A 56446-nucleotide genomic window follows, 5' to 3' on the forward strand; every position below is an offset into this window, starting at 1 on the left:
TGGGCGCCACCGTCGCCGTCGAGGCAAAGCGCTGACCGAGGTGGCCGCGCAGGTACCACACCACGCCGCCTACGCGCTGCAACTGCGGCACGTACACGTTGAGGTACATCCGGTCGATGCACTCGCTTTCGAGCACGACGTGGTCGCGTAGAACATCGCACACACTGTGTGGTACCGTCATGTCTGGCTCCGGTCGTCCACGGGGTCTTCGGACCCCATTGAGCTTCGAGCTCGTACATCGCTGGGCTTGTCCCAGCCGGCTCGACCGGAGCCACCTTACCCCCTCAGCGCTCCGCAGTCACCCGTACTACTCGTCGGTCTGAGGCAGAGCCTCGTTAGTAGTGAAAGTCGCATGATGATGCCACCTTCCGTCAGCCCCGGCCTAAAACGAACGCGTTGCGACTGTTTGCGAGTTTTCCACTCGCTGATCGCCCTGCCACAAGATTAGGCGACATTGGCGAAGATTCCATGCAGAGTCAGTGGATGCGCCGCAGAGCGTCCGGGCAAGCAGCAAGTGCGAAATGCAACAAATTGTCATATCTGACGACTTATTGCATTTGGGTGATGCAGGCAGCAAGTGGATGCCATAAAGTGCCCCGGCCTTTGTCGGCACTTTCCGGGCCTCTATCAACAACAACATCATGAAAGCATCATTCTCTCTCACTACCTGCGCCATCGCGGCCGCACTGCTGGCCGGCTGCTCCGCTGGCATGCCCACCAACATCGACGGCATGGTGTCCGCCGGCTCCTCGCTGGCCAAGGCCGCGACGCTGAGCGACGCGGACGTCAAGAGCCTGTCCGACCAGGCCTGCGCCGAATCGGACAAGACCAACAAGATCGCCGGGGCCAATACCACCTACGGCAAGCGCCTGGCCAAGATCATGAGCGGCCTGAATGGCAGCAACGTGCCCAACGTCAACGCCAAGGTGTACCTGACCAGGGACGTCAACGCCTGGGCCATGGCCAATGGCTGCGTGCGCGTCTACAGCGGCCTGATGGACATGATGACCGACGATGAAGTGCGTGGCGTGCTCGGCCATGAACTGGGCCATGTGGCACTGGGCCACACCAGGAAGGCCATGCAGGTCGCCTACACCGCGACCGCCGCGCGTGGCGCTGCCGTGTCGGCAGGCAACGGCGCGGTGGCCGCGCTGTCGTCGTCGCAGCTGGGCGAGCTGGGTGAGAAGCTGATCAACGCGCAGTTCTCGCAGTCGCAGGAAAGCGCCGCCGATGACTACTCCTTCGACCTGCTGACCAGGAACAAGGCCAGCACGCGCGGCCTGGTGACGGCGTTCCAGAAGCTGGCCAAGCTCGATGGCGGCAAGTCGAGCATGTTCTCGTCGCACCCGGGTTCGGATGACCGCGCCAGACATATCGAGGAGCGGATCCGCAAGGCTTCGTAATCTCGTAAGCCACTGGCAGCAGGCATGACAACGCCCGCACCGGAGAGCCCGGTGCGGGCGTTGTGCTTTCTGCGCAGCGGGTCGGGGTCAGCGATACACGATCACCGGGATATCGGTATGGGTCAGCACCTTCTGCGTTTCACTGCCGAGCAGCAGGCCGGACAGCCCGCGCCGGCCATGCGACGCCATGAAGATCACGTCGCAGCCATGGCGCTCGGCCGCGTCGATGATGCCGAGGTAGGGCACGGCGAAGGTCGACATGTCCGCGTCAAAGGTGACGCCGGCCGCGGTTGCCAGGTTCTCGACTTCCTTCAGGTAGAGCTTGGCCTGGTTCTCGATGCGGTCCTTGAAGGCCTGCGGCGCCTCGACCACGATTTCGCTGAACGGGGTGTAGGGATACTCCTCCAGGCAGACATAGGCCGTGACGCGCGCGCCGATGGCCTTGGCGAGTTCCAGCCCGCCGTTGATGGCTTTCTTGGAGAGTTCCGAGCCGTCGGTGGGTAGCAGGATGTGTTGGAACATGCGGGGCTCCTTTTTTGACCAGGGATGGGGGCAGGGCTGCCGCCCGGCGCCGGTGGGGCGATGCCGGGGCGGAGGAAAGCGCCTGTCTGAATCCATTGTAGTCAGGGTGCCGAGTACGGCATTGTGCTAAATCAATTGCAACAAAAGCGTCACACCCCGGAGTCTTGCGCTGGCCGTCAGCTTGCCAGCGCAGCTGCCGCCGACACGGATGCCGCCTGCTCCGCCCGGCGCCAGTAGGCCGGGTTGCCGTAAGTGTTCTTCAGGTGGTCGATAAACAGCCGCACCCGCAGCGGCAGGTGCTTGCGCTGCGGGAACACCGCATGGATGCCGATCGGCGGCGCCTGGAAGTCGTCCAGCACCGTGACCAGCCGGCCGCTGGCAATTTCGTTGCCGACTTCCCACCACGAGCGCCACGCCAGGCCGTTGCCCTGCAGGCACCACTCGTGCAGCACCGCGCCGTCGGTGCATTCCATGGTGCCGCCGACCTTGACGGTCACCGAGCGGCCGTCTTGCGTGAATACCCAGCCGCGCTGCACGTTGGCGCTGGCGCCAAAGGCCAGGCAGTTATGCCGCTGCAGGTCGTCCGGCGTGTCGGGGCGGCCGGCGCGGGCCAGGTAGTCGGGCGAGGCCACTACCACGCGCCGGGTCTCGGCCAGCCGGATCGAGACCAGGCTGGAGTCGGGCAGGTCGCCCAGCCGGATCGCGCAGTCGAAGCCTTCATTGACCAGGTCGACCACGCGGTCGGACAGGTCCAGCGTGATCGATACGTCCGGGTGGGATTCGATGAACAGCGGCACCAGCGGCGCCACGTGCTTGCGGCCGTAGCCGGCCGGCGCGGTCACGCGCAGATGGCCGCTGGCCTTGACGCCGCCGGCCGAGACACTGGCCTCGGCATTGTGCAAATCGTTCAGGATGCGCTGGCAGTCCTCCAGGAAGGCCGAACCTTCGAAGGTCAGGCTGATCTTGCGCGTGGTACGTACCAGCAACTTCACGCCCAGCCGCTCTTCCAGCGCATCGATGCGACGCCCGATGATGGCCGGCGCCACGCCTTCCGCCGCCGCCGCCGCCGACAGGCTGCCGCGCGAGGCGACGGATACAAAAGTCTCCAGCTGTTTGAAATGGTCCACAAATGTTCGCCGAGTAGTGCCCGAGTAGTACCCACCCGCGCCTTTTGTGCCGGTTCGGTCACGCACGATGCGTTCCAGCGTGCTGCCGGCGGCAAATGCGCAAGGTTTTAGTGCGGAGTATCGTTTTAGTCAGCCAAGATTAGTGGCCGAAAAGTAAAAGATCAAGTGACCCGGGGCACCTTTGCCGCAGTGCAGCGTCTTTCTACAATGCGATGCATTCATCGGTGTACACGGCTACGCAGTTGTGGTCCGGCACCGACACACCTTGCACACACAGGTTGCCAGCGCCCCATGAACAAGATCCGCGCAGTCGTCTTCGATGCCTATGGCACGCTGTTCGACGTGTATTCCGTCACCGCGCGCGCGGAACAGCTGTTCCCGGGCCGCGGCGAGGCGCTGGCGCTGCTGTGGCGCGATCGCCAGATCGACTACACGCGCATCCGCACCATGGCCGCGCACGACGGCGCGCACTACAAGCCGTTCTGGGCCATCACCGTGGACGCGCTGCGCTACGCCGCCGAGCGCCTGGGCCTGCCGCTGGACGAGGCCACCGAAGCCCAGCTGCTCAAGGAATACGCCTGCCTGTCGGCATTCCCGGAAAACCTGGGCGCGCTCAAGCGCCTGCGCAAGGCGGGACTGCCGCTGGGCATCCTGTCCAACGGCAATGCCGAGATGCTCGATATCTCGGTCAAGAGCGCCGGCATGCACGGCCTGTTCGACCATGTGCTGTCGGTCGATGCGGTGCGCCAGTACAAGACCGCGCCCGCTGCCTATGCACTGGGGCCGCTGGCCTTCGGGCTGGACGCGCAGGAGATGCTGTTCGTCTCGTCCAACGGCTGGGACGCCTGCGGCGCCACCTGGTTTGGCTACACCACCTTCTGGATCAACCGTGCCGGCCACCCGGCGGAGCGGCTCGACGTAGCCCCCTCCGGCACCGGGCACGACATGAACGACCTGCTCGAATTTGTCCGCGCCCATGGCGTGGCGGTATAGCAGGGCGCCCCAATCACCAAGCTATCGCTATCGTTTACAGGAGAACACTGATGGCTATCACGCTGCCCGCGGGCATGAAGATTACCGGCGAAATCCTGCCGGCCTACGAAGATATCCTCACGCCGGAAGCCCTGGCCCTGGTAGACAAGCTGCACCGCGCCTTCGAGCCGCGCCGTCAGGAACTGCTGGCCGCGCGCGTCGAGCGCGCCAAGCGCCTGGACGCCGGCGAAGTCCCCGATTTCCTGCCGGAAACCAAGAGCATCCGCGAAGGCGACTGGAAGGTTGCACCGGTGCCCAAGGCGCTGGAATGCCGCCGCGTGGAAATCACCGGCCCGGTCGAAGCCAAGATGGTGATCAACGCCTTCAACTCGGGCGCTGACAGCTACATGACCGACTTCGAGGATTCCAACACCCCCAACTGGCACAACCAGCTGCAGGGCCAGGTCAACCTGAAGGCTGCCGTGCGCCGCACGCTGACCCTGGAATCGAAGGGCAAGCAATACAAGCTGAACGACAAGATCGCCACGCTGCAGGTGCGTCCGCGCGGCTGGCACCTGGACGAAAAGCACGTCACCATCGACGGCAAGCGCGTCTCGGGCGGCATCTTCGACTTCGCGCTGTTCCTGTTCCACAACGCCAAGGAACAGATCGCCCGCGGCGCCGGCCCGTTCTTCTACCTGCCCAAGATGGAAAGCCATCTGGAAGCGCGCCTGTGGAACGACATCTTCGTGATGGCGCAGAACGAAATCGGCCTGCCGCAAGGCACCATCAAGGCCACCGTGCTGATCGAGACCATCCTCGCCGCGTTCGAGATGGAAGAGATCCTGTATGAGCTGCGCGAGCACAGCGCCGGCCTGAACGCCGGCCGCTGGGACTACATCTTCTCGTGCATCAAGAAGTTCAAGAACGACAAGGACTTCTGCCTGGCCGACCGCGCCAAGGTCACCATGACCGCGCCGTTCATGCGCGCCTACGCGCTGCTGCTGCTCAAGACGTGCCACTCGCGCGGCGCCCCCGCCATCGGCGGCATGAGCGCGCTGATCCCGATCAAGAACGATCCGGAGAAGAACGCCATCGCCATGGAAGGCATCATCAGCGACAAGCGCCGCGATGCCACCGACGGCTACGACGGCGGCTGGGTGGCGCACCCGGGCCTGGTCGAGCCGGCCATGAAGGAATTCGTGGCAGTGCTGGGCGACAAGCCGAACCAGTTCGAAAAGCAACGTCCGGACGTGCAAGTGAAGGGCGCCGACCTGCTCGACTTCAAGCCGGAAACGCCGATCACCGAGCACGGCCTGCGCATGAACATCAACGTCGGCATCCACTACCTGGGCGCCTGGCTGGCCGGCAACGGCTGCGTGCCGATCCACAACCTGATGGAAGACGCCGCCACCGCCGAGATCTCGCGCTCGCAGGTGTGGCAGTGGATCCGTTCGCCGAAGGGCAAGCTGGAAGACGGCACCAAGGTCACGGCCGAGCTGGTGCGCAAGCTGATCCCGGAAGAGCTCGCCAAGGTGAAGGAACTGGTCGGTGGCGACACCAAGACCTATGACCGCGCTGCCGAGATCTTCGAGCAGATGTCGACGTCGGAGGATTTCGCCGAGTTCCTGACGCTGCCGCTGTACGAAGAGGTCTGAGCAGGCCGCACTGCTCCGGCATGAACAAAACCGCAGCCTGATGGCTGCGGTTTTTTTGTGCGGCTTCCTTTTACAGCGGCCCGGGCAGCGTCTTCAGCCCGATCCAGAGCACCATGATGATGACGTTGACCGGCACGCTGAGCGCGCCCGGCACGTAGAACAGCGCCGACAGCACCGGCGCGCACAGCACGCCTTCCACCACGCTGCCGACGGCATAGAAGAAGACCCCGCACCACAGCCAGCGCCGCATATATGTCGGCAGCCAGTGCGCACGCGCCTTGTTGAAATGCCAGGCGTGGGCCCGTTCGGCGTGGCTTCCCCGGCTGGCGTCGCGGAACAGCCAGTTGAAGAAAAAGTAGCGGTACAGCAGGGTGCGGAAGGCCAGCTCTTGCATGATCACTCCTATCGCCGTGCCAAGCCGGTGGTGTGCAACGTTCATACCAGCGCATGCAGGGACGACGGCGGCTTATATCAGCAGCGTAGCAAGAAGTCGCGCGGACAGCCCAGCCGCCGGGAGCAATCCGGATCCGCGCCATGCTGGAAAACCCCGCATGTCCCGCGCAGCAACACTCCCTAATATGAAGTACCCGCCGCCAGCGCGGCCGACAACATTAAAGCGGAGACTTCAGATATGGACCGTCGACAGTTCCTGGGCACCGCAGTCCTTGCCGCAAGCGCCGGCGTGGCGCCGTTTGCCATGGCGCAGCAGTGGCCGTCGCGGCCGATCCGGCTGGTGGTGGCGTATCCGCCCGGCGGCGGTACGGACGTGGTGGCGCGGCTGTTTGCCGACTATCTTGGCCGCGTGGCGGGCCAGTCGGTGGTGGTGGAGAACAAGCCGGGTGGCGCCACCATTCCCGCCACGCAGGACGTGATCCGCGCCAGGAACGACGGCCAGACGCTGCTGGTGACGCTAGGTTCGTCCGCCACCTCGGGCGCGCATATCAACCGCGTGCCCTATGACCCGCTGACCGACCTCACCGCGCTGGCCGAACTCGGCCGTGCCCCGGTGCTGCTCGCCGCCAACAAGGACGCCCCTTATTCCACGCTGAAGGAACTGATCGCCTATTCCAAGGCCAACCCGGGCAAGCCGATCCATTCCGCCTCATACGGCCCGGGCACGTCGTCGCACTTTGGCCCGCTGCTGTTCAACCGGCTGGCAGGCACCAACCTGGAGCCGGTGCTGTACAAGGGCTCGGCGCCGGCCACGCAGGACCTCGTGGGCGGCGTGGTGCCGCTGATGATCGACGGCCTGACCACCGGCGTGCCGCTCTACCAGGCCGGCAAGACCAAGGTGCTGGCGACCACCATCCCGGAACGCTCAGAGATGGCGCCCGGCGCGCCGACGTTCCGTGAGCTGGGTTTCCAGGAGATGGAGCAACTTAGCGGCTATTTCGCCCTGTTTGGACCGAAGGGCATGCCGAAGGCAACGGTTGATGCCGTCTCCGAGGCCGTGCGCAAGGTGCTGGCCGACCCGGCGTACCAGAAACGGCTGGCCGGCATCGGCGTGCTGCCGGCGCAGGCGGTCACGCCAGAAGCGTTTTCCGCACAGATCCGGACCGATCATGCGCGTTGGGGACAGTTCATCAAGGACATCGGGTTCAAGATCGAGAATTGAGTCCGCCAGTTCGCCTGAACTCAAAGACGGGCTCCGCCGCGGGGCGATTTATTGTCCATACTGAACCTTGCCGCGGCACCTCGCCGCGGCAACAAGAATCAGCAGCCTATGGAGGGAATCGTGTTCAAGCACATCTTGCTGGCCACTGATGGCTCGGAGCTTTCCAAGGTCGCCATGGCGGCGGCGATCAATTTCGTCAAGGCGGGCGGTGCGAAGCTGACGGCGTATACGTGCATGGAGGAGTATCCCTACCTGTCCTCAGGGGATGCCGGCCATCCGCGGCGAAAGGCGTATGAGGAACATGAGGCCGAGCGGGCCGGCGCGGTGCTGGCCGAGGTTGTCGCCGCGGCCACCGAGGCGGGCGTGACCTGCCAGACCGACATGAGCACGTCGGTGCCATACAAGGGCATCATCGATGCCGCCGCCAAGCACGGCTGTGACGTGATTTTCATGGCATCGCACGGGCGGCGCGGGCTGGAAGGGCTGCTGGTCGGCAGCGAAACACAAAAGGTACTCACGCACTGCAGGATTCCCGTGCTCGTCTACCGCTGAGCTTGCGCAATCCGCCGGTCAGGATTCCTTCGACAGTTGCGCGATGCGCTTCCAGTGCGCGTCCTCGTTCGGCAACGGGCCGGGGAACTGGCGGCGCTCGGCGATAACATCGACTGGTTCGCGCAGAACGCCTTGGACTCGGGTGACTGAGCGATCCTGACCAGTTCGTCGGACAAGCGCTCGACCAGCGGCCGGTTCGCGAGCCGGCGCTTGCCGGAATGCGAACATGCGCGCGCCGTGCCCTCAGAAACGGTAGCCCCGGCTCGGATTGACTTTCCAGCCGCCGGTGCCGTCGAGTTCCAGCACCTGGTGGTGGTACTTGAGCAGTGACGGACGGTGGCTGACGCTGACCAGCGTCGCGTCCATGCCGGCCAGCAGCCGGTACATGCCTTCCTCGTTGGCGATATCGAGCGCGCTGGTGGCCTCGTCGAGCATCACATAGCGGGGCCGCGACAGCAGCACGCGCCCGATCGTCAGCCGCTGCTGCTCGCCCAGCGACAGCACCTTGCCCCAGTCCACTTCGGTGTCGAGGCCGCCGAAGCGGTCGACGATGCTGCCAAGGTTTACCAGCTCCAACAGCCGGATCAGCTCGTCGTCGGCAATGTGCTGCCCGATGTGGTTGGGGTAGAGCAGCTGGCCGCGCAGGCTGCCGACCACCATGTACGGGTGCTGCGGCAGGAACAGCATGTCCTGCGGACGTGGGCGCATGATGCAGCCGCTGCCGCTGGTCCATAGTCCGGCAATGGCGCGCATCAGCGAGCTCTTGCCGCCGCCGCTGGCGCCGACGATCAGCAGCCCTTCGCCGGGATCGGCCGACACCGTCAGGTCGCGCACCAGCGTGCGTTCCAGGTTCGGCGTGCGCAGCGTCACGTGCAGCAGCGACAGGCGCGAGTCCTGCACCGCCTCGATCGTCGGCGCCGGCTCGGCCGGTTTGCCAGGTTTGGCCGGCGAGTCGGCCAGTGTGCTGGCGAAGGTATCCAGCCGGTCCAGGCCGGCGACAAAGCGGGCCAGCTCTTCGAAGTTGTCGACGATAACCGTCAGGGCATTCAGCACCGCGGCGAACGCCCCCGCGGCCTGGATCGCGCGCCCGACCTCCATCTCCCCGGACAGCACATGCGAGGCGACGATGGCGCTGGGCAGCAGGATGGTCAGGAAGCCGTAGCCGTACTGGAATGTGTTCAGGCTCAGCTGCCACTTGATGAGCTTGTCGAAGTTGCGGAAGGCCTGCTCGAAGCGGCCGCTGATATGCGACGATTCCAGCGCCTCGCCACGGTAGAAGGCGATCGACTCGGCATTCTCCCGCACCCGGATCAGGCTGAAGCGGAAGTCCGCCTCGCGCTTGAGCTGGAAGAAGTTCAACCCGATCAGCACGCGCCCGAAGAAGTACATCGAGACGAAGCTCCCGGCGATGGCATAGACCACCAGGAAGTAGACCAGCATCTGGGAAATCGACCACAGCACGGCGCTGAAGGCAATCAGCTGCAGCAGCGCGCCGATGCCGATCGACAGGAAATACAGCGATTGCTTGGTGAAGGTGTTGATGTCTTCGCTGATGCGCTGGTCCGGATTGTCGATCGCCGCGTTGGCGTTGAGCTTGTAATAGGTCCGGTCCTTGAAGTACCCGTCGAGGTAATGGCGGGTGAGCCATCGTCGCCACAGCAGGCCCAGCTTGTTGCGCAGGTAGTAGTAGGAGGAATAGACGGGAACGGCGCCGAGCAGGATGTATAGGCACTTCTGGATCGAGCCCCAGAAGCGGTCGGCATCCTGCGCCGCCAGGGCCGAAGTGAATTCGCCGGTCTGTTTGTTGATCCAAACTTCGGCCTGCGTCTGGCCGAGCAGCAGCAGGATCAGCAGGAGCAGCAGGCCGGACGCCTTCCATCGCTCACGCGAAAACCAGTAGGGGCGGGCAATGGCCCAGTAACGGGTCCACACATGGCGCGTGGGGGCGCCCGGACGTTTCTTGCGGGTTGAAGTGGTGCCGGCAACCCTTGGCTCGGGCACGACGCTCATCTGACTCTCCAGCGCAGACGGATTCCCCGCCGCCACGCACATTCGTCGTGCTGCCACGAAGCGGACCAGCAGGAGAAATCTCTGGATGAAATATAGGCCAGCAAAATCCACGCCTGGCCAGAATTCATCCACGCGGCGCTCGTTTTTTTTGCGCCGGCGCGCGGTGTGCAGTGTTGGCGGCAACGTCAAACGAGCTCGGAGCCAGGAGGTGACCGAGCCGCTGCAGCGAACCCTGCAAGCCTTTCCAGCGTACCTGCAGTTTCCGCTTCGATGCGTCCTTTCTGCTATGGATTCGGGTTCGAGTGAACGCCGCGTGTAGCGTGCGCCCGGCCCTGAACGACACGTCGTCGCTGACGGGCGGGCCGGGATGACGCGCGCTCCACCCGTCAGCCAATGTGGGTGGCCTCGGGGCGATGTGCAGGTGCGGCTGCGGTCTTGAGGCAGGGCTTGCTCGCCTTAAGGCCGCAGCGCCTGTCTCAGTCGAGGGTAATCTTTCCCGCCTTGACGATGTGGCCATAGCGAGCGATGTCGCGCTCGATCACCTTGCGGAATTCCTCGGACGAACCGCTTGCCGGCACGAAGCCAAGGTCGGTCAGCTTCTTTGCCACGTCGGGACTGCGCGTTGCCGCCGCGATTTCCCTGGCCATGCGGTCAACCACGGGCGCGGGCGTGCCGGCAGGTGCCAGCAGGCCGGTCCAGGAGCTCATCACGAAGCCCGGGAAGCCCGATTCTTCCATGGTCGGGATATTCGGTTCGCCCGGCCAGCGCTTGGCCGAGGCGACGGCCAGCACATTGATCTTGCCCGACTTCACGTGCGGCATCGGCACCAGCAGGGGATCGAATGCCACCGACACCTCGCCGGAAACAAGCGCCGGCAGGATCGGTGCGCTGCCGTTATACGGCACATGGGTCATCTTGACCTTCGATTCCATGGCAAACCGCTCGCCCGTCAGGTGCGCCGAGCTACCCACGCCGCTTGAGCCGAATGTCAGCGTATTGGGATGCTTCTTGCCATAGTCGACCAGTTCGGCAACGGTCTTCGCGGGCACCTTCTTGCTCGCGAACAGGAACAGCGGCAGCTCCGCCATCTCGGCCACCGGCACGAGGTCCGAAGGCTTGTAGCTCAGCTTGGAATACAGCGACATGTTGGCGCTGTAGGCCGCGAGCACCGAGACAAAGGTATAGCCGTCCGGCGCCGAGCGCGCGGCAACGCCAACGCCAAGCGTACTGTTAGCGCCCGGCTTGTTCTCGATGATGATGGGCTGGCCGAGGCTTTGCGATACCTTCTCGAACACGACCCGGGATACCGTGTCGGTGGACCCGCCGGGGGTATAGGGAACGATGACCTTGATCGGCCGGGTCGGCCAGGCGTCGGCCGCAAATGCCGCATGGCCGATAACGGCACTCGTGATGGCGAGCGTCACCAGACGGACGCTGCGCGCCGCGCGATTCGAAATGCTCAACTACGTCTCCTGCTTTGGCAATATTTCTTCCTGCCATTGGGGCAGGGGTTCCAGCGGTGAATCCGCCGATCGATTATGCCGGAGCGGCCGCAGCCGGTACTTGCCATGAGGCTGCAGCGGATCGCATTCCGTGAAGTCAGTGTGCGATAAGCGGTCGAGGCGCAGGAGGGCGCCACGCCGCACGGCGTTGCCTGCACCGAGCTGTACCGCTTGCTTCCGGCCGCGCATCCGGCTGCGCTTCCGGCCGCGCTTCCGGCTGCGCTTCCCGCGCGGCACTAAACCACCGATGGGCCCACGACCTTCGCCTCGACCACAGCGCCGGCGCGGGCCACCTCCTGGTCCAGCAAGTCGATGATGCCGGCGACGCCGCGCAACTCGCCCATCCGCACGCCTGCCAGCGCGAGCGCCAGCGGCATCGCGGGTGCGGCGATGTGTTGTCCAATTGCCGCCACGTGGCGGTCCTGCCGTTCGATCAGCCCGCTTTCGCCGCCGCTGCTGGCGCGCAATGCCTGGCCAAAACCCCATGCCGCGGAACGCGTCTGCACGAGCGCCGCGCCGATCAGCATTTCGTCCAGGCGGCCGGCCACCCGGTCCGCCAGCCGCAGCAGCGGCCAGACGGCGGCGAGCCGGTCCTGTACCTCGTCGACCATCAGCAGCAGGAGATCATTCACGCGATCGAAATCCGTCCGGGGCAGCGGGTACTCGTCCAGCGTGCGGGCCGCGGCGATTCCCAGGTCCAGGTTGATATGCGCATTGATGCCGAGCAGCAGATGCTGCGATACCGTGGGCCTCCAGCGCCCTGCGGCATCGAAGGCAACCTGCCATGCACGGGTCACCGGTGCTGCGCCAAGGTGTGCCGCCAGCGCTTCGAAGTACCGGCCGGCGAACAGCACCACCAGGCGCTCGGCCGCCTCGGGCTGCTCGAAGGCCCCGGCCGCGAGAGCACTGCGGGCGCGCAGCGTGACGCCGCGGTAGAGCGCGGCAAAATAGCCGAGCCGGCTTGCATGCTGGCGCGCCCAGGCCAGGATCGCATCGAAGCGCGCGAGGACCGCTGCGCCGTCGGGCGGCGGCACCGGGTCGAGCAGGACGCTCATTCGCCTATCGTGACGTGTTCGATCCCGCCATGGTCGTCGAGCGCAATCGAGACCGGCAGGTTATCGTCGCGCGCCTTCTCCAGCAGGCGCCTCAGGCGCTCGTCGTGGCGCTTCACGGGAACCTCGCGCTGCTCGTCCAGCACTGCGGCGAGCAGCCGCCCGCGGGCATCGAAGCGCAGGGCCGTGACGAAGCCCGTCAGCAGGCGGTGGCCGCCTCCCGGCTGCTTTTCCACCACGATCCCGCCCAGCGTTTCCGCGTCGGGCTGGAAGGTCAGCACCTCGCGCGCACCGGGGAAGGCGTCGTTGGCAACGGAGATTTCCGCAACGGCTTCGAGCGGGCTCAGCACCGTGAAGCGCACGACTTCGATGCCCGCCCCGAAGGCGATCTGGGTTGCGGCACAGAAGGCCGCATCGTGGATCGTTACCGCTACCCTGTAGCGGCGGCCCGGCCAGAAGCGGGCGGGCTCGACCGTGAGGCGCGGGTCGCGCGGGCGTCCGACCTGCACCGAGGTGAACTCCATGCGCGCGACCTTGTGCTTGCCTTCCAGCAGTCCCTTCAGCTCGACGCGCAGGGGCGCGATGCCGGGCTGCGGGAAATCCGCCTTGGCAGCGAGCGCGCCGTCCTGCTGCGGTTGCATGGGCCAGGTGCGGCCGGTGAAGTCGCTCAGCACCGCTTCAAACTTGCCGGCGGCCGGCTTGCCCCGGAACATCGGCGTCGCGGTGACGACGCTGGTGTCCTGCGGATCGAGCTGAAAGGGATCGACGCGCAGCAGGATATCGAACTCCGGGCTGACCGAGCGCGCCATCAGGTTCATGCGCAGCGGCCGGAACTGCGGATCGCCGGCAACGCGCACACGCCAGGTACCGGATTCGGGGGACGGAACGTGCAGCGCGGTCATCCATCCCACACCGATCTCGAAGGCACCGTTGATTCCGTGGCGAAACGACGTGCCGGACGGCGAGGTGGCTTCGATCGAAGGGCGGCCGGGGTGATGCCACGTCAGCCCCAGCAGCAGTTCCTGCGAGATGTCGTCGACATCGACTTCGAACTGCGCCTCGTTGATGCGGTGTCGCGACCTTTCGCCATTGTCCGCCGCGGCCAGGGTCGGCAGGCTGAACTGCTCCCACAGCAGCCTGGAGGCAGGCCACGCCAGCGGCCGCAACGGCAGTATGCCGTTGTTGTTGACGACCTTCATCGAGTTCGTCATCAGCGCTGCCGAGGTATCCGCCGCATACGACGGCGTGGTGCTGATCGTCTTTACGGTGCTGCCGAAGGGCTCGGCTTCAGCGACCAGGTCCGTCAGCGTCGCGTTGAGCAGATCCGAGCCGATTCCCTGCGCATTGAGCGCGATGCCATTGCCTGCCAGCAGCACGGCAAAGTCGATGCCCTGTTCGAATTCATAGCCGCTCTTGGTCAGCAGGCCGTCATGCTGGATCGTCTGGTTGCCGTCGGTGAACAGCACGATCTTCTTCTTGTACACCGCGGGGAACAGCGGTGGAGGATTGGCGACCATGAAGTCGGCCACGGTCCGCACCGCATGGAAAATATCTGTCATGCTGCCGACCGCGCCCTGCACCGAAGGCTGGTCTTCGATCGCGCTGACCACGTTCTTCCAGATCGTAGTGTCGCCCACCGGAAAATTTCCCTGGCCGATCAGTCCCTTGGTCTGCGTGGCGAAGTACCAGAACGAAACCGCCCAGGTTTCGTTGGACGACGAGGTCTTGTTCTCGATCTCATCGATGATGTACTGCACCGATTCCGAGGCCTCGACGATCTTGTCCTTGGAGGAGCCGTTGCCAGCGCTGTGGAACATCGAGCCCGAGGCATCGATCAGGATAGCGAGTTGCTTGGCCATGCCGGTGCTCCTGTTCGGACGGATAGCGCTTGCGCGACGGACAGGGGCATGCGTTCGGACCCCGGTTAGCAGTTAGTTATAGTGCGTCGGGCGTGACCGGGAGGCCGGCTGTTGCTTTTCTGTCTATCCCCCTGGTGCAAGTGAAGATCGTGCAGATCTCATTTGCAGCGAATTTGCGTGAGTCATTTTGCGCGAGTCATTCGCGGTGCAATGTCACGCTCGCACTTCACTCTCAGTTCGTCGCGAGGGTCTCACGCATTCTGCACAGGCTGGGCCTGCACCGGATCCGCATGAATCTGCATCACGACCTCTCGCTTCTCCAGCAAGTGGTGCCGCAGGATGCCGGCCAGCTTCTTGCCATCGCGCGCCTCGAGCGCGCCGATCATGCCTTCGTGCTCGTCGACGGCACGGTCCCACTTTTCCGACTGGAAGTTGGAGCGGAAGCGCAGCGCCTGGATGCGCCGGTTCAGCGCGAGGTAGGTCTGGCTTAGCGCCGAGTTGCGCGCGGCGGCCACGATCAGGTTGTGGATCTCCTGGTTGCGGGCGTAATAGCCGGGCAGGTCCTTCTGCACGCGGCAGGCCAGCATCGAGTAGTGCAGCGCCTTGATCTCGGCGAACTCCGCCGGCGTCATGCGCTCGCACGCCAGTTCGCCGGCGAAGGCCTCCAGGCCGCTCAGCAGCTCGAACATTTCCCACACTTCGGTCTCGCTCATGCGGGACACACTCGCGCCGCGGTTCGGCCAGATGTCGATCAGGCCTTCCGCCGCCAGTACCTTGAGCGCCTCGCGCAGCGGCGTGCGCGAGATGCCGAGCGTCTCGCACAGCTCGCGCTCGTTCAGCTTCATGCCCGGCGACAGCACGCCTTCCACGATGAACCGGCGCAGGTGCTCGACCACGACGTCGTGCAGGCGCTTGCGCTCCAGCCTGGGCATGAGCGGGTCGGATGGTCTGTTTTCGGCGTCGAGGGGATTTTGCATTCAATTTTTCCATCTTTCGGAGGCTGGCTCAATTGTATCTCAAGGCCAGAATGCTCAGCCAACATAAGGGTTAACGCGGCGAAACTTCGGCTTGAGGTACGCCGGGTGCCGGTGCTACAGTAAATTGAATTCAAAATTCAATATTCAACCCGGAGACGCCATCCCATGATCCACCTCGATTTCCATCCGGCTGGCCGCCACTTCCTGCAGATTCCTGGCCCGAGCCCGGTGCCCGATCGCATCCTGCGCGCCATGAGCTACCCGACCATCGACCACCGCGGTCCCGAGTTCGGCGCGCTGGGGCGAAAGGTGCTGGCCGATATCAAGAAGGTCTTCAAGACCGAGCACCCGGTGATCATTTACCCCGCGTCGGGTACCGGCGCCTGGGAGGCCGCGCTGGCCAACACGCTGAGCCCGGGCGACCGTGTGCTGATGTTCGAGACTGGCCACTTCGCCACGTTGTGGAAGAAGATGGCCGAAGCGCTGGGGCTGAAGCCCGAGTTCCTGGGCCTGCCGGGCCTCGAGGGTTGGCGCCGCGGCGTGCAGGCCGACATGATCGAGGCGCGGCTGCGTGAGGACGCGGCGCACGGGATCAAGGCGGTTTGCGTGGTGCATAACGAGACGTCGACGGGCGTGACCTCGAACATCGCCGCGGTGCGCAAGGCCATCGATGCCGCCGGCCACCCGGCTTTGCTGCTGGTGGACACGATCTCGGGGCTGGCCTCGGCCGACTACCGGCATGACGAATGGGGCGTCGATGTCACGGTGTCGGGTTCGCAGAAAGGCCTGATGCTGCCGCCCGGCATCAGCTTCAACGCGCTCTCGCCGAAGGCGATCGCGGCCGGCCGGAGCGCGAGGCTGCCGCGCGCGTTCTGGGACTGGACCGAAATCATCGAAGCCAACAAGAACGGCTACTGGCCGTATACCCCGAACACCAACCTGCTCTACGGCCTGTCCGAGGCGCTCGACATGATCCTGGGCGAGGGGCTGGACAATGTCTTCGCCCGCCACCAGCGCCTGGCGGAAGCCACGCGCCGCGCCGTGCGCGCATGGGGCCTGGAGATCCAGTGCGCCGACCCGGCCGTGTACAGCCCCGTGCTGACCGGCGTGATGATGCCGGAGGGCGTGGACGCCGATGCCGTGCGCAAGCTCATCTATGAGCGCTTCGACATGTCGCTGGGCCAGGCGCTCGGCAAGATGCGCGGCCGCATGTTCCGCATCGGCCATCTGGGCGACTGCAACGACCTGACGCTGATGGCAACGCTGGCCGGCTGCGAGATGGGGCTGAAGCTGGCAGGCGTTCCTGTCGCAGCGAGCGGTGTGGCGGCGGCCATGGATTACCTGGCGTCGCACGCCGATATGCCAATGCTGAAGGCGGCTGCCTGAACACAGCCGCACAGGCCGGCGCCGGGAGAGGCCGGGCCGGCGTGGCAGCGCCATATCCACGCACCACAAGCCCATGCCATCACGTGGGGTGATCGGCAGGGGCGCCTGTTGCCTGCGGATTCACGCAGGCATCCACCGACGTTCGCCCAGCCTGGCACAAGCCGGCTGTTTGCCATGAATACCTTTACTTCCTCCACGCTGGTCAAGCCGATCCACCTGGTGTCGTCACAGCACCGCGCCGTGTCGCCGCTGTCTGCGCTGCTGCGCAAGGAACTGCGCGGCGACGTGCTGTTCGACCGCGCCGGCCGCGGGCGCTATGCCACCGATGCGTCGATCTACCAGATCATGCCGATCGGCGTGGTCGTGCCGCGCGACCAGGCCGACCTGCTGCGCGCGCTCGACATCGCCCGCGACCAGCGGGTGCCGGTGCTGGCGCGTGGCGCGGGAACCAGCCAGTGCGGGCAGACCGTGGGCGAGGCGCTGGTGATCGACAACAGCAAGTGGCTCAACAACGTGGTGGCGTTCGACGCGGCGGCGCGCACGGTGACGGTGGAGCCGGGCATCGTGCTCGACCACCTCAATGCCTGGCTCAGGCCGCACGGCCTCTGGTTCCCGGTGGACGTGTCGACCGGCGCGCAATGCACCATCGGCGGCATGGCCGGCAACAACTCGTGCGGGTCGCGCTCGATTGCCTACGGCAACATGGTGCATAACGTGCTGGCTATCGATGCCGTGCTGGCCGACGGCAGCCAATGCCATTTCGGCTCGCTGGCCAAGCCGGTGGCGGCGGGGCGCGCCGAAGGCATCCTGCGCGGTCTGGAACGCATCGCCACGCGCGAGCGCGGCGAGATCGCCGAGCGTATGCCGAAGGTGCTGCGCCGCGTGGCCGGCTACAACATCGACCTGTTCGACTGCCAGAACCCGATGGCCTATACCGACGATGGCCATGCCAACCTGGCGCACATCCTCGTGGGGTCCGAGGGCACGCTGGCCTGCAGCAGGCAGGTCACGCTCAAGCTGTCGCCGCTGCCGGCGCACAAGGTGCTGGGCGTGGTGAATTTCCCCACGTTCTACCAGGCCATGGACATGACGCAGCATATCGTCAGGCTGCGCCCGGTCGCGGTGGAACTGGTCGACCGGACCATGATCGACCTGTCGATGGAGAACCCGGCCTTCCGCCCGGTGGTCGAGCGGGCGCTGAGCGGTGATCCGCAGGCCATCCTGCTGGTCGAGTTCGCCGGCGAGGACCGCCAGGCGTTGCTGGCGCAGCTGGAACAGCTGGCCGAACTGATGGGCGACCTGGGCCTGCCGGGTTCGGTGGTGAGAATGCCCGACGAGAAGGCGCAGAAGGCGCTCTGGGATGTGCGCAAGGCCGGGCTCAACATCATGATGAGCATGAAGGGCGATGGCAAGCCGGTCTCCTTCATCGAGGACTGCGCCGTCCCGCTGGAACACCTGGCCGAGTACACGCGCCGGCTGACCGAGGTCTTCCACAAGCACGAGACCGAGGGCACCTGGTATGCCCATGCCAGTGTCGGCACGCTGCATGTTCGCCCGATCCTGGACATGCGCCGCGACGGCGCGGTGCGCATGCGCGAGATTGCCGAGGAAGCGGCCGAGCTGGTGCGCGAATACAAGGGCGCCTATTCCGGCGAGCACGGCGACGGGCTGTGCCGCGGCGAATGGGTGGCATGGCAGTACGGCCCGCGCATCAATGCCGCGTTCAGCGAGATCAAGGCGCTGTTCGACCCCGACAACCGCTTCAATCCCGACAAGATCGTGCGGCCGCCCAGGATGGACGCGCGCGAGAACTTCCGCTTTGCGCCCGGCTACGCGGCACTGCCGCTGACGCCCGCGCTGGACTGGTCGGCCTGGAACGTCCGCCGCGACCCGATGACCGGCGCGGAAACCGCGCCCGGCACCGGCGCCGATACGGCCACGCACGGACTGGCCTCGGCGGTGGAGATGTGCAACAACAACGGCCACTGCCGCAAGTTCGACGCCGGCACCATGTGCCCCAGCTATCGCGTGACCAAGGACGAGCAGCACGTCACGCGCGGCCGCGCCAATACCCTGCGGCTGGCCGTGTCCGGCCAGCTCGGCAGCGAAGGGCTGGCCAGCCCCGAGGTGAAGGAGGTGCTGGACCTGTGCGTGTCGTGCAAGGGCTGCAAGCGTGACTGCCCGACCGGCGTCGACATGGCCAGGCTGAAGATCGAGGCGCGCCATGCATGGGCCACGCGGCACGGCACCAGCCTGCGCGAGCGCCTGGTTGCGTACATGCCGCGCTATGCGCCGGTGGCGAGCCGGCTGTCGGGACTGCTGGCGCTGGCGGACAGCATCCCGCTGGTCTCGGGCTGGGTCAAGCGCGCGCTCGGGTTTGCGCCGGAACGGTCGCTGCCCCGCTTCCGCAAGCCCTTCCTGACAGCGGGCATGGACGCCGGCAAGCCCGCGGGCACCCGCGAGGTGCTGCTGTTCGTCGACACGTTCAGCAACTACATGGAACCCGAGAACGCCCGCGCCGCGCGGGCGGTGCTGGAGGCGGCGGGCTATACCGTGCATTTCAACACCCGCGCGGGCGAGCGTCCGCTGTGCTGCGGCCGGACCTTCCTGGCCGCGGGGCTGGTCGACCAGGCAAAGGAAGAGGCCCGGCGCATGCTGGACGCGTTCCGTCCCTATGTGGCGCGCGGCGTGCCGGTGGTGGGGCTGGAGCCGTCCTGCCTGCTGTCGCTGCGCGACGAATTCCTCGGCTACGGCTACGGCGACGAGGCCCGGCAGCTGGCCAGCCTGTCATTCCTGTTCGAGGAATTCCTGGTCCGCGAGCAGCGCGCGGGCCGGCTGGAACTGCCGTTGCAGCCCCTGCCGGCATCGGAAGCGGTGGTGCACGGACACTGCCACCAGAAGGCCTTCGATGCCTTTACGCCGGTACAGGCCGTGCTCGCCTGGATCCCCGGGCTGAAGGTCGCGCCGGTGGAATCGTCGTGCTGCGGCATGGCCGGCAGCTTCGGCTACGAAGCCGAGCACTTCGCGGCGTCGAAGGCCATGGCCGAGCTGTCGCTGCTGCCCGCGGTGCGCAAGCGCGCCGCCGATGCCATCGTGGTTGCCGACGGCACCAGCTGCCGGCACCAGATCCTGGACGGCGCCGATGCGCAGGCCCTTCATGTGGCGCGCGTGCTGGAAATGGCGCTGGCAGGAGGCCGCGGCGGCTGAGGCAGCAGGCGCATCGCAGGCGCGGACAACAAAGTCAAGCCGCAACCAAAGCGGATCAGAGTACCAACCAGAGTACCAACCAGAGTACCAATCAGAGTACCTAAGCCAAAGGAGACAAAGGATGCAACGCAAGATCGTCAGGAGCACTCTCGCGGCCGTGGCCTGTGCCACCGCCTGCCTCGGCGCCAATGCATGGGCGTGGGAGCCGGCAAAGCCGGTCGAGATCGTCGTGCCATTCAGCGCCGGTGGCGCGTCGGACCAGATGGCGCGCGCCATCCAGGGCATCATCGCCAAACACAAGCTGATGAGCCAGCCGGTCATCGTGCTGAACAAGGCCGGCGCCAGCGGAGCCGAGGGCCTGATGGACACCAAGGCGTCGCAAGGGAATCCCCACAAGCTGCTGGTCGCCTCCTCGGCGCTCTATACCGTGCCGATGGTCAGCCACCTGCCGTTCAGCTGGCGCGACCTGACTCCGGTAGCCATGGTTGCCCAGGACGAGTTCGTGCTGTGGACCAATGCCGCCGGACCATACAAGTCGGTGCCGGAGTTTGTCGACGGCTCCAAGGCGAACGCGGGCAAGGTCAAGGTAGGCGGCACCAGCTCCAAGCGGGAAGACCAGATCATTACCTCGCTGGTCCAGAAGAAGACCGGCGCGAAATTCATCTACGTGCCGTACAAGGGCGGCGGCGAAGCGGCGACGCAGTTGTCGGGCCAGCATATCGACGCCAACGTCAACAATCCGTCGGAATCGGTCGGGCAATGGCGCGCCGGCGAACACAAGGCGCTGTGCGTGTTCGCGCCGGAGCGGATGGCCTACAAGGCCAAGGTCACGCAGGCCCAGGGCTGGAACGACGTGCCGACCTGCAAGGAGCTGGGGCTCGACGTGCAATACCAGATGCTGCGTGTCTTCATGATGCCCGGCGGCGTCACACCCGAGCAGCAGAAGTACTACGTCGACCTGATGCAGAAGATCGTGGCCACGCCGGAGTGGAAGGAATACCTGGAAAGGAACGCGCTCAAGAACGAGTTTCTGACCGCGAAGGCGCTGGCCGACTTCCTGGCGAAGGACGAGGCCGCGCACCGCGACATCATCAAGGAGGCGGGCTTCGTCGCCGCGCGCTGACGAATGCGCTGAGGAGTGCGCTGAAGAAGCGCGCCGCATTCGCAAGGCTCCGGCGCCGGCGCCGGAGCCGATGGCTGATGGGATATCAAGGGGCAGAGATGGATTCACAGCATCAAGGAGAGCCGGCTGGCGCCGGGCTCTCGGTCAAGGCCGTGGAGCTTGTGGTCGCGCTATGCCTGCTGGCAGGCGCGATCGTGGTGATCTGGAGCAACTACAGCATTGGCGCGGGCTGGGCGCCGGACGGGCCTGAAGCCGGCTACTTCCCGATGCGCGTCGGCATCATCGTGCTGGCCTGCAGCGTGCTGGTGGCGATGCAGGCGCTGCGCGGCGACGGCAAGGCGGTCTTCGCGACCTGGCAGCAACTGCGGCAGGTCAGCGTGATCGTGCTGCCGCTGACGGGGTATGTCGGCCTGATCGGCGTGCTCGGCATCTACGTGGCGTCGGCGATCTTCATCGTCGGCTTCATGGTGTGGGTGGGCAAGTCGGGCTGGCCCAGGGCCTTGCTGATTGGCGCCGGCATCAACCTGTTGCTGTTCTGGATCTTCGAGATCCAGTTCCGCGTGCCGCTGCCCAAGGGGCCGCTGGAAGCTGCGCTGGGCTACTGAGGAGGCGCGATGGAAGAAATGAACGCATTGATGGGCGGCTTCGCGGTCGCCCTGTCGTGGCAGAACGTCGGCCTGATGTTCGCCGGCATCCTGCTCGGGATCGTGGTCGGCGTGCTGCCCGGACTGGGCGGCCCGAACGGCGTGGCGATCCTGCTGCCGCTGACGTTTTCGATGGACCCGGTCTCCGCCATCATCATGCTGTCCTGCATCTACTGGGGAGCCTTGTTCGGCGGCGCGATCACCTCGATCCTTTTCAATATCCCCGGCGAGGCGTGGTCGGTGGCCACCACCTTCGACGGCTATCCGATGGCCCAGCGGGGCGAGGCCGGCAAGGCCCTGACCTCCGCCTTCACCGGCTCCTGCCTGGGCGCGATGGCGGGGGTGCTGCTGATCACCTTCCTGGCGCCGATGGTGGCGAAGTTCGCGCTGCGCTTCGGGCCGCCGGAGTTCTTCGCGGTGTACCTGCTGACGTTCTGCAGTTTCGTCGGCATGGGCAAGGAGTCCAAGCCGAAGATCCTGATCGCGATGTGCCTGGGCTTTATCCTGGCGGCGGTCGGCATGGACACGGTATCGGGCACGCTGCGCATGACCTTCGGCTCGCACGAGCTGCTGCGCGGCTTTGACTTCCTGGTCGCGGTGATCGGGCTGTTTGGCATCAGCGAGATCCTGATGACGATGGAAGAGGGCGTGGCGTTCCGCGGCAAGCAGGCGCGCATCGACCTGAAGGTGGTCCTGAAGACCTGGGCCGAGCTGCCGCGCTACTGGATGACCGTGATCCGTTCCTCCGTGATCGGCTGCTGGCTCGGCATCACCCCGGGCGGCGCCACCGCGGCCTCGTTCATGGGCTACGGTGTCGCCAAGCGCATGGCCAGGAACCCGGACTCGTTCGGCAAGGGCAACGTTGAAGGCGTGGTGGCACCTGAAACCGCGGCGCACGCAGCCGGCACCAGCGCGCTGCTGCCGATGCTGGCGCTCGGCATCCCGGGCTCCGCCACGGCGGCGGTGCTGCTGGGCGGCCTGATGATCTGGGGCCTGCAGCCGGGGCCGCTGCTGTTCGCCGAGCAGGGGCCGTTCGTCTGGGGGCTGATCGCCAGCATGTACCTGGGCAATATCGTCGGCCTGATCGTGGTGCTGTCGACCGTACCGCTCTTTGCCGCGATCCTGCGCATTCCCTTCTCGATCATCGCACCGCTGATCCTGGTGATCTGCGCGATCGGGGCCTACACGGTGAACGGCGCGCTGTTCGACGTCTGGCTGATGCTGGTCTTCGGCGTGATCGGCTATGTGCTGAAGAAGCTCGACTATCCGCTGGCGCCGATGGTGCTGGCGCTGGTGCTGGGCGACCGCGCGGAAGACGCTTTCCGGCAGACCATGCTGGTGTCATCCGGCGAACTGGATGTGTTCTGGTCGAACGGGCTGGTCGGCACGATCATGGGCCTGGCGATCTTCGTGCTGGTGTGGCCGCTGGTGAGCGACCTGCGTTCCAGGGCACGGGCAAAGGGGATCGCCTGAGTTCGGGGAGTCCGCGCATCGCCGTGACGCGCGGTTTTCCCATGGTTTTCCCGCGGTTTTGCCGCAGTTTTCCTTCAGGCCCGGTATTTTTCCCACATTTCCCGGAGAACCGATTCCGGCGGCGGCGCCGATGCGAAGCCTGCGACATTGCCGAAAACGCCGAGGATGCGCCGCCTGAAGGCATCGAGGTCGGCTGTCGGCTCAGGCGAGGCACTTGCGCAATCGATGATCGTATGCAGTTGCCCGGCGGAGAGGCCGGCGATGGCAGACCACAGGTCGTCGGGGCTGGCGCAGGTACATGGCATGAATGGGGCAAACATCGGTCATCCTCAACGTGGACCCATGATGGCTAGCGAGCCGCGCTGCGCTTGTTTCCGTCAGGGTACACGGCCGCCTGGAACGGTTCGAGCCCGATCCGCGCGACCACGTCGACGAAGCGCTCGGCATCGCTGTCGCGGTGCGCGAGATAGGTGCCGATCAGCCGCTCGACCACGTCCGGCACCTGTTCCTGCGCGAACGACGGGCCGATGATGCGGCCGATCGCCGCGCCGCCGCCCGCGTGGCCGTCCCGGCTGTCGGCGCCGTTCTGCCGCCCGCCGAGGGTGACCTGGTACCAGGCCTCGCCGGCCTTGTCGACGCCAAGGATGCCGATATGGCCGACATGGTGGTGCCCGCACGAATTGATGCAGCCCGAGATGTTCAGGTCGAGCTCGCCGATGTCGTGCACATGGTCGAGATCCTCGAAACGTTCCTGGATCGCCCGCGCCAGCGGAATCGACACCGCATTGGCGAGCGAGCAGAAGTCGCCGCCCGGGCAGGCGATGATATTGGTGATCCTGCCGACATTGGGCGTGGCGAGGCCGGCGGCATCCAGCGCGCGCCAGAGCGCGGGCAGGCCGCTGCGCCGCACGTCGGCCAGGATCAGGTTCTGCTCGTGCGAGACACGCAGCTCGCCAAAGCCGTGCCGCTCGGCGAGCTCGGCCATCAGGTCCATCTGCCCGGCAGTGATATCGCCGGGTGCGGGGCCGGTTGCCTTGAGCGACGCGGTCACTGCCGCATAGCCGGGAACGCGGTGCGGATGGACGTTGCTGCGCAGCCAGAGCCGGAATGCGCGGTCGGTCCGGGCGAGTTCCGCGCTCTCATCGGCGTCGTGCGCCGCGGCCGGATCATAAGGCGGCACCGTGAAGCGCGCCGACACCGACGCGACAAAGTCTTCGGTGACGGTATCCGGGCCTCCCCGGATGCGCTGCCACTGCTCCGCAACCTGTTCGCGGAAAACCTCGGGCGTGAGGTCTTTCACCAGGATCTTGATGCGCGCCTTGTACTTGTTGTCGCGCCTGCCATGCAGGTTGTAGACGCGCAGCGTGGCCTGCAGGTAGGTCAGCAGGTCCTGCCACGCCACGAAGGGATGGATCAGCTTGCCGACCATGGGCGTGCGTCCCATGCCGCCGCCGACCCACACGCGGAAGCCGACCTGCCCGTCCTGCTCCACCGCCTGCAGTCCGATGTCGTGCACGCCGACCGCGGCGCGGTCGGTGGTGGCGCCGCTGATCGCGATCTTGAACTTGCGCGGCAGGTAGGCGAACTCGGGGTGCAGCATCGACCATTGCCGCACGATCTCGCACCACACCAGCGGGTTTACCAGCTCGTCGGGCGCGATGCCGGCGAAGTGGTCGGTGGTGGTGTTGCGGATGCAGTTGCCGCTGGTCTGGATGGCGTGCATCTGCACGGTGGCGAGTTCCGCGAGGATGGCAGGCGCGTCTTCCAGGCGCGGCCAGTTGAACTGCAGGTTCTGCCGCGTGCTGAAATGGCCGTAGCCGCGGTCCCAGCGGCGCGCGATCTCCGCCAGCTTGCGCAGCTGCCTTGACGCCAGCATGCCGTAGGGAATGGCCACGCGCAGCATGGGGGCATGGCGCTGGATATACAGGCCATTCTGCAGCCGCAGCACGCGGAATTCTTCCTCGTCGAGCTCGCCGTCCAGGAAGCGGCGGGTCTGGTCGGTGAACTGCACGACCCGTTCGTCGACCAGCCTCTGGTCGATCTCGTCATAGACATACATGGTGAAGGTCTCCTTGCGCCGGGGCGCTAGTCTTTTGCCCGTGCCCGTTCGATGGACATGTCGGTCGGCATCATGTTGATGTCGGCGTTGTGCATCACCCACAACGAGCCGGCGACGACGATGACGATCAGGAAGCCGGTGCAGGCGAAGATGGCGGTGTTGCCGCGCTGGCCGGGGCCGGTGCCCAGGTGCAGGAAGTACACCAGCTGCACCAGCAGCTGCGCGACGCACAGGCCCACGACCAGCGCGATCGCGGCGTGGCTCTGCAGCGCGCCCGTCATGACCGTGGCAAACGACGCCACGGTGAGCGCGACCGACAGCAGCAGGCCGATGGTGTAGCTGCGCACGCTGCCATGGCTGGGGTGCTCGCCCGGATGGACTGAGTGAAGATGGGACGGCTTCATGCGAACTCCCGCAGGTAGACGAAGGTGAAGACGCAGATCCAGACCAGGTCCAGGAAGTGCCAGAACAGGCTCAGGCACGCCAGCCGGCGGCGCACGATGTCGTCGAGGCCGAAGCGGCGGACCTGGTGGATCATCACCGCCAGCCAGCACAGGCCCGCGGTGACGTGCAGGCCGTGGGTGCCAACCAGCGTGAAGAAGGCCGACAGGTAGGCGCTCACGCCAGGGCCGGCGCCCTGGTGCAGCAGATGGGCGAACTCGTAGACCTCCATGGCGACAAAGAGCGCGCCCAGCACGAAGGTGGCCGCCAGCCAGCGGATCATGCGCGGCGCGGCATTCGCGTCCTGCCGCAGCATCGCCAGGCCGAAGGTGTAGCTGCTGAGCAGCAGCACCATGGTTTCGGCGAACACGAACGGCAGCTCGAACAGTTGCTGGCCGCCGGGCCCGCCAGCGGTGTTGCCGGACAGCACGCCAAAGGTGGCGAACAGCACCGCGAAGATCAGGCAGTCGCTCATCAGGTAGAGCCAGAAGCCCAGCGTGGTATGGGCGGCGGCATCGTGATGGCCGTGGTCGGCGGCGTGGGTGGTCGCGTGTGTGGCGTCCGGGCCCGGGTGGTGCAGGGTAGGGGATAGCGTCGGGATCATGGTCAGGCAGCTTGCTGCAGTTGGGCGTAGCGGGCGCGCTCGATGCGCTCGACTTCGGCGGCGGGGACGTAGTAGTCCACGTTGCGGTCGTAGCTGCGCAGCACGAAGGTTGCGATCGCGCCAACCAGCCCGGCAACGGCGACGAGCCACATGTGCCAGACCAGCGCGAAGCAGAACACCAGCCCGAACACCGACACGAGGAAGCCGGCCGCGGTGGGGCGTGGCATGTGGATGTCCTCGTAGTGGGCCGGCTGGCGCCATGCGCGTCCGGCTTCCTTGTCGTCCCAGTGCTGTTCCAGCGAAGTGATGTACGGCACCTTCGCGAAGTTATAGAACGGCGCCGGCGATGCGGTCGACCATTCCAGGCTGCGGCCGTCCCACGGGTCGCCGGTCAGGTCCTGGTTCTGCTTGCGGTCGCGGATGCTGACGGCCAGTTGCACGATCATGGCCAGGATGCCGGCGCCGATGACGAAGGCGCCGATCATCGCCACCACCAGGTAGGGATGCCAGTCCACATTGGCGTAGTGGTTCATCCGGCGCGTCATGCCCTTGAAGCCCAGCACGTAGAGGGGCATGAAGGCGAGGAAGAAGCCGGCCAGCCAGCACCAGAACGAGACCTTGCCCCAGAACTCGTTCAGCTTGAAGCCGAACACCTTGGGGAACCAGAAACTGATCGCCGCCAGGCAGCCGAACAGCACGCCGCCGATGATCACGTTATGGAAGTGGGCCACCAGGAACAGGCTGTTGTGCAGCACGAAGTCCGCGCCCGGCACCGCCAGCAGCACGCCGGTCATGCCGCCGACCGCGAACGTCACCATGAAGCCGATGGTCCACATGGTCGAGGTATGGAAGCGGATCCTGCCCCGGTACATGGTGAACAGCCAGTTGAACAGCTTCACGCCGGTGGGGATCGAGATGATCGACGTCATGATGCCGAAGAAGGCGTTCACGTTGGCGCCCGAGCCCATGGTGAAGAAGTGATGCAGCCAGACGAAGAAGGACAGCACGCCGATCGACGAGGTGGCATACACCATCGACTTGTAGCCGAACAGCGGCTTGCGCGAGAACGTGGCGATGATTTCCGAGAACGCGCCGAACGCGGGCAGGATCAGCACATAGACCTCGGGGTGCCCCCAGATCCAGATCAGGTTCACGTACATCATGGCGTTGCCACCCAGCTCGTTGGTGAAGAAGTGCATGCCGAGGTAGCGGTCGGCGGTGAGCAGGGCCAGCGTGGCGGTCAGCACCGGGAAGATGGCGACGATCAGGATGTTGGTGATCAGCGCGGTCCAGGTGAAGACCGGCATCTTCATCAGGGTCAGGCCCGGTGCGCGCATGCGCAGGATCGTGACGATGAAGTTGATGCCGGTCAGCGTGGTGCCCAGCCCCGATATCTGCAATGACCAGATGTAGTAGTCGACGCCGACGGTGGGGCTGTAGCCGAGTTCGGACAACGGCGGGTAGGCCACCCAGCCGGTCGCGGCGAAGTCGCCCACGAACATCGACAGCATCACCAGCACCGCCCCCATGGCCGACAGCCAGAAGCTCAGCGAATTGACGAACGGGAAGGCCACGTCGCGCGCGCCGATCTGCAGCGGCACGATCACGTTCATCAGGCCCACCACCAGCGGCGTGGCCACGTAGAAGATCATGATCACGCCATGGGCGGTGAAGATCTGGTCATAGTGGTGCGGCGGCAGGTAGCCGGCGGCATCGCCGTAGGCGACGGCCTGCTGCGTGCGCATCAGGATCGCGTCGGCGAAGCCGCGCAGCAGCATGACCAGCGCCAGGATGATGTACATCACGCCGACCTTCTTGTGGTCGACCGAGCAGATCCATTCGGTCCACAGGTATTTCCACTTGCCGAATTTCGTGATCGCGCCGAGCAGCGCGGCGCCCAGCACCAGCACCACGGCCAGCGTCACCATGATGATCGGCTCGTGGTAGGGGATCGCCTCGAGGTTGAGTTTTCCTAGCATGTCATTGCTCCATGCGGCCGGGGAGCGCCGACGGGACGCGTTGGAAGGCCTGCAGTGATTCGGGGGTGTTGGCGCGGCAGATCGCGCCGTTGGCCTGCATGGTCTTGTCGACGACCTGGTCGAACAGCTTCGGTGTCACCGATGCGTAGAGCGTGACGGGATCCTTGCTGCTGGGCTGCTCCAGCGTGCGGTAGGTATTCGCGTCAAGCGCCCGTGCCGAGGCCCGGGCCTTGCCGATCCACGCGTCGAAGTCCTCGCGCGAGGTCGCCAGTGTCTTGAAATGCATGTCCGAGAAGCCCGCGCCGCTGTAGGCCGCGGACTGGCCGAGATAGATGCCCGGCGTGTCGGCGATCAGGTGCAGGCGGGTCTGCATGCCCGCCATGGTGTAGACCATGCTGCCAAGCTGCGGAATGAAGAAGGCATTCATCATCGATTCCGCGGTCAGCCGGAAGTTGACCGGCGTGCCGACCGGGATGGCGAGCTGGTTCACCGAGGCGACGCCGTACTCGGGGTAGATGAACAGCCATTTCCAGTTCAGCGCGATGACATCGACCTGCAGCGGCTTGACCTCGGACTCGAGCGGCCGATAGGGGTCGAGCTTGTGCGTGGAGTCCCAGATCAGCACGGCCAGGCAGGCCACGATCACGCACGGGATGCCCCACACGACGATCTCGATCCTGGTCGAGTGCGACCACTTGGGCGCGTAGGCCGCGCGCGTGTTGCTTTCGCGGTAGCGCCAGGCAAACCACAGCGTCAGGAAGATCACCGGGATGACGACCATCAGCATGACGAACAGCGCGATCAGGATCAGCGATTTCTCCTGCTCGCCGATGCTGCCCTTGGGATCGAGCAGTTCGAGGTTACAGCCGCCGAGCAGGGCGCTCAGGCCGGCGGCCAGCAACAGCGCGCCGATGCGGGGCGGCAGGGCGGGCGCTGGGCTGAGGCTGGGGGAAGGGTGGGGCAGCGGGCCTTGTCGATCTTTGTTTGCCGGCCCGGCGGTAGGTTTGAGCATGTCGGACACCTTGGTTACGGATTACCGAAGGCATCCGGCCACGCGCTCCGATTCAAGTGCTGCGTCAGCCCCGTGCGAGACGGGTTTGTATGGATTCCCTCGACAATGTCTGGCATGCTAGTCGAAGACAAAGGCCATACATCGAGGAAACTTTTGCGACAGAATCCATACAAGATGGCGAAAACGCTGCCCGAATCGCTACCCAATGGGATCTGCGGATCACTGCATCCGGCGCGGCCCGGTACCTGCAGATCGTCGATTTCATCGAGCAGGCGATCGGCGAAGGCCGGCTGATGGCGGGTGACCGCGTGCCGCCGCAGCGCAGCCTGGCGAAAGTCCTCGGCGTCGACCTGACCACGGTGACGCGCGCCTATAACGAGGCCCGGCGGCGACAACTGATCGAAGCCAGGGGCGCGCTCGGCACCTTCATCGCCGCGCCGCGCGCGGAACTGGCGCGGGTGGTCGACATGAGCATGAACGTGCCGCCGCCGCCGGCGGGCGTGGACTTCCAGGACCTGTTGCGGCGTGGCCTGAACCAGGTCCTGCTGCGCAGCGACCCGCACCTGCTGATGACCTACCAGCTTGGCGGCGGCAGTGCTTCGGACCGGTCGGCCGGCGCGCTCTGGCTGGCGCCGATGTTCGGGCAGGTCGATACCGCGCGGCTGGTGGTGTGCCCCGGCGCGCAGGCCGCGCTGGCCGCGGTGATCCTGAGCCGCACGCGGCCCGGCGAGGCGATCGTGACCGAGCCGCTGGCCTACCCGGGCATCCGCGCTGCGGCGGCGCAGCTTGGCCGGCGCGTCCTGATCGCGCCGTGCGACGCGGACGGGATGCTGCCTGATGCGCTTGCCGCGGCGCGCGCCGAGGGGGCCACGCTGGCCTACCTCAACCCGACGGCGCAGAACCCGACGACGCACACCATGCCGGCCTCGCGCCGGGCAGAGATCGCCAGCGCCGCGAATCGCTGCGATATCGCCTTGCTGGAGGACGACCCGTACTGGCTGCTGACGCCGTCAGCGCCGCCGCCGCTCGCCACCTTTGCGCCCGAGCGCACCTGCTACGTCGCGACGCTGTCCAAGGCGCTCACGCCGGGCCTGCGCACGGCGTATGTGCTGTTGCCGGAGGGGAGTGGTGGCGAGGACCTGCTGGCAGCGCTGCGCGCCTTCGCGCTGATGGCCGCGCCGATGACCGCGGCACTTGCCACGCAATGGATCCATGACGGCTCGGCCATGCAGCTGCTCGACGGCATCCGCACCGAAGCGCTGGCGCGGTGCGCGCTGGCAAGCCGGTGGCTGAGCGGGATCGGCCAGCTGCCGCCCAGCGCCATCCACGTCTGGCACCGCCTGCCCGCGCAGTGGTCGGCGCAGCAGCTCACCCGGGCCGCGCTGGCGGAAGACCTGCGGGTCACGCCTTCCGACGCGTTCTGGGACGGGCCCGGCGCGCCCAATGCCATCCGCATCTCGCTCGGCGGCGTGGACAGCCACGCGCAGCTGTCGCTGGCGCTGAGGAAGCTGGCGGCATTGCTGGAGCGCCGGCCGGCGTCGGGCGTGGAGATGGTGGTGTGAACCGCCTGGCGTCGCGCAGGCGGCGCCGACATCAGGCGTGTAAAACGAAGTTGATCACCGCGTCAGAAAACTCCGCCGGCAGTTCCCAGTTCGACAGATGCGCCGCATTGAGCGCGAGATACTCGGCGTTGGCAATCCCATTAGCCAGCTCGCGCCCCTGTTCGGGCGTGGTGGCGGCATCCTGGACACCAGCAATCACCAGCACGCGCGCCTCAATGCCGGCCAGCAGGCCGCGCAGGTCGGCATCGCGCACCGCGGCGCAGTTGGCGATATAGCCGTCGGCATCGGTCGAGGCGAGCATCGACAACACCGGCGCCAGGCGCGCCGGATCGCCGGCGAGCGCGGCGGGAGTGAACCAGCGGGCCAGCACGCTCTCGGCGATGGCCGCCATGCCTTCGGCCTGCACGCGCTCGATGCGGGTATTCCAGCCGGAAGGCGGGCCGATCAGCGCTGCGGTATTGGCCAGCACGAAGCGGCCGAAGCGTTCGGGGTGATGACGTGCCAGCCAGATGCCGGTCATGCCGCCCATCGACAGGCCGCAGAAGTGCGCGCGCCCGATGCCGGCGTGGTCCATCACCGCCAGCACGTCGGCGCCCAGCTCGGCCATGCCGAATGGCGCGGCCGGCACGGCGGAGGCGCCATGGCCGCGCGTGTCGTAGCGCAGCACGCGGAAGCGCTCGAGCAGCGCCGGCATCTGCGGATCCCACATCGACAGGTTGGTGCCGAGCGAATTGGACATGACCAGCACCGGCGCGCCGGCCGGGCCCTGGAGTTCGTAGTGCAGGCGGAGCCCGTCACGGGAGGCAATGCTCATGACGCGGGCCTCGCTCAGCGGATCGAAGAGGGATGCGGCGCCAGCGGCGTGACGGCGATCTTCATGTACGGGAACAGCGGCAGCGCCGACAGCAGGTTGTGCAGCGCCTCGTTCGACTCGACGTCGAACACGCTGTAGTTGGCATACTCGCCGACCACGCGGTACAGGTGCAGCCACTTGCCCTGGCGCTGCAGGTCCTGCGCGTAGGCCTTCTCGCGCGCCTTGATCTCGTCGGCCTGCGCGGCGGGCATGTCGTGCGGCAGGTTCACGTCCATTCTTACCAGATACAGCATCGGGTTCTCCTCGTTTTAGTCCGGTGGTGAAAAATCAGTCGCGTCGATAGTGCGCCAGCTTGTCTTCGTCGAGCGCGATCCCCAGCCCCGGCCCTTGCGGCAGGTGCAGCGCAAAGTCACGGTACACCGGCCGCTCCACCACGATATCGTCCTTCAGCAGCAGCGGCCCGAACAGTTCGGTGCCCCAGGCCAGCTGCGGCAGCGTGGCGAAGCCGTGGGCGGCGGCGATGGTGCCGACGCTGCCTTCCAGCATGGTGCCGCCATACAGCGCGATGCCGGCCGCGTCGCCGACCGCGGCGGTGCGCAGCATGCCGAAGATGCCGCCGGACTTGGCGATCTTCAGCGCGAACACGTCGGCGGCGCCGAGGCGGGCCAGTTCCATCGCGTCCTCGGGGCCGCACACGGCTTCGTCGGCCATGATGGGCACGACAAAGCGCGCCGCCAGCCGCGCCAGCGCGGTGCGCTGCTCGCGCGGCGTGGGCTGCTCGATCAGGTCGATGCCGGCGGCTTCGAGCATGGCAATGCCGGTGGCGGCTTCCGCTTCGTTCCAGGCCTGGTTGACGTCGACGGTGACGCGGGCACGGTCGCCCAGCGCGCGCTTGATCGCGGACACGTGGGCCACGTCCTCGCGCACGCCGCGGCGGCCAATCTTGAGCTTGAAGGTGTCGTGGCGGCGCTCGGCCAGCAGGCGCTCGGCCTCGTCGATGTCGCGCGCGGTATCGCCGCTGGCCAGCGTCCACAGCACCGGCAGCGTGTCGCGCACGGCGCCGCCCAGCAGCGTCGACAGCGGCACGCCCAGGCGCTTGCCCTGCGCGTCGAGCAGCGCCGTTTCCAGCGCCGACTTGGCGAAGCGGTTGCCGCGCGCGACCTTGTTCAGCCGTGCCATGGCCGCGTGCACGTTGGTGGCATCCTGCCCGAGCAACGCCGGCGCCAGGTAGGTGTCGATGGTCAGCTTGATGCCCTCGGGGCTTTCATCGCCATAGGACAGGCCACCGATGGTGGTGGCCTCGCCGATGCCTTCCACGCCGTCGCCGCAGCGCAGGCGGACGATCACCAGGGTCTGCCGCTGCATGGTCGCCATGGCGAGCTGGTGCGGGCGGATGGTCGGCAGGTCGACCAGGATGGCCTCGATCGACTCGATGGCCGTGGGGCTGGATTGTGTTGCCACTTTCATACCTTCCTGATGCAGTTGAATGTTGCATCGGAGTATGGATGGCTATTTTTCCGCTGTCCAAGACCGTTGTCGTCTGATTTGATACTTCAAGAGTATGAATTGCCGCCGGCGCCTTGCGCGCATCCGGTGCGCATGGTCTACGGCGTCACGAATGATATCGACCTTGTGGGCCTGCCTCGCATTGGACATCCTCGTCAACAATGTCGGCGGCACCATCCGATACGAAGCCTCATACATCACCGGTACGGTCTTGCCGGTCGGCGGCGGGGACCAGGGCTGACTGCACGCGCCGGTGTCCTCCGTTGCGGTGCGGGCGGGATAACGCGCGCTTGCCTATAGTGAACCCAGCCATGCAGCCAGCCGGCCCTCGGAGACTGCAGCGGCCGCCGGAGGCGAGCCATGCAGATTGCGTCGATCGACACCATCGTGCTGCGCGTGCCGTTCACGGTCGGCGGGGTTTCCGCCGCCGGTGTGTGGGGCGGGGCGGGTTTGCAGGCCGCGGATTCGCTGCTGGTCCGGGTGACCACCGACGACGGCATCGTGGGCTGGGGCGAAACCTTCGGCTTTATCGGCATCCCGATGGTCAAGGCGGCGCTCGACGAACTGCTGGCGCCCGCGTGCATCGGCATGGATGCCACGCAGCCCGAGGCGCTCAGCCTGGACCTGCAGCGCCGCTTCCATGTCTTCGGGCGCAGCGGCGCCGTGCTGTATGGGCTGTCGGCGCTTGATATCGCGCTGTGGGATATCTGCGGCAAGGCCGCCGGCCTGCCGCTGTACCGGCTGCTGGGCGGAACGCGGCGAGAGCAGCTGCCGGCGTATGCCAGCCTGATCCGCTACGCCGACCGGGCGGCCATCGCGGCCAACATGCAGCGCGCGATCGCCGACGGCTACCGCAGCGTCAAGCTGCACGAAGTCGAGCTCGGCGTCATACGGGCCGCGCGAGACGCAGCCGGGCCGGATATCGAAATCACGCTGGATGTGAACTGTCCCTGGTCGCTGGCCGAGGCCATCGACATGGCGCGCGCACTGGCGCCGCTGTCGCTGCGCTGGCTCGAGGAGCCGCTGTGGCCGCCGGAGAACTACGCCGGCCTGGCCGCGTTGCGCCGGCTATGCAGCATTCCCATTGCGGCAGGTGAGAACGCCTCGACGCTGATGGACTTCCACCAGATGCTCGGCGCCGGCGCGGTCGACGTGATCCAGCCCAGCCCGGCCAAGATGGGCGGCATCAGCCCGCTGCGCAAGGTGTTCGCGCTGGCCGAGGCACACAACACGCAGGTGATGGTCCACACCTTCTACGACGGCCCCGGGCTGCTGGCCAGCATCCATGCCACGGCGGCGCTGGGCGATGCGCGTGCCATGATCGAATGGCGCTACTTTGACATGGAGGCCACGGTGCTCGGCGAGGCGGTGCTGCCGCGCGACGGGATGATCCGGGTGCCGGACGGGCCGGGGCTGGGAATCGATCCCGATCCGGAGGTGATCCGGCGCTACCAGGTCGGCTGAAAGGCTTCACCGGGAACGCGGCCCCGCACGCCGCGGTATCCAATGCGTGCACCAGTTCCGTGCCTGTCTTGTGCCGGCGACGGCGGCGAGTCAATGCAGGCAAAGTTGCCCGCGGCCCAACGATTTGGGGGAAGTGCACGGCCGGTACCAACACCGCGCCTGTTCCGCCACACGCGCGCCAGCGAGGGGGGCCGGCGAGCCGGCCGGTTGTCGATTCCCGCGCCGCACACCCGGAACTGTCATGCGAGGCGGGTACGCTGCACATCCCGCGAGGCCTGGCAGCAAACTTGCTTGTTGATTGCATCTGGCCGACAGGGGACATTCATCCGTTGGGAGAAGCCATGCATCAAGCACGCATCACCGCGCACAAGGGAATTCTGGTTGTCGAACTGGTGCCTGACCAGGAGAACGGGGAAGGGACCCCGACCAACAAGCTTCGCAACCTGGCCACGGTCATCCATGACACCGGACGGCACCTGGGTGTTTCCGAAGAAGCCCTGGCGCTGCTGAAGATGGTGAAACGCGGCCTGGACCGCATCGGCGACTTTGCCTGGTTCAGCAGCGACGACGGTACGGACCATTTCGCCTGGCTGGGCGGCCCGAAGCGGCTGGTAAATCCCGCGTCGGTGGCGGCTGCCCGGGACTATGCGATCCTTGCCCACCGGGTTATTCCGAACCAGGTGCCGGACGGCGCCAGGATGGCGATCGAGACGAACTTCTGAGTCCCGCCGCCGCGCGCACGGAGTGGGAATGGGAAGCCGGCACGGCCCCTGGCGCCGTGGCGCGGCTGGAATGCCAGCGGGTCCATTTGGTATACTTCAAGGCAATTTCCGGCCCTTGCCGGGCCACCCATACCAAAGATCCGCCATGACCCAACCGCAGAAGCAAAGCATGGCCGCCGAGATCCGCGCGGCCATCGAGGCCGAGATCGAAAGCGGCGCATTGCCTCCCGGCACGCCGCTGGACGAGCGCAGCCTGGCAGAGCGCTTCGGCGTATCGCGCACGCCGGTGCGGGAGGCGCTGCAGCAACTGGCCGTGCAGAATCTCGTGCGCATCGCCCCGCGCGTAGGGGTCTTTGTCTCGCGCATGTCGATCACTCAGTTGCGGGAGACGCTGGAACTGCTTGGTGAACTGGAAGCGGTTGCCGCCAAGCTCGCCGCGCGGCGCATGGACGACGAGCAGCGCCTCCGGCTCAAGGCCAGCATGCAGCAGTGCGCCGAAGCGTTCGTCCAGGAGGATGGCAAGAAGTTCGCCGAGGCCAATGCCGGCTTTCACGACCTGGTCTATGCCGGCAGCCACAACGAATACCTGGTCGAGCAGATCCAGGGCATCCGCCGGCTGATGCAGCGCTACCGGCCCAAGATCTTCCTGACCCAGGGCCAGCGCCAGCGCGCGCTGGCGGACCACCAGCGCCTGGCCGATGCGATCCTGAGTGGCGACGAGGCCGCGGCGCATGCGGCGATGCTGGAGCATGCGCCGGTGGGAACCACCGGGTTCTCGGAGTTCCTGTCGACGCTGCCGATGAGCTACCTCGAAACCGACAGCGGACCGGCCGCCGGCCTTGCGCCCGCCACCGGCAAGCGGGCCCGGCGGACCGGGACGGAAGAAGAGGGCGAAGCCAGGCCGCGGGCCCGGCGCACGCCAGGCCGCGTCAGCACGGCCTGAATGACGCGTCCCGCCGGCGCTCAGAAGCGGTGCCGCATGCCGACCGCGACGCCAAACTGGCTGTCCTCGTTGGGCGCGATCCGGTAGGCCGCCGTGGCCCCGTTGAAGTTCTCGAAGTTGAGGGCCGCGTTCCTGGTGAAGGCTGCACTGAGATAGACATCGGTGCGCTTGGACAAGCTGTAGTCGGCGATCATCGTGACCTGCCACGGGTTGGCCGGATCGGTCGGGGCGCTACCCGCGGCGCCATAGACCGACCTGAGCTTGTCGTAGTAGACCGCGCCGGTCAGCTGCAGCGCCGGGGTGGCCTGGTAGTTGAGGGCGAACCACCAGAGGTCGTCGCGCCCGATGGCGCCTGGCGTCGCGACATCGTTCTTGCCGTAGCGGTATGCGGCCTGGGCCAGCAACTGCGGCGTGATCTTGTAGCGCAGGCCCAGCGCGGCCTTCTGGTTCCGCTGGTAGTCGCCCGCCACCTTCGGGCTGTTCACATTGTCATAGGCCGCCGCGATGCCGAACGCTCCGATGCGGTAGTCCACGCCGGCACCGTAGCCGGCGGAACCCGTCATCGAGCCTGGCTGCTCCCCGAAGCTCCAGTGCAGTTGGGTGGACAGCGGGCCGAAGTCGCCCTGGTACTTCACCATGTTGTCCTGGCGCAGCCCCATGCCGGCGATGGTGGTCACCGGTTCGTACAGGGTCGCGTACGCGGTGGGCGAGTAGTTGGCCATGGTCAGGAACAGCGACGAGTATTGCCGGCCGAAGGTCAGCTTGTGCTGGCCCGCCGCCAGACCGACCCAGGCCTGGCGCCCGAACAGCCGGCCGCCCTGCGTGGAAATGCCGGTGTCGACGCTGAAGCCGCTTTCCAGCGCGAAGATCGCCTGCTTGCCGCCGCCCAGGTCTTCCACCCCGCGCAGGCCCCATCGGCTCGGCGACAGGCCGCCTGAACTGAGCGCCACCTTCGACTTGCCGTCCGGCTGCCCCGTCGCCAGGTTGTTGTTGCTGTACTCGATATTGGCATCTACCACGCCGTACAGCGTGACCGAAGCCTGCGCCGTGCCGGCCAGGCCGGCCAGGGCGCACCGATGCCGATGGTGCGTTTTTTCATTGATTTTCTCCTCCAGGATGAACGGATTGCGCGGCTGATCCCGCCGCTGCATCGGGATGCCATTGCGCGAATGGCGCGAATGGCGTGAATGGCGTGAACGGCGTGAACGAAAGGGCTGGAAACGGAGTGTTCTGGCGGCACGAACCCGCGCCCGAGGCGCAGCCCGGCCGGGCTGCCGATCCTTCGGGCGACTGCTTTTCTTGCGTGGCGAGGGGTGGAAAACTCAGGCAGGCACGATGCCAGGCTCGAGGTCGGCGAAGCGGCGGCTTTCGCGTGCCAGGCGCTGCAGCAGCGCGGACGGGGTCCACCAGTAGCCATGGCGGGCGTGGAAACGCTCGATGTCCGCGCAGACGTTGGCCAGGCCCAGCTGGTCCGCCAGATACATCGGTCCGCCGCGGTGCGCCGGGAAGCCGTAGCCGGTCACGTACACGATGTCGATATCGCTCGCGCGCAGCGCAATGCCCTGTTCGAGCAGCTTCGCGCCTTCGTTGATCATGCCGTACAGGCAGCGCTTGAGGATCTCTTCCTCGTCGACCGGCTGGCGCTCGATGCCCAGCCTGGCGGATTCGTCGACGATGAACTGCTCGACCACCGGATCGCGCTGCGGCGTGCGGCTGCCCTGTTCGTAGCGATACCAGCCAGCACCGGACTTCTGGCCCAGGCGCCCCATCTCGGTCAGCTTCAGGATGAGGTCGTTCCAGCGCCGGTCGGTGGGGCGCGTCGCCACCTGTGCCTTGCGGGTCTGGTAACCCACGTCGTTGCCCGCCATGTCGTGCACGGCGAAGATCCCCATCGCATAGCCGAAGCGTGTCAGTGCCTGGTCGACCTCGTGCGGCAGCGCGCCTTCCTCCAGCAGGAAATGCGCCTCGCGCGTGTAGTTGCGGAACAGCGCGTTGCCGATGAAACCCGGATAGACGCGCGCGAGCACCGAGACCTTGCCCAGGCGCCGTCCGAGGTCCATCAGCGTCGCGATCACGTCCGGCGCGGTCCGCTCCGCGCGCACGACCTCAAGCAGCCGCATGACATGGGCGGGACTGAAGAAATGCGCGCCGACCACATCCTGCGGCCGCTGCGTGACCGCGGCGATGGCGTCCACATCCAGCCCCGAGGTATTGGTGGCCAGGATCGCGCCGGGCCGGGCCAGCGCATCGAGCTTGCGGAAGATCTCCTGCTTGAGCGCCATGTCTTCGAACACGGCTTCCACGATCAGGTCGGCCTGCGCCACGTCGGCGAGATCGACCGAGCCGCGGATCAGCGCCAGGCGCTCGTCCATCTGCGCCTGCTGCAGCCGGCCGCGCGCCACGCTGCCCGCATAGTTGTCGCGCACGCGCTGCAGGCCACGGTCCAGCGCGGCCGCCTCGGCATCGATCACGGTCACCGGGATGCCGGCATTGGCGAGCGCCATCGCGATGCCGCCGCCCATGGTGCCGGCGCCGATCACGGCCACGTGTTCCACCGGGCGCAGCGGCAACTCCGCCGGAATGTCGGGAATCCTGGCGGCTTCGGCCTGCGCCATGCGGATGTGCGCCTGCGCGGCGTCGCGTTCCGGCTGGCTCACGGCGTTGCCGGCAAGGGTAGAAGTGGGGTTTGTCATGGCCTTAGTCCTGTTTGCCTGCCGGGGAGACCAGCGGCTGGGCGCGTCCTTCGACGAATTCGCGCAGCCGCTCGGCGGTTTCGGGGGAACGTTCCATGTTCGAGTTCAGGTACTCCATGAACAGGCCGTCGTCATGCGACAGGTCGTTGATGCGCGGCAGCACATTGGTGATGCGCCAGTTGGTGTCGGGCGTATTGCGGGCGATCTTCGCGGCCAGCTCGCGGGCCTTGTCCAGCGCCTGCCCGGCCGGCACGACGTAGCGCACGATATGCTCGCGCTCGCCCTCGGCTGCCGACAGCAGGCGGCCGGTCAGCATCATGTCGGCCATCACGGTGTAGCCCACCACACGCTGCACGCGCACCGTGCCGCCGCCGCCGACAAAGATGCCGCGCTGGCCTTCGGGCAGGCCGAAGAAGGCGGATTCGTCCGCCACGCGCACATGCGCCGCGGTGGCCAGTTCCAGTCCGCCGCCGACCACCGCGCCGTGCAGCGCGGCGACGAAGGGGATGGGACCGCGCGCGATGATGTCGAACACGGTGTGCCAGGAATGCCGCTGGCGCTTGCGTGGCCGCGGCGCGGCGCCTGCAGCGCGCGCCAGCGCTTCCTTCAGGTCCAGGCCCGCGCAGAAGTTGCTGCCATGGCCGAACAGCACGCCGACGCTGGCTTCTTCGCCGGCGCGCACCACGGCGTCGCGCAGCGCCCACACCACGTCTTCGTTGATGGCGTTGCGCTTGTCCGGGCGGTTCAGGCCGATCAGCGCGACCGGTCCGTCGAGTTCATAGGTAACCAGTTCAGTGCTCATGATGGGGTTTCCAGTTGGCAGGAGCGGATATCGCTCGTTCGTTCATTCGATCGGTGGGTGGGGCAGTCACAGGTCCAGCACGAGCTTGCGGCTCCTGGCGCCGGAGCAGCAGATCATCATGCGTTGGTTCGTGGCCTTGTCCGCTTCGCTGAGCACCAGGTCGCGATGGTCCGGCACGCCGTCGAGCACGCGCACCTCGCAGGTGCCGCAGATGCCTTCCTGGCACGAATACGGCGGCTCGATCCCCTGGCCGAGCAGGCAGTCCAGGATGGTCTGGCCCGCCTGCACTTCGACGCTGCGGCCGCTGCGGGCCAGCTCGACGGTGAAGCCGCCCTCGGTGGCGGCGCTCTCGCGCGCCGCGAAATACTCGCGGTGGACCTGCCCGGGGGGCAGGCCGGCAGTGGCCTGCTCGAACGCCTCCAGCATCGGCAGCGGGCCGCAGCAGTAGACGTGGGCGCTGGCCGGCAGCGCGCGGACGATGCCGGCGATGTCCAGCATGCGTCCGCCGGGCTCGCGGTCGAAGCACAGCTGGACTTCGGCGCTGGCTTCATCGCGCAGCGCCTGCACAGCGTCGAGGAAGCCGGCATTGCGGCGCGTGCGTGCCGCGTAGTGCAGCTGCCAGTGCCGGCCGAGCGCCTGCAGGCGGCGGATCATGCCGAGGATCGGCGTAATGCCGATGCCGCCCGCGATAAACACGCTCAGCGCGGCCGACTCATCGAGCGGGAAGTTGTTGCGTGGCGCGCTGATCGCCAGCGTGTCGCCCGGGCGCAGCACCTCGTGCAGGTAGCGCGAGCCGCCGCGGCTGTCCGGATCCTTGTTTACGCCGATCACGTAGCGGTGCCGCTCGTGCGGCGCGTTGAGCAGCGAGTAGTTGCGGATCAGGCCGTTGGGCAGGTGCACGTCGATATGGGAGCCGGCCGAGAACGGCGGCAGCGTCTTGCGCGGCGGCTCGGGCCACAACTCGTAGCTGAGAATGCCGTCGGCCTCCCAGGCCATGGACTTGACCCTGACCTGCAGTGTTTCGGAAATGCTCATGGTGCTTCCTTCGGTTCTTGCTGTCGGGCGGGGTTCTTCCTGCCGGGGCGTTGTCATTCCGGGCGGAAGCCGGACGACCTGATGATGGGTTCCCACGCCGCCAGCTCTGCGCGCTGGCGGCGGGCCATGTCCGCGGCGTCGAGGAAGTCGGGCACGACCGACAGGCGCTGCATCAGGAAGGTCCCGGTCTCGGGTGCGGACAGGATCTTGCGCAGGGCCTGCTGCATGCGCTCGAGTTCGGCCGGCGGCGTGCGGGCGGGTGCCCACATCGCGGTCCAGCCTTCGGCGAACGGCATGTTCACGCCTTGCTCGGCCATGGTCGGGATCTCGGGGGCCAGCGGCGAGCGTTTGGGACTGAAGATGCCGATCACGCGGACCTTGCCGCTGCGGTGGTACTTCATCATGTCGTCCAGCAGCGTGACGGCCGCCGGCACATGGCCGCCCACCAGGTCGGTGATCATCGGCGGGGTGCCCTTGTAGGGCGCCGCGGTCAGCGCGATACCGGCCGCCCGCGCGAACTGCATGCCGAGGAAATGGTTCTGCCCGCCCAGTCCGGGCGTGCCGAAGGTGGCTTCCGCCGGATGGCTTTTGGCCCAGCGGATGAACTCCTGCGCGTTCTTGCCGGTATCCGGGCGCACGGCCATGCCCAGCGGGTACGACACCAGCCCGGCCACCGGCGCGAAGTCGCGCCACAGGTCCCATTTGAGCTGCTTGCCGAACACCAGGGTCTGGAAGGTCGGCGTCGCGTTGGGGGCGATCATATAGGTCAGGCCATCGGGTTTGGCCGCCATCAGCACATCGGCCGCGATGCGGCCGCCCACGCCGACATGGCTTTCGATGATGACCGGCTGGTCCAGCAGTGCGGGCAGCCGGTCGGCGAAGTAGCGGGCGATCGCGTCGGTGCCGCCGCCGGGCGGCAGCCCGAGCAGGATGCGGATCACCGGTTTGCCCTGCATGCCGGCGTACGCCGCGGGGGCGGCCGGGGCGGCCGGGGCGGCGATGGCGGCACAGGCCGCCAGCAACAGCCGGCGTCGGCGCATGCTTGTCATGCTTGTCTCCGTTTCTCTTTGTCGTAGTGCTTGTCGTAGGCGTGTGCGTTTCAGCGCGCCTGGGTCAGCACGCGCCAGTCGGTGCCGGCGGGCAGCACCCCGCCGACCGATACCGCTTGCGTGTAGTCGAGCTCGGGGTTGTCCGCCAGCGTGGGGGTCTTGCCGGCCATGAACTCGCGCACCGACTTCAGCAGCGCCTGGCGCACGCGCAGCACGGCGCCGTCGGCCGAGCACAGCTGTTCGGTGGTCCGGTCGGCGATCGGGCCCTGCCCCAGGAACATGGCGAAGTCTTCGGTCCCCAGGTGCTGCGGAAAACCGGTGGCGTGGCCGCGGCGCATCAGGTCGCGGTTCTGGCCCCAGTTGTTGTCGGGGCCGCCCGGCGGCAGCGGCGGGAAGTTCCACACGTCCGGCGTGGCCGACATCACCGTCATGCCCAGCGGCCGGTGCGGGTTGAAATGGACGAACCAGGCGCGGTGCGTGACGTCGTCGACCGGCGTCGAGAAGAACACCGTGCCGGGGCCCTTGGCGTCGGGGGCGCAAATGATGCCGTACCACGGCATCACGAAATTGTTGACGCGGGCATAGACCTTGTCGTCGGCCAGGGGGCGGATGGCAGCGTAACGGTAGCCGTAGGGCCGGTCTTCGAACTCCAGCCGTGGCGCCAGGGCCTGCGTCATGTGCAGGCGCTCGTTGCCGGAGCCGGCGGTGATCTGCGTGGTGGACTCGTGCAGCACGCCGACGTGCGAGGAATCCATCGAGGCTTCCACGCCCTGCACCCAGTTGGTCGGCACTTCCTGGCTGGTGACCGAGCGCTGGTCTTCCGGCAGGCTGGTGAAAGGCAGGTCGGGGAACTTCGGTGCTTGCTCGCCCTTGCCCAGCCACACCCAGACGATGCCGCCGCGCTCCTCCACCGCATAGCGGTTGACGCGCACATGCTTGCAGAACTGCGCCTGCTCGCCGGTGTGGTTGGGCGCCTCCACCACCTCGCCGCGGGTGTTGAGCTTCCAGCCGTGGAAGATGCAGCGCAGGCCGTTGTCTTCGTTGCGGCCCATCAGCAGCGAGGTCTTGCGGTGCGGGCACAGTTCGTCGACCACGCCCACGCTGCCGTCGGTCGCGCGGAAGGCCGCGTAGTTGCTGCCCAGCAGGCGCACGCGCACCGGCGCGCCGTCCGCCACCAGCCTGGCCGACGGCACCGCCGGCCGCCAGTAGTGCTGGCGGATCATTTCGCCCATCGGCGCGCCGCCTTCGACGCGGGTGAGCAGGTCGTTGTCTTCGCGGGTCATTGCCATGTCAGCACTCCTCGTCCTTGCGGAAGGCGCGCGAGTAGAGACGGGTGCAGTTGCACTCGAAGATGTTGCGGCGCTGTTCCTCGGTCAGCCAGTCGATGCTTTCGATCACCGGCTTCATGTCGTCGAAATCGCGGCCCGAGACCGGGTCGCGCGCGCTGCCCGTGCCGGGCTTCTCGGTGCCGAACAGCACGTTGTCGGTGCCGGCCACCTTGAGCAGCAGCTCGATTGCCTCGCGCGAGTAGTTGCAGGTGTCGAAGTACAGGTGCCTGAGCTGGTCGTCGAAGCTGGTGGCTTCGCCCTTGCGCACGTTCCACGCGCGGAAGCGGCCCATCTGGTAGGGAATCGCGCCGCCGCCGTGCGCCACCACGATCTTCAGGTCCGGGTACTTGTCGAACACCTTGGCGCCCAGCAGCGAGACGATGGCGATGCTTTCCTCGTTGATGAACTTCAGCGTGTACGACTCGCGCGCGCTGCAGCTGCCCGCGGAGTGGATCAGGCCCGGCACGTCCAGGCGCGTCATGGCGTCGTAGAGCGGATACCAGAACGGGTCACCCAGCCCAGGCGGGGTCGGGCCTTCGCCTTCGGTGGGATCCGGATTGATCAGGCAGCCGACAAAGCCCAGTTCCTTGACGCAGCGTTCCAGCTCGGGCACCGCGCGCAGCGCCGGCGATTCATCCATGTACTGGGGCAGGCCCGCCACGCCACGGAAGCGGTCGGGGAACAACTCGACAAAGCGCGCGATCAGGTCGTTGCAATGGCGCGACCACAGTTCCGTGACGCGGCCGGGCTTGACCGAGTGCATCTGCAGGTAGGGGCGCGGGGAAATGAACTGCACGTCGGTGCCGACGTTGTCCATGCTGCGCACCAGTTCCTCGGCCACCTTGCGCACCGATTCATCTGGGATGCGCGGCGTGGTCGAGGGATTGGCGCGGCCGCCGACCAGTTCCGCCATGTAGCGGAAGCTCTCGGGGGGCATGACGATGTGGGCGTGGGAATCGATGATCATGGGTTTCAGCCTTGGGTATCGCTGGCCACCACGGCCAGGCATTCGAGTTGCAGCAACATGCCGTGCTGGAGGTCGTGCACGACGATGTGCCGCGCGGGGCGATCGCGCGGGTCCGGGAAGCGGCGCAGCCATTCGCCGTTGATGGCATCGCGCACGCTGTCGTCCTTCACGTACACGGTGAGCTTGAGCACATCGCCAAGCGAGGCACCGCCGGCATCGAGCACGCACTGCAGGTTGTGGAAGGCGAGCGCGGCCTGCGCGGTGGCATCAGGCGGCAGCTCGCCGCTGCGTGCGTCCTTGCCGGCGATCGCCGACGTGCAGATCAGGTTGCCAACGCGCGCGCCGACCGGGATCGGAGCCTTGTGCGCGAGGCCGGGAACATCGAGTGAGCGGAGCGGACGGGTCATGGAGTCCTCTGTCAGGAGATTTCGGCGCCGTGGTCGCCGTCGAAGAAATGGCGGGGAACGGTGGCCAGGAATTCGGAAAAGCCGGTGGTGCCGGCCGGCACGTGCAGCAGCATGGCCTTGCCGGCCTGTGCCTCGTCGCCGGCCTGGATGGCGCGGGCGATCTGCTGGTGGTCGTGCAGCGACCTGGCGATCTGCGCCGGGCTGATGAAGTCGCGCGTGCGATAGCGCTGCAGGCGCCGGCGCGCGTGGCGGATGTGGTCGGCCAGGTAGTCATTGCGGCTGCCGGCATAGATGGCCTCGTGGAACACCACGTTGGCGGCCGCGTATCCGGCGGCGTCGCCGCTGTCGGCGGCCGCCTGGCAGCAGCGCAGGCCTTCGTCGAGGGCCGCCTGCACGGTTCCGTCGATGCGCCGCGCGGCCAGCCTGGCGCTCAGCGATTCCAGTTCTCCCACGTATTCGAGCATCGCCCGCACCTTGGCGATCGACATCCGCGCCACCGTGGCGCCCTGGCGCGGCGACATGCATACCAGCTCGCGCGCGGCCAGTTGCTGCAGCGCCTCGCGCACCGGCGTGCGCGACACGCCGAAGCGGTCGGCCAGTGCGCGCTCGTCCAGCAGCGCGCCCGGCGGCAGCACACCCTTCTCGATTTCGTCCTCGAGCGTGGCCCGGATGTCGTTGGCCAGGCCGGCACGCGCCGGCGCATCAGCGGCGGCGGTGCCATGGCCTGCCGCCGGGGCGGGCAAGTGTGGGTGGAGTGCGTGCGAAGTCATTGGTGTTTCTGCCGGTCGGCGCAAAGCAAGTCTCGTTGCGAAAAAATATACAACACATGATTTGTGGTATGCAAATAAAGATTTCAGGCATTCTGCTTCGGTGGGCCCGATACGCCGCTGGCAACGCCCTGGCGCCATGCCCGCCGGCGGGCGCCCGCGCCGCCTCCACCACCTGCCGTGGCGGCGCGGCATCGCCGCCAATGCCTTTGCTGGCGCGGAAAAGGCGTCCTAATCTGTTGCTGCGGGAGAGGCCCGGCGTGCTGTGTCTTCGGCGCCGCGCCGTCCGCGGGCCGGCAATCTTCGCCTAGGGAAAACACCAACCAAAGAATGCCAAGAATTTTATGTGGTGTGTTGAAATTGGTATTCTGGTATGCCAGAATGAACTCAACGAACCTGATTCACGAACCAACCACGGCTGCGTGGGGCCTGCACGGCCCGGGCCGCAACATCCAACAGGAAGCTGCAATTCCATGAACAGTCCCACTCCCGTCCCTGCATCCGAGCTGGTGCCGGTGGATCGCATCCTGAAGCCGCGTTCGATCGCCATCGTCGGCGCCTCGGCGGACCCGAGGTCGTTCGGCGGCTTCGTGCTCGATAACCTGGAGCGCTTCGGCTATGCCGGCGCCATCCACCTGGTCAGCCGCAGCAGCACCGAGATCAACGGCCGCGCCTGCGTGAAGACCGTGGATGAACTGCCGGAGGGCATCGACCTGGCCGTGCTGGCCATTCCCGAGGCCGGCGTGCTGGATGCGGTGCGCACGCTGGCCGCCCGCCGTGCCAGCGCGGCGGTGTTGTTTGCCTCGGGCTATGCCGAGACCGGCGACGAAGGCCGCGCGAAGCAGGAGGAGCTGGCTGCCGCCGCGCGTACGGCCGGCGTCGTGCTGCTGGGCCCCAACTGCATGGGCTTCACCAACTTCGAGGCCGGCGTGCCGGTCACCTTCGAGCCGGTGCAGCCGTATCCCTGCGGCGGCCGGCCCGGCATCGGCGTGGTGGCGCAGAGCGGCGCCATGGCGGCCAACCTGCGCGATGCCTTTATCGGCCGCGGGCTGCCGATGACGGCCACGGTATCCACGGGCAACGAGGCGTCGGTCGGCATCGAGGATGTGCTGTCGTATTACATCGCCGATCCGCAGACGCGCGTCATCGCGGTCTACGCCGAGCAGGTGCGCAGGCCGGGCCTGTTCCTGCAACTGGCGCGCGCAGCCCGCGCCGCCGGCAAGCCCGTGGTGATGCTGATGCCGGGCCGCAGCGCCCGGGCGCGCGAGGCGGCGCAGTCGCATACCGGCGCGCTGGCCGGCGACCACGCCACGGCGTCGGTGCTGCTGGCGCGCGAGGCGGTGGTGCTGGTCGACTCGCTCGACGAACTGTTCGACACGGCAGCGATCCTGCTGCGTTTTCCGGTCCCGCCCAGCGGCGGGCCGGCCTTTATGACCGGATCGGGCGCGATGAAGAACATCGCGCTCGACTTCTGCGACGGCCTCGGCCTGGACCTGCCCGCGCTGACCGCGCCGACCACGCAGCGCCTTACCGGGATGCTGCCGGGCTACGCCGTCGCCGAGAATCCACTGGACTACACCACCATCGGCGTACGCCAGCCCGGCCTGATCGGCGACATCCTGCTTACCATGCTGGCCGATCCCAACGTCGGCAGCATCGTGCTGAGCATTCCGGCCGGCCCGCAGGTGGCCCAGCGCGACAAGGCCGAGCACATCGTGCCGGCGCTGGCCCGCGCGGACAAGCCGGCGGTGCTGGTGGTGACCGGCGACAGCGGACCGATCGAACCGTTCTTCGTGGAGGCGATCCGCGCCAGCGGCGTGCCGTTCTTCCGTTCGCCAGACCGCGCGCTGCGCGCGCTGGCGCGGGTGGCCGCCTACGGCGAGGCGCTGCAGCGTGCGGACCGTGCCACGCAGGGTGCGCCACGCGCGCTGCAGCTGCCCGGCCCAGTGCCGCCGTCGGGTGTGTTTGCCGAGTACCAGGGCAAGGCCTGGCTGGCCGGCGCCGGACTGCCGGTGCCGCAGGGTGGCCTCGCCGCCAGCGCCGATGAAGCCGTCGCGGTGGCCGCGCGCATCGGCTATCCGGTGGTGATCAAGGCGCAGGCCAGCGAGCTGCCGCACAAGAGCGACGTCGGCGGCGTGATCGTCGGACTGGCGGACGAGGCGGCCTTGCGTGCCGGCTGGCAGCAGCTGCACGAAAACATCGGCAAGCACCGTCCCGGCCTGCGCCTGGATGGCGTGCTGGTCGAGGCCATGGGCCCGCGCGGGCTCGAGCTGGTGGTCGGCGCGCGGCGCGATGCCGACTGGGGGCCGGTGGTACTGGTGGGCCTGGGCGGGATCTGGATCGAGGCGCTGAAGGACGTGCGCCTGCTGCCGGCCGACCTCGCGGAGGCCGACATCCTGCAGGAACTTGGCCGGCTGAAGGCGGTCGACACCGCGGCCATTGCCAGGGTGGTTGCGCTGATCGGCGAGCAGATGCGGGCCAATCCCGAGATTGCGGAGATCGACATCAATCCGCTGGTGGCCTATCCCGATCGCGTGCTGGCGCTGGATGCGCTGGTCGTCCTGCAGCCGCAGGCGGTCCTCCTGAAGCCGCAGGCATGAGGCAAGCACCATGAGACTGACTTTTTCCCCCGCAGAAGAGGCCTTTCGCCAGGAAGTGCGCGCCTTCGTGAAGGAGCACCTGCCTGCCGGCATCAAGCGCAAGGTCGAACTCGGCCTGCGGCTCGAACATGCCGACTACGTGACCTGGTTCCGCATCCTGGAAGCGCGCGGCTGGCTGACGCCGGGCTGGCCGGTCGAGCACGGCGGCCCGGGCTGGACCCACGTGCAGCGCTATCTCTTCGATGAAGAGACCATGCTCGGCGGCGCGCCGCGCATCATCGCCAGCGGTATCCAGATGCTGGGACCGGTGCTGATTGCCTTCGGCACGCCCGAGCAAAAGGCCAGGTACCTGCCTGACATCCGGCAAAGCAACACCTGGTGGGCGCAGGGGTTTTCCGAGCCGGGCGCCGGTTCGGACCTGGCCGCGGTGCGCACGACCGCCGTGCTGGAGCCCGACGGCAAGCATTTCGTCGTGAACGGTCACAAGGTGTGGACCTCCTACGCGCACTGGTGCTCGATGATGTTCGCGCTGGTGCGCACCGATCCGGATGCCGCCAAGCCGCAGGAGGGCATCTCCTTCCTGCTGATCGACATGAAATCGCCCGGCGTGGATGTGCGCCCGATCCGCATGCTCGAAGGCGGCACCGACCTGAACGAGTGCTACCTGGACAACGTGCGCGTGCCGGTCGGGAACCTGGTCGGCGAGTTGCACAAGGGCTGGTCCTACGGCAAGTACCTGCTCGGCCATGAGCGCACCGGCATCGCCGGCATCGGGTCGTGCAAGCAGCAGCTTGAGCGGGCACGCACGCTGGCCGTGCAGCAGGGACTTGAGCACGACGCGGTGCTGCAAGCGCGCCTCGCGCAGTTCGAGATCGAGCTGCTGGCGCTGGAATTCACCGCGCTGCGCCTGCTGAGCCCGAACCAGCAAAGCCGCGTGCCGGCCGTCGAGGCCTCGATGCTGAAGGTGCGCGGCACCGAATTGCGCCAGGCCATCTATGAGCTGCTGGTGGAGATCGCCGGCCCGCATGCGGTGCCGTTCGACGAAGGCGCGCTGCTGGGCGAGGGCGGTGATGGCGGCGATGGCGCTGACGCAGCCAGTCCGCCGGAGCTCGCCGCGCTGGCGGCCAACTACCTCGATGCGCGCAAGCTGTCGATCTACGGCGGCGTCAATGAAGTGCAGCGCAACCTGATCAGCAAGGCCTTCCTTTCGGCCTGACACCGTACCCGACCATGGATTTTTCTCTTAGCGACGAACACCTGGCGCTGCGCGATGCGGTGCGCCGATTCTGCGACGGCGAGTATCCCGCCCACCGGCGCGGCGAGGCCGAGCCGGCCGGACTGGCCGCCACGCGCTGGGCCGGCATGGCCGATCTGGGCCTGCTCGGGCTGCCGCTGGCCGACGATGTCGGCGGCAGTGCACAGGGCCCCGTGGAGATGATGCTGGTGGCGCAGGAACTCGGCCGCGCGCTTGGTGGCGCGGGCTGGCTCTCCAGCGTGGTGCTGGCCGGCCAGTTGCTGGACGAGTCCGGCAGCCAGGCCCAGCGCCAACGCTGGCTGCCGGCGCTGGCTGCCGGAAAAGCGCGCATGGCGCTGGCATGCAGTGAAGCCGATGCGCGCTACGACCTGTCCCGCGTCGCCACGCTGGCGCGGCGCGATGGCGCGGGCTGGGTGCTGGACGGCACCAAGACCCTGGTGCTGGAGGCCGGCAGCGCGGACGTGTTCCTGGTTGTCGCGCGTACCGCCGGCGATGCCGACGACGATTCCGGCCTCTCGCTCTTTCTGGTCGAGGCGGGCGCGTCCGGCCTTTCGCTGAAGGAATTCAGCACGCTCGACGGGCGCCGCGCCGCGCACCTCACGCTGCGTGGCGTGCGCGTAGCGGCCGATGCCCTGGTGGGAGAGGCCGGCGCCGCGCTGCCGCTGGTCGAAGCCGCCACCGACCGCGCCAGCGCCATGCTGTGCGCGGAGGCGGTGGGCGCGCTGGAGGTGCTGATCGACCTGACCGCCGAACAGCTCAAGACCCGCAAGCAGTTCGGTACCACGCTGGCCAAGTTCCAGGTGCTGCAGCACCGCATCGCCGACATGCTGATCGCGCTGGAGCAGTGCAAGTCGATGGCCTGCGCGGCCGCGGTGGCGGTGCTGGAAGGCGAGCCGGCGCAACGCCGCCGGCTGGTATCCGCGGCCAAGGTGCTGGCCGGCCAGGCTGGCCGCCAGCTCGGGCAATGGGCCATCCAGATGCACGGTGCCATGGGCATGACCGACGAATGCCGCGTGGGGCACTACGCCAAGCGGCTGATGGTGATCAACCAGCTGTTCGGCGACGTCTCGCACCACCTGCGCCGCTTCGGCGGACAAGCATAGCCGCGCGGACCGCGCATCCATAAAGATAAAAGGAGACAACGCATGGCCATTTTCAAGACCCTCAGGACGGTGTGCTGCGCGCTGGCGCTGGGCTTTACGCTGGCGGCCCACGCCCAGGACAAGCAGCCGATCCGGCTGCTGGTTGGCTTTCCGCCGGGCGGCTCCACCGATACCGTTGCCCGCGTGCTGGCCGACAAGCTGCAAGGCGTGCTCGGCCAGGTGGTGATCGTCGACAACAAGCCTGGCGCGGGCGGGCGCATCGCCACCGGCATGCTCAAGCACAGCGCCCCCGATGGACTGACCTACATGGTGGCGCCGAATGCCACCGCGATCTTCCCGACGCTGCTCTATCCGCCGGCAACGCTCAAGTACGACCTGCTGACCGACCTGAGCCCCGTCGCCGTGGTGATTTCCTACCCGCTGGCGCTGGTGGTGAGCAGCCAGACCGGCGTGAGCAACGTCAAGGAATACGTGGCCTGGCTCAAGGCCCACCCCAAGGAGGCCGTGTTCGGCAGCGCCGGCCTTGGCGGCCAGACGCACTTTACCGGGCTGCAGTTCGGCAAGGCAGCCGGCGTGCCGCTCAACGTGGTGCCGTACAAGGGCAACGGGCCGCTGGCGACAGACCTGATCGGCGGCCAGCTCGCCGCCGCGGTGATGACCGCCGGCGACATCCTGCCGCACGCGCGCGGCGGCAAGGTGCGCATCATCGGCGTGTTCAGCGCCAGGCGCTCGCCGCTGCTGCCCGATGTGCCCACGGTGGCCGAGCAGGGCGTCAAGGTGGATTCCGGCGAAGCCTGGACCGGCGTCTGGGCGCCGGCGAAGACGCCCAGGGCCGAACTCGAACGCATGCAGGCAGCGCTCGGCAAGGTGCTGGCCATGCCCGACGTGCGCAGCATGCTGGAAGAAAAGGCGGTGCTGCAGCCGGACTACCGCGACGCCGCGGACCTGGACCGCCTGCAGCGCAAAGAGCTGGCCTACTGGGGCCCCGTCATCAAGGCCAGCGGCTTCAAGCCAGAACAGTGACCCCTCCATCCATCCCGCTATGACTCTGAACGGATCCGCATACATCGTGGGGGCCTACGAGCACCCCACCCGCAAGGCCGACGATCTTTCCGTGGCCCGCCTGCACGCCGACGTCGCCCTCGGGGCGCTGGCCGATGCCGGCCTCTCGGCAAGCGACATCGACGGCTACTTCTGCGCCGGCGACGCACCCGGCCTCGGCACCACCACCATCGTCGAATACCTCGGCCTGCGCCCGCGGCACGTCGATTCCACCGAATGCGGCGGCTCGGCGCCGATCCTGCACGTGGCCCACGCCGCCGAGGCGATTGCCGCGGGCCGCTGCAACGTGGCGCTGATCACGCTGGCCGGGCGTCCCCGCGCGGCGGGCGCGGCGCTCTCGCTCAAGGCGCCGGACCCGGACGCGCCCGAGCTGGCGTTCGAGCTGCCGTTCGGTCCGGCCACGCAGAACCTGTATGGGCTGGTGGCACGGCGCCACATGCACGAGTTCGGCACCACCAGCGAGCAGCTGGCGTGGATCAAGGTCGCCGCCTCGCACCACGCCCAGCACAACCCGCACGCGATGCTGCGCAATGTGGTGACGGTCGAAGACGTGGTGAATTCGCCCATGGTCTCCGATCCTCTGCACCGGCTCGACTGCTGCGTGATGAGCGACGGCGGCGGTGCCCTGATCGTGGCGCGTCCCGAGATTGCCCGGCAGCTCAGGCGCCCGCTGGTCAAGGTGAAGGGCACCGGCGAGGCGCCCAAGCACGCCATGGGCGGCAAGATCGACCTGACCTGGTCCGCGACGGCGTGGTCGGGCCCCGCGGCATTCGCCGAAGCCGGGGTGACGCCAGCCGACATCAAGTACGCGTCGCTCTACGACAGCTTCACCATCACCGTGCTGATGCAGCTGGAAGACCTCGGCTTCTGCAAGAAGGGAGAGGGCGGGAAATTCGTCGCCGACGGCGGCCTGATCTCCGGCGTGGGCAAGCTGCCCTTCAACACCGACGGCGGCGGGCTGTGCAACAACCACCCGGCCAATCGCGGCGGCGTCACCAAGGTGATCGAGGCCGTCCGCCAGCTGCGCGGCGAAGCGCATCCCGCCGTGCAGGTCAAGGACTGCGACCTGGCGCTGGCCAGCGGCATCGGCGGCGCGCTCGCCTCGCGCCATACCGCGGCCACGCTCATCCTGGAAAGGGTTTGAAACCATGAGCACCACTACTACCACCAGCACCACCAACACCGCCGCGCGCAAGATCCCCGCGCCGCGCACGCTGCCGGAAAGCCTCCCATTCTGGGAGGCCGCCGGCCAGGGCCGCCTGCTGGTCAAGTTCTGCCTGGACTGCGGCGAGGCACATCACTACCCGCGCGACATCTGTCCGCACTGCCAGTCCCTGCGCACCGAATGGCGCGAGGCCAGCGGCCGGGGCACGGTCTATTCGCACAGCACCATGGGGCGGGCCGAGGCGGCCTACACGCTGGCCTTCATCCAGCTGGACGAGGGCGTGACCATGATGAGCAATCTGGTGGACTGCGATCCGCGCGAGGTGGCCATCGGCCAGCGCGTGCGGGTGGTGTTCAAGCCCAGCGACGGCGGCTACGCGGTGCCCATGTTCACGCCGGCATGACCTGAGAGAGTTGAAGATGGAAGACAACGCAACCAACCCGCGCCAGTCGGAACCGAAGCGCCACGGACCTTTGTCGCGCTTCACCGTGATCGACGCCTCGCGCGTGCGGGCCGGCCCTACCGCGGTGCGGCTGTTCGCCGACATGGGCGCGCGCGTGATCAAGCTGGAGATCCCGCCCGGCGCAGCCGGCGGCGACGACATGATCGGCGGGCGCGACCACAACCGTGCCGACTACGAGAACCTGCATCGCAACAAGGAAAGCCTGACGCTCAACATGAAGTCGCCGCAGGGCGTGGCGATCCTGCATGACCTGGTCAGGCGCGCCGATGTCTTCATCGAGAACTACCGGCCGGACGTGAAGCATCGCCTTGGCATCGGCCCCGATGCGCTGCGCGAGATCAATCCGCGCCTGGTCTACGCCAGCATCTCCGGCTTCGGCCAGGACGGTCCCTATGCGGGCTGGCCCGGCTTCGATTCCATCGCCCAGGGCATGGGCGGCCTGATGAGCGTGACCGGCAAGCCGGGCGAAGGGCCGATGCGGGTGGGCATCCCCATTGCCGACCTGTGCGCCGGGCATTTCTGCGCCATGGGCATCCTGACCGCGCTGCTCGAACGCGAAGCTTCGGGCCAGGGGCAGTGGGTGCAGACCTCGCTGCTGGAAGCGCAGATCGCCATGCTGGACTTCCAGGCCGCGCAATGGCTGATCGACGGCAAGGTGCCGGCGCAGAGCGGCAACGAGCATCCGCTTACCGTGCCCACGGGCGTGTTCGCCACGCAGGACGGCTACCTCAATATCGCCGCGATCGGCCAGACCATGTGGAAGCGGCTGTGCGAGGCACTCGAAGTGCCGCATCTCGTCGATGAGCCGGGCATGGGCTCGGACCCGGAACGCGTGCGCAACCGCGACGCGGTCAATGCGGCGATCGAGGCCGCGCTGCGCGGGCGTACCACCGCGGAGTGGACCGAGCGCCTGCTCAAGGCCGGCGTGCCGTGCGGGCCGATCCACAGCATCGACCAGGTATTCGCCGACGCGCAAGTGCGCCACCTGGGCATGGCATGGCCGATGCGGCATGCGGAACTCGGCGACGTCTCGCTGGTGGGCCAGCCCATGCGCCTGTCGCGCTATCCGCGCGAAGCGCCGCCGCGCATGGCGCCCGAGCAGGGCGGCGATACCGACACCATCCTCGCGGAGCTTGGCTACAGCGCGGCGCGCATCGCCGAACTGCGCGCGGCATACATCGTTTGATCGAAGGACATTCCCATGGCAAAGATCGTTGCCGCATTCGGCTCTTCCCACAGCATCATGCTGGCCGCCCAGCGCGAGGACTGGCAATACGGCTTCCCGCAGGTCGATCCCAAGAACCCGTATTACTTTGACCGCGCAGGCGAGCCCACCACCTACGAGAAGCTGCTTGCCGCGGCGCCGGCCGAGGCCGAGGCCATGGTCACGCCCGACCGCATGGGCGAACGCTACGACCGTGCCGAGGCCGCCATGGACGAGCTGCGCGCGCGCATCCGCGCCGCGCGGCTGGACGTGCTGCTGGTGGTGGGGGACGACCAGACCGAGCTGTTCCGTACCACCAACAACCCGGCCTTCGCGATCTACTACGGCGACACCATCCGCAACGCCAAGCGCGACACGGGCGCGAACGACGGCTGGTACAAGAAGGCCCGCATGGCGCGCCAGGAGCCGGAGGCCGACCGCGACTACCCCGTGCATGCGCCGCTGGCGCGCTGGCTGATCCGCGCGCTGTGCGACCGCGATTTCGACATCACCGCCATGGACGGCCTGGAGCGCGGGCAGTTCGAGGGCCATGCGTTCTCGTTCATCCACCGCCGCTACCTGCAGGACATCGACCTGCCCGTGGTGCCGATAGTGCCGGTGATCGTCAACACCTTCGACCCGCCCAACCAGCCCACGCCGCGGCGCTGCATCCAGCTCGGCGCCGCGCTGCGCGAGCTGATCGCGGGCTATCCGGAAGACCTGCGCGTGGGCGTGCTGGCCTCCGGTGGCCTGAGCCACTTCGTGGTCGATGAAGCGCTGGACGAAGCCATCATCGCCGCGATCCGCAACAAGGACACCGCCTTCCTGGCGTCGCTCGATCCGAAGCAGCTGCAGGCCGGCAGCTCCGAGATCCGCAACTGGCTGATCGCGGTGGAAGCGGTGCGCGAGCTGGACCTGGAATGGGTCAGCTACGTGCCGGGCTACCGAACCCCCGCGCTGACCGGCACCGGGCTGTGCTTTGCCGCCTGGCGCACGCTGGTCTGAGGCGTACCGCATCCCGCAATACAAGACAAGACAAGACAAGGCAAGACGAGACCATGACCCAACCTGACTCCTACGTACAGCGCCTGCGCCGGCTCGATTGCTGCGCCGTCTCGGACGCGCTCGACAAGCTGCAACTGCCCGGCGTGGTCACGGGCCTGCCGCAGCGCAGCGGCGCCGGCCGCGTTGCCGGGCGCGCCATCACCGTCAAGCTCGGCACCGGCGCGCCGCCGGCGGGCCCGGCGCGGCACCTGGGCTGCACCGCCATCGAAGCAGCCGGCCCCGACCACATCATCGTGGTCGAGCAGCGCAGCGGCGTCGAAGCCGGCAGCTGGGGCGGCCTGCTGTCGCTGGGCGCCAAGGTGCGCGGCGTGGCCGGCGTGGTCGCCGACGGCCCGGTGCGCGATATCGACGAGGCCATTGCGTTCGACTTCCCGGTGTTCAGCCGGGGCCTGACGTCCTTCACCGCACGTGGCCGCGTGGTGGAGAAGGGCACCAACGTACCGGTCGAGATCGCGGACGTGACCGTGGCCGGCGGCGATTACGTGCTTGCCGACCGCAGCGCGGTGATCTTCATCGCGGCGCGCGATATCGAGCGCGTGCTCGACACCGCCGAGGCCATCGTCCTCAAGGAGTCCGCGATGTCGAAGGCCATCCTGGCCGGCACGCCGATCGGGCAGGTGATGGGCGGCAACTACGAACACATGCTGAAGGACTGAAGACCATGAGCGAATCAACGGACATCAACGTGGGCCGCGCGGCGCGGCTCGATACCGCCACCCTGAGCGACGCGCTCGACAAGCTCGGCATCGCCGGGCAGTGCTACCGCATCAAGCCGCGCGGCGACAGCTTCGCCATGGCGGGGCGCGCCTGGACGCTGCTGTATGGCCCGGCCGCCAACCCGCCGGGCACGGTGGGCGACTACATCGACGACGTGCCGCCGGGCAGCGTGCTGGTGCTTGACAACGGCGGGCGCGACAACGCCACCGTGTGGGGCGACATCCTCACCGAGATCGCGCACCGCCGCGGCATCGCCGGCACCGTGATCGACGGCGTGTGCCGCGACGTGGCGCTGTGCCGCCAGCTCGGCTACCCGGTCTTCAGCAAGGACCACTGGATGCGCACCGGCAAGGACCGCGTGCAGGTGGAAGCCACCAATATCCCCGTCAATATCGGCGACGCGCGCGTGCAGCCCGGCGATATCGTGCGCGGCGATGCCGACGGCGTGGTGGTGATCCCGCGCGAGCATGAAGCGGCGGTGCTGGACACGGCCGAGGCCGTCGAGCACGCCGAGAACGCGATCCGCGAAGCCGTGCGCGGCGGCATGCGGCTGGACGAGGCGCGCCGCCAGTTCCG

50 protein-coding genes and 1 pseudogene (1 of these 51 cut by a window edge) are annotated in these 56446 nt (G+C 67.2%); 24 read left to right on the top strand and 27 right to left on the bottom strand.

Annotation, left to right across the window (positions count from 1 at the left end):
• Positions 1–181, bottom strand: a pseudogene (locus K309_RS37055) (hypothetical protein); the annotation flags it as partial.
• Between the two features lie 460 nt (positions 182–641).
• Here K309_RS37055 and loiP point away from each other — a divergent pair.
• Positions 642–1403: a metalloprotease LoiP gene (gene loiP / locus K309_RS0122055; RefSeq protein ID WP_029048441.1), complete on the top strand. Its 762-nt coding sequence runs from the start codon at positions 642–644 to the stop codon at positions 1401–1403.
• A gap of 87 nt (positions 1404–1490) precedes the next feature.
• Here the strand turns inward: loiP and K309_RS0122060 are convergent, their stop codons facing one another.
• Together K309_RS0122060 and K309_RS0122065 are read right to left on the bottom strand one after the other, a co-directional pair.
• Positions 1491–1925 (bottom strand): universal stress protein, encoded by a 435-nt coding sequence (locus K309_RS0122060; protein ID WP_012353026.1) that lies wholly within the window; start codon positions 1923–1925, stop codon positions 1491–1493.
• 176 nt (positions 1926–2101) lie between these two features.
• A complete protein-coding gene (locus K309_RS0122065; RefSeq protein ID WP_029048442.1) occupies positions 2102–3052 on the bottom strand; it encodes a LysR family transcriptional regulator in 951 nt (316 codons plus the stop codon).
• Positions 3053–3343: 291 nt separating this feature from the next.
• Here K309_RS0122065 and K309_RS0122070 point away from each other — a divergent pair, with 291 nt between their 5' ends.
• Complete coding sequence (locus K309_RS0122070; RefSeq protein WP_029048443.1) at positions 3344–4045, top strand: haloacid dehalogenase type II; 702 nt, start codon at positions 3344–3346, stop codon at positions 4043–4045.
• 50 nt (positions 4046–4095) lie between these two features.
• Positions 4096–5682, top strand: coding sequence for a malate synthase A (gene aceB, locus K309_RS0122075; RefSeq protein WP_029048444.1), 1587 nt, complete (start codon positions 4096–4098; stop codon positions 5680–5682).
• A gap of 70 nt (positions 5683–5752) precedes the next feature.
• Here aceB and K309_RS0122080 read toward each other — a convergent pair whose 3' ends face one another.
• Entirely contained in the window at positions 5753–6076 is a 324-nt protein-coding gene (locus K309_RS0122080) for a hypothetical protein (RefSeq protein ID WP_029048445.1), read from the bottom strand.
• Positions 6077–6313: 237 nt separating this feature from the next.
• On the opposite strand from K309_RS0122080, the gene K309_RS0122085 reads away from it, so the two are divergent.
• Positions 6314–7297 carry a Bug family tripartite tricarboxylate transporter substrate binding protein gene (locus K309_RS0122085; protein ID WP_029048446.1) on the top strand — a complete coding sequence of 328 codons (984 nt, stop codon included), beginning with the start codon at positions 6314–6316 and terminating at the stop codon, positions 7295–7297.
• A gap of 120 nt (positions 7298–7417) precedes the next feature.
• Entirely contained in the window at positions 7418–7849 is a 432-nt protein-coding gene (locus tag K309_RS0122090) for a universal stress protein (protein ID WP_029048447.1), read from the top strand.
• Positions 7850–8092: 243 nt separating this feature from the next.
• Here K309_RS0122090 and K309_RS0122095 read toward each other — a convergent pair whose 3' ends face one another.
• From K309_RS0122095 to K309_RS0122115, 5 genes are all read right to left on the bottom strand, one after another.
• Entirely contained in the window at positions 8093–9859 is a 1767-nt protein-coding gene (locus tag K309_RS0122095; protein WP_029048448.1) for an ABC transporter ATP-binding protein/permease, read from the bottom strand.
• 476 nt (positions 9860–10335) lie between these two features.
• Entirely contained in the window at positions 10336–11286 is a 951-nt protein-coding gene (locus K309_RS0122100) for a Bug family tripartite tricarboxylate transporter substrate binding protein (RefSeq protein WP_369796484.1), read from the bottom strand.
• A gap of 311 nt (positions 11287–11597) precedes the next feature.
• Positions 11598–12416 (bottom strand): DUF5995 family protein, encoded by an 819-nt coding sequence (locus K309_RS0122105; protein WP_051320549.1) that lies wholly within the window; start codon positions 12414–12416, stop codon positions 11598–11600.
• Positions 12413–14272 carry a vWA domain-containing protein gene (locus K309_RS0122110; RefSeq protein WP_029048451.1) on the bottom strand — a complete coding sequence of 620 codons (1860 nt, stop codon included), beginning with the start codon at positions 14270–14272 and terminating at the stop codon, positions 12413–12415. The genes K309_RS0122105 and K309_RS0122110 overlap by 4 nt, the downstream gene beginning before the upstream one ends.
• A gap of 251 nt (positions 14273–14523) precedes the next feature.
• Positions 14524–15249 (bottom strand): GntR family transcriptional regulator, encoded by a 726-nt coding sequence (locus K309_RS0122115; protein WP_029048452.1) that lies wholly within the window; start codon positions 15247–15249, stop codon positions 14524–14526.
• Positions 15250–15414: 165 nt separating this feature from the next.
• Between K309_RS0122115 and K309_RS0122120 the strand changes: the two genes are divergently transcribed.
• From K309_RS0122120 to K309_RS0122140, 5 genes are all read left to right on the top strand, one after another.
• Positions 15415–16635 carry a pyridoxal-phosphate-dependent aminotransferase family protein gene (locus tag K309_RS0122120; RefSeq protein WP_029048453.1) on the top strand — a complete coding sequence of 407 codons (1221 nt, stop codon included), beginning with the start codon at positions 15415–15417 and terminating at the stop codon, positions 16633–16635.
• A gap of 174 nt (positions 16636–16809) precedes the next feature.
• The gene (locus K309_RS0122125) at positions 16810–19842 is read left to right on the top strand and encodes an FAD-binding and (Fe-S)-binding domain-containing protein (protein WP_029048454.1); all 3033 of its coding nucleotides are present in this window, start codon (positions 16810–16812) and stop codon (positions 19840–19842) included.
• 121 nt (positions 19843–19963) lie between these two features.
• The gene (locus K309_RS0122130; RefSeq protein ID WP_029048455.1) at positions 19964–20965 is read left to right on the top strand and encodes a Bug family tripartite tricarboxylate transporter substrate binding protein; all 1002 of its coding nucleotides are present in this window, start codon (positions 19964–19966) and stop codon (positions 20963–20965) included.
• 98 nt (positions 20966–21063) lie between these two features.
• A complete protein-coding gene (locus K309_RS0122135; protein WP_029048456.1) occupies positions 21064–21570 on the top strand; it encodes a tripartite tricarboxylate transporter TctB family protein in 507 nt (168 codons plus the stop codon).
• 9 nt (positions 21571–21579) lie between these two features.
• Entirely contained in the window at positions 21580–23082 is a 1503-nt protein-coding gene (locus K309_RS0122140; RefSeq protein WP_029048457.1) for a tripartite tricarboxylate transporter permease, read from the top strand.
• Between the two features lie 74 nt (positions 23083–23156).
• Here the strand turns inward: K309_RS0122140 and K309_RS0122145 are convergent, their stop codons facing one another.
• From K309_RS0122145 to cyoA, 6 genes are read right to left on the bottom strand one after another with little or no spacing between them, the layout of a single operon-like run.
• The gene (locus tag K309_RS0122145) at positions 23157–23402 is read right to left on the bottom strand and encodes a hypothetical protein (RefSeq protein WP_029048458.1); all 246 of its coding nucleotides are present in this window, start codon (positions 23400–23402) and stop codon (positions 23157–23159) included.
• A 29-nt stretch (positions 23403–23431) separates the two neighbouring features.
• Positions 23432–25141, bottom strand: a complete 1710-nt coding sequence (locus K309_RS0122150) for a nitrite/sulfite reductase (protein ID WP_029048459.1) — start codon at positions 25139–25141, stop codon at positions 23432–23434.
• Positions 25142–25167: 26 nt separating this feature from the next.
• Positions 25168–25545: a cytochrome o ubiquinol oxidase subunit IV gene (cyoD, locus tag K309_RS0122155; protein WP_029048460.1), complete on the bottom strand. Its 378-nt coding sequence runs from the start codon at positions 25543–25545 to the stop codon at positions 25168–25170.
• Entirely contained in the window at positions 25542–26186 is a 645-nt protein-coding gene (gene cyoC / locus K309_RS0122160; RefSeq protein WP_029048461.1) for a cytochrome o ubiquinol oxidase subunit III, read from the bottom strand. The genes cyoD and cyoC overlap by 4 nt, the downstream gene beginning before the upstream one ends.
• 2 nt (positions 26187–26188) lie before the next feature.
• A complete protein-coding gene (gene cyoB / locus K309_RS0122165; protein ID WP_029048462.1) occupies positions 26189–28165 on the bottom strand; it encodes a cytochrome o ubiquinol oxidase subunit I in 1977 nt (658 codons plus the stop codon).
• Position 28166: 1 nt separating this feature from the next.
• Positions 28167–29177, bottom strand: coding sequence for a ubiquinol oxidase subunit II (gene cyoA / locus K309_RS0122170; RefSeq protein WP_029048463.1), 1011 nt, complete (start codon positions 29175–29177; stop codon positions 28167–28169).
• 89 nt (positions 29178–29266) lie between these two features.
• Here cyoA and K309_RS0122175 point away from each other — a divergent pair, with 89 nt between their 5' ends.
• On the top strand, positions 29267–30739 hold the full coding sequence (locus tag K309_RS0122175; RefSeq protein ID WP_084402495.1) for an aminotransferase-like domain-containing protein: 1473 nt from the start codon (positions 29267–29269) through the stop codon (positions 30737–30739).
• A 31-nt stretch (positions 30740–30770) separates the two neighbouring features.
• Here K309_RS0122175 and pcaD read toward each other — a convergent pair whose 3' ends face one another.
• From pcaD to K309_RS0122190, 3 genes are read right to left on the bottom strand one after another with little or no spacing between them, the layout of a single operon-like run.
• The gene (gene pcaD / locus K309_RS0122180; protein WP_029048465.1) at positions 30771–31553 is read right to left on the bottom strand and encodes a 3-oxoadipate enol-lactonase; all 783 of its coding nucleotides are present in this window, start codon (positions 31551–31553) and stop codon (positions 30771–30773) included.
• Between the two features lie 14 nt (positions 31554–31567).
• Positions 31568–31846: a muconolactone Delta-isomerase gene (gene catC / locus K309_RS0122185; protein WP_029048466.1), complete on the bottom strand. Its 279-nt coding sequence runs from the start codon at positions 31844–31846 to the stop codon at positions 31568–31570.
• Positions 31847–31880: 34 nt separating this feature from the next.
• Positions 31881–33020, bottom strand: a complete 1140-nt coding sequence (locus tag K309_RS0122190; protein WP_029048467.1) for a muconate/chloromuconate family cycloisomerase — start codon at positions 33018–33020, stop codon at positions 31881–31883.
• A 399-nt stretch (positions 33021–33419) separates the two neighbouring features.
• Here K309_RS0122190 and K309_RS0122200 point away from each other — a divergent pair, with 399 nt between their 5' ends.
• The 3 genes from K309_RS0122200 (at position 33420) to K309_RS37060 (ending at position 36188) form a co-directional block, all read left to right on the top strand.
• Positions 33420–34523 carry a mandelate racemase/muconate lactonizing enzyme family protein gene (locus tag K309_RS0122200; RefSeq protein ID WP_029048468.1) on the top strand — a complete coding sequence of 368 codons (1104 nt, stop codon included), beginning with the start codon at positions 33420–33422 and terminating at the stop codon, positions 34521–34523.
• Positions 34524–34864: 341 nt separating this feature from the next.
• The gene (locus tag K309_RS0122205; protein ID WP_029048469.1) at positions 34865–35245 is read left to right on the top strand and encodes a hypothetical protein; all 381 of its coding nucleotides are present in this window, start codon (positions 34865–34867) and stop codon (positions 35243–35245) included.
• Between the two features lie 145 nt (positions 35246–35390).
• Positions 35391–36188 (top strand): GntR family transcriptional regulator, encoded by a 798-nt coding sequence (locus K309_RS37060; RefSeq protein ID WP_084402496.1) that lies wholly within the window; start codon positions 35391–35393, stop codon positions 36186–36188.
• Positions 36189–36208: 20 nt separating this feature from the next.
• Here the strand turns inward: K309_RS37060 and K309_RS0122215 are convergent, their stop codons facing one another.
• The 9 genes from K309_RS0122215 to K309_RS0122255 all read right to left on the bottom strand — a co-directional run bounded on the left by K309_RS0122215 (position 36209) and on the right by K309_RS0122255 (position 45239).
• Positions 36209–37339, bottom strand: a complete 1131-nt coding sequence (locus K309_RS0122215) for a porin (RefSeq protein ID WP_084402497.1) — start codon at positions 37337–37339, stop codon at positions 36209–36211.
• 171 nt (positions 37340–37510) lie between these two features.
• Positions 37511–38881, bottom strand: coding sequence for a 3-hydroxyacyl-CoA dehydrogenase (locus tag K309_RS0122220; protein ID WP_051320550.1), 1371 nt, complete (start codon positions 38879–38881; stop codon positions 37511–37513).
• Positions 38882–38885: 4 nt separating this feature from the next.
• Entirely contained in the window at positions 38886–39683 is a 798-nt protein-coding gene (locus K309_RS0122225) for a crotonase/enoyl-CoA hydratase family protein (RefSeq protein ID WP_029048472.1), read from the bottom strand.
• Between the two features lie 66 nt (positions 39684–39749).
• A complete protein-coding gene (locus tag K309_RS0122230; protein WP_029048473.1) occupies positions 39750–40718 on the bottom strand; it encodes a PDR/VanB family oxidoreductase in 969 nt (322 codons plus the stop codon).
• 53 nt (positions 40719–40771) lie between these two features.
• Positions 40772–41767: a tripartite tricarboxylate transporter substrate-binding protein gene (locus K309_RS0122235; RefSeq protein ID WP_029048474.1), complete on the bottom strand. Its 996-nt coding sequence runs from the start codon at positions 41765–41767 to the stop codon at positions 40772–40774.
• A gap of 50 nt (positions 41768–41817) precedes the next feature.
• Positions 41818–43056: a Rieske 2Fe-2S domain-containing protein gene (locus K309_RS0122240; RefSeq protein ID WP_029048475.1), complete on the bottom strand. Its 1239-nt coding sequence runs from the start codon at positions 43054–43056 to the stop codon at positions 41818–41820.
• 1 nt (position 43057) lies between these two features.
• Positions 43058–44062: an amidohydrolase family protein gene (locus K309_RS0122245; protein WP_029048476.1), complete on the bottom strand. Its 1005-nt coding sequence runs from the start codon at positions 44060–44062 to the stop codon at positions 43058–43060.
• A 5-nt stretch (positions 44063–44067) separates the two neighbouring features.
• Positions 44068–44469 (bottom strand): RidA family protein, encoded by a 402-nt coding sequence (locus K309_RS0122250; RefSeq protein ID WP_029048477.1) that lies wholly within the window; start codon positions 44467–44469, stop codon positions 44068–44070.
• Between the two features lie 11 nt (positions 44470–44480).
• A complete protein-coding gene (locus K309_RS0122255; RefSeq protein ID WP_084402498.1) occupies positions 44481–45239 on the bottom strand; it encodes a GntR family transcriptional regulator in 759 nt (252 codons plus the stop codon).
• A gap of 470 nt (positions 45240–45709) precedes the next feature.
• Between K309_RS0122255 and K309_RS0122265 the strand changes: the two genes are divergently transcribed.
• The 10 genes in view from K309_RS0122265 to K309_RS0122310 are tightly spaced (at most 53 nt apart) and all read left to right on the top strand, a layout consistent with a single transcriptional unit that may run on beyond the window.
• Positions 45710–47836 carry an acetate--CoA ligase family protein gene (locus K309_RS0122265; RefSeq protein WP_029048479.1) on the top strand — a complete coding sequence of 709 codons (2127 nt, stop codon included), beginning with the start codon at positions 45710–45712 and terminating at the stop codon, positions 47834–47836.
• A 10-nt stretch (positions 47837–47846) separates the two neighbouring features.
• Positions 47847–49052, top strand: a complete 1206-nt coding sequence (locus K309_RS0122270; protein WP_029048480.1) for an acyl-CoA dehydrogenase family protein — start codon at positions 47847–47849, stop codon at positions 49050–49052.
• A 14-nt stretch (positions 49053–49066) separates the two neighbouring features.
• Positions 49067–50194: an acyl-CoA dehydrogenase family protein gene (locus K309_RS0122275; RefSeq protein ID WP_029048481.1), complete on the top strand. Its 1128-nt coding sequence runs from the start codon at positions 49067–49069 to the stop codon at positions 50192–50194.
• 42 nt (positions 50195–50236) lie between these two features.
• The gene (locus tag K309_RS0122280; RefSeq protein ID WP_029048482.1) at positions 50237–51217 is read left to right on the top strand and encodes a Bug family tripartite tricarboxylate transporter substrate binding protein; all 981 of its coding nucleotides are present in this window, start codon (positions 50237–50239) and stop codon (positions 51215–51217) included.
• Positions 51218–51236: 19 nt separating this feature from the next.
• Positions 51237–52400: a thiolase family protein gene (locus K309_RS0122285; protein ID WP_029048483.1), complete on the top strand. Its 1164-nt coding sequence runs from the start codon at positions 51237–51239 to the stop codon at positions 52398–52400.
• Between the two features lie 4 nt (positions 52401–52404).
• The gene (locus K309_RS0122290) at positions 52405–52824 is read left to right on the top strand and encodes a Zn-ribbon domain-containing OB-fold protein (RefSeq protein WP_051320551.1); all 420 of its coding nucleotides are present in this window, start codon (positions 52405–52407) and stop codon (positions 52822–52824) included.
• A gap of 16 nt (positions 52825–52840) precedes the next feature.
• Positions 52841–54070 (top strand): CaiB/BaiF CoA transferase family protein, encoded by a 1230-nt coding sequence (locus K309_RS0122295; protein ID WP_051320552.1) that lies wholly within the window; start codon positions 52841–52843, stop codon positions 54068–54070.
• Positions 54071–54085: 15 nt separating this feature from the next.
• The gene (locus tag K309_RS0122300) at positions 54086–55093 is read left to right on the top strand and encodes a DODA-type extradiol aromatic ring-opening family dioxygenase (protein WP_029048486.1); all 1008 of its coding nucleotides are present in this window, start codon (positions 54086–54088) and stop codon (positions 55091–55093) included.
• 53 nt (positions 55094–55146) lie between these two features.
• Entirely contained in the window at positions 55147–55809 is a 663-nt protein-coding gene (locus tag K309_RS0122305; RefSeq protein WP_029048487.1) for an RraA family protein, read from the top strand.
• Between the two features lie 5 nt (positions 55810–55814).
• On the top strand, positions 55815–56446 hold the 5' portion of the coding sequence (locus K309_RS0122310; RefSeq protein ID WP_029048488.1) for an RraA family protein. The gene runs 31 nt beyond the window's last position; the window shows 632 of its 663 coding nt (coding positions 1–632); it begins with the start codon at positions 55815–55817; its stop codon lies beyond the right edge, outside the window.

Source organism: Cupriavidus phytohabitans, assembly GCF_000426345.1.
Classification (GTDB): domain Bacteria; phylum Pseudomonadota; class Gammaproteobacteria; order Burkholderiales; family Burkholderiaceae; genus Cupriavidus.

Excerpts from the sequence above, each read along its gene's own strand:
- loiP (WP_029048441.1), top strand. The coding sequence starts at position 642 with ATGAAAGCATCATTCTCTCTCACTACCTGCGCCATCGCGGCCGCACTG.
- K309_RS0122060 (WP_012353026.1), bottom strand. The coding sequence starts at position 1,925 with ATGTTCCAACACATCCTGCTACCCACCGACGGCTCGGAACTCTCCAAG.
- K309_RS0122070 (WP_029048443.1), top strand. The coding sequence starts at position 3,344 with ATGAACAAGATCCGCGCAGTCGTCTTCGATGCCTATGGCACGCTGTTC.
- aceB (WP_029048444.1), top strand. The coding sequence starts at position 4,096 with ATGGCTATCACGCTGCCCGCGGGCATGAAGATTACCGGCGAAATCCTG.
- K309_RS0122080 (WP_029048445.1), bottom strand. The coding sequence starts at position 6,076 with ATGCAAGAGCTGGCCTTCCGCACCCTGCTGTACCGCTACTTTTTCTTC.
- K309_RS0122085 (WP_029048446.1), top strand. The coding sequence starts at position 6,314 with ATGGACCGTCGACAGTTCCTGGGCACCGCAGTCCTTGCCGCAAGCGCC.
- K309_RS0122095 (WP_029048448.1), bottom strand. The coding sequence starts at position 9,859 with ATGAGCGTCGTGCCCGAGCCAAGGGTTGCCGGCACCACTTCAACCCGC.
- K309_RS0122105 (WP_051320549.1), bottom strand. The coding sequence starts at position 12,416 with ATGAGCGTCCTGCTCGACCCGGTGCCGCCGCCCGACGGCGCAGCGGTC.
- K309_RS0122110 (WP_029048451.1), bottom strand. The coding sequence starts at position 14,272 with ATGGCCAAGCAACTCGCTATCCTGATCGATGCCTCGGGCTCGATGTTC.
- K309_RS0122115 (WP_029048452.1), bottom strand. The coding sequence starts at position 15,249 with ATGCAAAATCCCCTCGACGCCGAAAACAGACCATCCGACCCGCTCATG.
- K309_RS0122120 (WP_029048453.1), top strand. The coding sequence starts at position 15,415 with ATGATCCACCTCGATTTCCATCCGGCTGGCCGCCACTTCCTGCAGATT.
- K309_RS0122125 (WP_029048454.1), top strand. The coding sequence starts at position 16,810 with ATGAATACCTTTACTTCCTCCACGCTGGTCAAGCCGATCCACCTGGTG.
- K309_RS0122130 (WP_029048455.1), top strand. The coding sequence starts at position 19,964 with ATGCAACGCAAGATCGTCAGGAGCACTCTCGCGGCCGTGGCCTGTGCC.
- K309_RS0122135 (WP_029048456.1), top strand. The coding sequence starts at position 21,064 with ATGGATTCACAGCATCAAGGAGAGCCGGCTGGCGCCGGGCTCTCGGTC.
- K309_RS0122140 (WP_029048457.1), top strand. The coding sequence starts at position 21,580 with ATGGAAGAAATGAACGCATTGATGGGCGGCTTCGCGGTCGCCCTGTCG.
- K309_RS0122145 (WP_029048458.1), bottom strand. The coding sequence starts at position 23,402 with ATGTTTGCCCCATTCATGCCATGTACCTGCGCCAGCCCCGACGACCTG.
- K309_RS0122150 (WP_029048459.1), bottom strand. The coding sequence starts at position 25,141 with ATGTATGTCTATGACGAGATCGACCAGAGGCTGGTCGACGAACGGGTC.
- cyoD (WP_029048460.1), bottom strand. The coding sequence starts at position 25,545 with ATGAAGCCGTCCCATCTTCACTCAGTCCATCCGGGCGAGCACCCCAGC.
- cyoC (WP_029048461.1), bottom strand. The coding sequence starts at position 26,186 with ATGATCCCGACGCTATCCCCTACCCTGCACCACCCGGGCCCGGACGCC.
- cyoB (WP_029048462.1), bottom strand. The coding sequence starts at position 28,165 with ATGCTAGGAAAACTCAACCTCGAGGCGATCCCCTACCACGAGCCGATC.
- cyoA (WP_029048463.1), bottom strand. The coding sequence starts at position 29,177 with ATGCTCAAACCTACCGCCGGGCCGGCAAACAAAGATCGACAAGGCCCG.
- K309_RS0122175 (WP_084402495.1), top strand. The coding sequence starts at position 29,267 with ATGGATTCCCTCGACAATGTCTGGCATGCTAGTCGAAGACAAAGGCCA.
- pcaD (WP_029048465.1), bottom strand. The coding sequence starts at position 31,553 with ATGAGCATTGCCTCCCGTGACGGGCTCCGCCTGCACTACGAACTCCAG.
- catC (WP_029048466.1), bottom strand. The coding sequence starts at position 31,846 with ATGCTGTATCTGGTAAGAATGGACGTGAACCTGCCGCACGACATGCCC.
- K309_RS0122190 (WP_029048467.1), bottom strand. The coding sequence starts at position 33,020 with ATGAAAGTGGCAACACAATCCAGCCCCACGGCCATCGAGTCGATCGAG.
- K309_RS0122200 (WP_029048468.1), top strand. The coding sequence starts at position 33,420 with ATGCAGATTGCGTCGATCGACACCATCGTGCTGCGCGTGCCGTTCACG.
- K309_RS0122205 (WP_029048469.1), top strand. The coding sequence starts at position 34,865 with ATGCATCAAGCACGCATCACCGCGCACAAGGGAATTCTGGTTGTCGAA.
- K309_RS37060 (WP_084402496.1), top strand. The coding sequence starts at position 35,391 with ATGACCCAACCGCAGAAGCAAAGCATGGCCGCCGAGATCCGCGCGGCC.
- K309_RS0122215 (WP_084402497.1), bottom strand. The coding sequence starts at position 37,339 with ATGCAGCGGCGGGATCAGCCGCGCAATCCGTTCATCCTGGAGGAGAAA.
- K309_RS0122220 (WP_051320550.1), bottom strand. The coding sequence starts at position 38,881 with ATGACAAACCCCACTTCTACCCTTGCCGGCAACGCCGTGAGCCAGCCG.
- K309_RS0122225 (WP_029048472.1), bottom strand. The coding sequence starts at position 39,683 with ATGAGCACTGAACTGGTTACCTATGAACTCGACGGACCGGTCGCGCTG.
- K309_RS0122230 (WP_029048473.1), bottom strand. The coding sequence starts at position 40,718 with ATGAGCATTTCCGAAACACTGCAGGTCAGGGTCAAGTCCATGGCCTGG.
- K309_RS0122235 (WP_029048474.1), bottom strand. The coding sequence starts at position 41,767 with ATGACAAGCATGCGCCGACGCCGGCTGTTGCTGGCGGCCTGTGCCGCC.
- K309_RS0122240 (WP_029048475.1), bottom strand. The coding sequence starts at position 43,056 with ATGGCAATGACCCGCGAAGACAACGACCTGCTCACCCGCGTCGAAGGC.
- K309_RS0122245 (WP_029048476.1), bottom strand. The coding sequence starts at position 44,062 with ATGATCATCGATTCCCACGCCCACATCGTCATGCCCCCCGAGAGCTTC.
- K309_RS0122250 (WP_029048477.1), bottom strand. The coding sequence starts at position 44,469 with ATGACCCGTCCGCTCCGCTCACTCGATGTTCCCGGCCTCGCGCACAAG.
- K309_RS0122255 (WP_084402498.1), bottom strand. The coding sequence starts at position 45,239 with ATGACTTCGCACGCACTCCACCCACACTTGCCCGCCCCGGCGGCAGGC.
- K309_RS0122265 (WP_029048479.1), top strand. The coding sequence starts at position 45,710 with ATGAACAGTCCCACTCCCGTCCCTGCATCCGAGCTGGTGCCGGTGGAT.
- K309_RS0122270 (WP_029048480.1), top strand. The coding sequence starts at position 47,847 with ATGAGACTGACTTTTTCCCCCGCAGAAGAGGCCTTTCGCCAGGAAGTG.
- K309_RS0122275 (WP_029048481.1), top strand. The coding sequence starts at position 49,067 with ATGGATTTTTCTCTTAGCGACGAACACCTGGCGCTGCGCGATGCGGTG.
- K309_RS0122280 (WP_029048482.1), top strand. The coding sequence starts at position 50,237 with ATGGCCATTTTCAAGACCCTCAGGACGGTGTGCTGCGCGCTGGCGCTG.
- K309_RS0122285 (WP_029048483.1), top strand. The coding sequence starts at position 51,237 with ATGACTCTGAACGGATCCGCATACATCGTGGGGGCCTACGAGCACCCC.
- K309_RS0122290 (WP_051320551.1), top strand. The coding sequence starts at position 52,405 with ATGAGCACCACTACTACCACCAGCACCACCAACACCGCCGCGCGCAAG.
- K309_RS0122295 (WP_051320552.1), top strand. The coding sequence starts at position 52,841 with ATGGAAGACAACGCAACCAACCCGCGCCAGTCGGAACCGAAGCGCCAC.
- K309_RS0122300 (WP_029048486.1), top strand. The coding sequence starts at position 54,086 with ATGGCAAAGATCGTTGCCGCATTCGGCTCTTCCCACAGCATCATGCTG.
- K309_RS0122305 (WP_029048487.1), top strand. The coding sequence starts at position 55,147 with ATGACCCAACCTGACTCCTACGTACAGCGCCTGCGCCGGCTCGATTGC.